At 63.2% G+C, this 42,395-nt stretch carries 32 protein-coding genes and 2 pseudogenes (1 of these 34 only partly in view); 18 read left to right on the forward strand and 16 right to left on the reverse strand.

The features are described 5' to 3' along the window. The 7 genes from tssF to tssA all read right to left on the reverse strand — a co-directional run. A protein-coding gene (gene tssF / locus C7402_RS32465; protein ID WP_116613578.1) for a type VI secretion system baseplate subunit TssF crosses the window boundary here: on the reverse strand, positions 1-1,220 show its 5' portion. The gene continues 658 nt to the left of window position 1, outside the view; 1,220 of the gene's 1,878 nt are visible here — the first part of the coding sequence; the start codon lies at positions 1,218-1,220; its stop codon lies off the left edge, out of view. Beyond that, the gene (gene tssE, locus C7402_RS32470) at positions 1,217-1,738 is read right to left on the reverse strand and encodes a type VI secretion system baseplate subunit TssE (RefSeq protein ID WP_112173995.1); all 522 of its coding nucleotides are present in this window, start codon (positions 1,736-1,738) and stop codon (positions 1,217-1,219) included. Before tssE ends, tssF begins: the two co-directional genes overlap by 4 nt. Beyond that, a complete protein-coding gene (locus tag C7402_RS32475) occupies positions 1,731-2,564 on the reverse strand; it encodes a type VI secretion system accessory protein TagJ (protein ID WP_116613579.1) in 834 nt (277 codons plus the stop codon). The genes tssE and C7402_RS32475 overlap by 8 nt, the downstream gene beginning before the upstream one ends. Positions 2,565-2,682: 118 nt before the next feature. Continuing rightward, entirely contained in the window at positions 2,683-3,171 is a 489-nt protein-coding gene (locus tag C7402_RS32480; RefSeq protein ID WP_112173997.1) for an Hcp family type VI secretion system effector, read from the reverse strand. Between the two features lie 27 nt (positions 3,172-3,198). Next, the gene (gene tssC, locus C7402_RS32485) at positions 3,199-4,701 is read right to left on the reverse strand and encodes a type VI secretion system contractile sheath large subunit (protein ID WP_208949047.1); all 1,503 of its coding nucleotides are present in this window, start codon (positions 4,699-4,701) and stop codon (positions 3,199-3,201) included. A 23-nt stretch (positions 4,702-4,724) separates the two neighbouring features. Further along, positions 4,725-5,225 carry a type VI secretion system contractile sheath small subunit gene (gene tssB, locus C7402_RS32490; protein ID WP_112173998.1) on the reverse strand — a complete coding sequence of 167 codons (501 nt, stop codon included), beginning with the start codon at positions 5,223-5,225 and terminating at the stop codon, positions 4,725-4,727. A gap of 76 nt (positions 5,226-5,301) precedes the next feature. Then, entirely contained in the window at positions 5,302-6,342 is a 1,041-nt protein-coding gene (tssA, locus tag C7402_RS32495; RefSeq protein WP_116613580.1) for a type VI secretion system protein TssA, read from the reverse strand. 1,004 nt (positions 6,343-7,346) lie between these two features. Between tssA and C7402_RS32500 the strand changes: the two genes are divergently transcribed. Together C7402_RS32500 and C7402_RS32505 are read left to right on the forward strand one after the other, a co-directional pair. Next, positions 7,347-8,042 carry a hypothetical protein gene (locus C7402_RS32500; protein ID WP_116613581.1) on the forward strand — a complete coding sequence of 232 codons (696 nt, stop codon included), beginning with the start codon at positions 7,347-7,349 and terminating at the stop codon, positions 8,040-8,042. 35 nt (positions 8,043-8,077) lie between these two features. Continuing rightward, entirely contained in the window at positions 8,078-8,947 is an 870-nt protein-coding gene (locus tag C7402_RS32505; RefSeq protein WP_116613582.1) for a PP2C family protein-serine/threonine phosphatase, read from the forward strand. A 229-nt stretch (positions 8,948-9,176) separates the two neighbouring features. On the opposite strand, the gene C7402_RS32510 is transcribed toward C7402_RS32505, so the two are convergent. Beyond that, on the reverse strand, positions 9,177-16,049 hold the full coding sequence (locus tag C7402_RS32510) for a two-partner secretion domain-containing protein (protein WP_341869262.1): 6,873 nt from the start codon (positions 16,047-16,049) through the stop codon (positions 9,177-9,179). Here C7402_RS32510 and C7402_RS48210 point away from each other — a divergent pair. Continuing rightward, positions 15,988-16,134: a hypothetical protein gene (locus tag C7402_RS48210; RefSeq protein WP_341869263.1), complete on the forward strand. Its 147-nt coding sequence runs from the start codon at positions 15,988-15,990 to the stop codon at positions 16,132-16,134. The two genes, C7402_RS32510 and C7402_RS48210, sit on opposite strands and share 62 nt — an antisense overlap. 183 nt (positions 16,135-16,317) lie before the next feature. Here the strand turns inward: C7402_RS48210 and C7402_RS32515 are convergent, their stop codons facing one another. After that, positions 16,318-18,036 (reverse strand): ShlB/FhaC/HecB family hemolysin secretion/activation protein, encoded by a 1,719-nt coding sequence (locus C7402_RS32515; protein ID WP_116613584.1) that lies wholly within the window; start codon positions 18,034-18,036, stop codon positions 16,318-16,320. Between the two features lies 1 nt (position 18,037). After that, complete coding sequence (locus tag C7402_RS32520) at positions 18,038-20,302, reverse strand: CHAT domain-containing protein (RefSeq protein WP_244314998.1); 2,265 nt, start codon at positions 20,300-20,302, stop codon at positions 18,038-18,040. A 268-nt stretch (positions 20,303-20,570) separates the two neighbouring features. Here C7402_RS32520 and C7402_RS32525 point away from each other — a divergent pair, with 268 nt between their 5' ends. From C7402_RS32525 to C7402_RS32535, 3 genes are all read left to right on the forward strand, one after another. Further along, on the forward strand, positions 20,571-22,730 hold the full coding sequence (locus C7402_RS32525; protein ID WP_116613611.1) for a serine/threonine-protein kinase: 2,160 nt from the start codon (positions 20,571-20,573) through the stop codon (positions 22,728-22,730). 47 nt (positions 22,731-22,777) lie between these two features. Then, entirely contained in the window at positions 22,778-24,649 is a 1,872-nt protein-coding gene (gene mltA / locus C7402_RS32530) for a murein transglycosylase A (RefSeq protein ID WP_116613586.1), read from the forward strand. A 347-nt stretch (positions 24,650-24,996) separates the two neighbouring features. Continuing rightward, complete coding sequence (locus tag C7402_RS32535) at positions 24,997-25,953, forward strand: C39 family peptidase (protein WP_116613587.1); 957 nt, start codon at positions 24,997-24,999, stop codon at positions 25,951-25,953. A gap of 112 nt (positions 25,954-26,065) precedes the next feature. On the opposite strand, the pseudogene C7402_RS32540 reads toward C7402_RS32535, so the two are convergent. Further along, a pseudogene (locus C7402_RS32540) lies at positions 26,066-26,381 on the reverse strand (IS5/IS1182 family transposase); the annotation flags it as partial. 3 nt (positions 26,382-26,384) lie between these two features. Between C7402_RS32540 and C7402_RS32545 the strand changes: the two are divergent. From C7402_RS32545 to C7402_RS32565, 4 genes and pseudogenes are all read left to right on the forward strand, one after another. Continuing rightward, a pseudogene (locus tag C7402_RS32545) lies at positions 26,385-26,983 on the forward strand (transposase); the annotation flags it as partial. Between the two features lie 720 nt (positions 26,984-27,703). Next, a complete protein-coding gene (locus tag C7402_RS32550) occupies positions 27,704-28,645 on the forward strand; it encodes a putative antibiotic biosynthesis monooxygenase (protein ID WP_116613588.1) in 942 nt (313 codons plus the stop codon). A 70-nt stretch (positions 28,646-28,715) separates the two neighbouring features. Then, entirely contained in the window at positions 28,716-29,198 is a 483-nt protein-coding gene (locus C7402_RS32555) for a nucleoside deaminase (protein ID WP_112174011.1), read from the forward strand. A gap of 1,192 nt (positions 29,199-30,390) precedes the next feature. Continuing rightward, complete coding sequence (locus C7402_RS32565; RefSeq protein WP_116613589.1) at positions 30,391-30,723, forward strand: hypothetical protein; 333 nt, start codon at positions 30,391-30,393, stop codon at positions 30,721-30,723. Between the two features lie 95 nt (positions 30,724-30,818). Here the strand turns inward: C7402_RS32565 and C7402_RS32570 are convergent, their stop codons facing one another. The 3 genes from C7402_RS32570 to C7402_RS32580 form a co-directional block, all read right to left on the reverse strand. Beyond that, the gene (locus C7402_RS32570) at positions 30,819-31,223 is read right to left on the reverse strand and encodes a nuclear transport factor 2 family protein (RefSeq protein ID WP_116613590.1); all 405 of its coding nucleotides are present in this window, start codon (positions 31,221-31,223) and stop codon (positions 30,819-30,821) included. A 33-nt stretch (positions 31,224-31,256) separates the two neighbouring features. Beyond that, positions 31,257-32,222 (reverse strand): alpha/beta hydrolase, encoded by a 966-nt coding sequence (locus C7402_RS32575; protein WP_116613591.1) that lies wholly within the window; start codon positions 32,220-32,222, stop codon positions 31,257-31,259. A gap of 157 nt (positions 32,223-32,379) precedes the next feature. Next, complete coding sequence (locus C7402_RS32580; protein ID WP_116613592.1) at positions 32,380-33,297, reverse strand: LysR family transcriptional regulator; 918 nt, start codon at positions 33,295-33,297, stop codon at positions 32,380-32,382. Between the two features lie 150 nt (positions 33,298-33,447). Here C7402_RS32580 and C7402_RS32585 point away from each other — a divergent pair, with 150 nt between their 5' ends. From C7402_RS32585 to C7402_RS32610, 6 genes are all read left to right on the forward strand, one after another. After that, the gene (locus tag C7402_RS32585) at positions 33,448-34,212 is read left to right on the forward strand and encodes an SDR family NAD(P)-dependent oxidoreductase (RefSeq protein WP_116613593.1); all 765 of its coding nucleotides are present in this window, start codon (positions 33,448-33,450) and stop codon (positions 34,210-34,212) included. Positions 34,213-35,245: 1,033 nt separating this feature from the next. Next, entirely contained in the window at positions 35,246-35,449 is a 204-nt protein-coding gene (locus tag C7402_RS32590) for a cold-shock protein (protein ID WP_112174018.1), read from the forward strand. 271 nt (positions 35,450-35,720) lie between these two features. Beyond that, entirely contained in the window at positions 35,721-35,945 is a 225-nt protein-coding gene (locus tag C7402_RS32595; RefSeq protein WP_116613594.1) for a hypothetical protein, read from the forward strand. A gap of 463 nt (positions 35,946-36,408) precedes the next feature. Continuing rightward, positions 36,409-36,675, forward strand: coding sequence for a translation initiation factor IF-1 (infA, locus tag C7402_RS32600; protein WP_112174020.1), 267 nt, complete (start codon positions 36,409-36,411; stop codon positions 36,673-36,675). Positions 36,676-36,782: 107 nt separating this feature from the next. Then, positions 36,783-36,995: a 30S ribosomal protein S21 gene (gene rpsU / locus C7402_RS32605; RefSeq protein WP_112174021.1), complete on the forward strand. Its 213-nt coding sequence runs from the start codon at positions 36,783-36,785 to the stop codon at positions 36,993-36,995. Positions 36,996-37,334: 339 nt separating this feature from the next. Then, on the forward strand, positions 37,335-39,002 hold the full coding sequence (locus C7402_RS32610; RefSeq protein WP_116613595.1) for an ABC-F family ATP-binding cassette domain-containing protein: 1,668 nt from the start codon (positions 37,335-37,337) through the stop codon (positions 39,000-39,002). Between the two features lie 475 nt (positions 39,003-39,477). Here the strand turns inward: C7402_RS32610 and C7402_RS32615 are convergent, their stop codons facing one another. Beyond that, positions 39,478-39,828: a hypothetical protein gene (locus C7402_RS32615; RefSeq protein WP_116613596.1), complete on the reverse strand. Its 351-nt coding sequence runs from the start codon at positions 39,826-39,828 to the stop codon at positions 39,478-39,480. Positions 39,829-40,578: 750 nt separating this feature from the next. Here C7402_RS32615 and C7402_RS32625 point away from each other — a divergent pair. Beyond that, positions 40,579-40,782, forward strand: a complete 204-nt coding sequence (locus C7402_RS32625; RefSeq protein WP_012406518.1) for a cold-shock protein — start codon at positions 40,579-40,581, stop codon at positions 40,780-40,782. Positions 40,783-41,598: 816 nt separating this feature from the next. Beyond that, positions 41,599-41,901, forward strand: a complete 303-nt coding sequence (locus C7402_RS32630; protein WP_112174046.1) for an RNA-binding protein — start codon at positions 41,599-41,601, stop codon at positions 41,899-41,901. Between the two features lie 304 nt (positions 41,902-42,205). Here C7402_RS32630 and C7402_RS47490 read toward each other — a convergent pair. Continuing rightward, on the reverse strand, positions 42,206-42,395 hold a 190-nt coding region (locus C7402_RS47490; protein WP_208949049.1), incomplete at its 5' end, for a hypothetical protein.

The raw sequence follows: 42,395 nt of genomic DNA on the forward strand, positions 1-42,395 counted from the left end.
CGCTCGCGCTGGCGCGACGACTGGAGCCGGCGCTCGCGCCGCAACTGGTAGAAGGCCTCGCCGCCATAGCCGGCGCCCAGGTCCCGCGCGTAGTAGAACGGCTCGAAGCGCTGCTCCTCGTTCGATCCCGCGCTATAGCCGGTCACGTCCTCGATGCCGTAGATCTCGAAGTCGAGCGGCCGGGTACGGTCGGCTATCACCTGATATTCGAACTGCGTTGGATTGAGCGCGATACGATCGGTGCGGCGCGGAAACAGGTTGACGGCAGGCGTGCAGTAGAGCGAGAAGTTCGAGGCGTCGAGCGTCTGTTCGAGCAGTGGATCCGCACGGTTGAGGAGCACGACGATTTCCACCTCATTCGCGGCGCACTGGCGCAATGCGGGCAGCAGACCCTCGATGCCGACGAACAAAAAGCGCTGCGCGAAAGCAAAATACTCCTGTAGCAGCCGGAAGCCCTGGAACGACTGGCGACCCACCGGCAACAGCGCTTCGTCGTCCTCGAAGCCGAGCGGCCGCACCGCGTTGGCGGGCAGCAGGCGATGCCACGTTGCCGGGCGTGACGCGGGCATGACCACGACGCCCACCGTCGAGGCAAGCAGCCTCTCGTAAATGCGCGTAGGCAACGCGTCGGCCCCGCGCAGATAGAGCGAAAGCCGGTCGAGCCGAAGCTGGTTGAACTTCAGCCCCGCCGTCGTGCGCAGGCGCAAACGCACGCCCGCTTTCACCCCGGCGGGAAGCGCGATGTCCGCGCCGCCAAGTGCGCCCGCATAGGTGAAGAACTTCGCTTCGGCAATTTCAACGGGCCACAACGTCAGCGCGTGCGCCGTGCGGTATTCGCAACGCGTGGAGCCGTTCTTGTCGAGCACGGCGTGCAACGCGCTGCCGCGCGGCACCGTCACGCCTGCCGCCAGCGCGGGATGCGCAAGCTCCGGCTGGAGGCGCACGATGGCCATCGAAGGTGTCGGCGCGAGATAGTGCGGGTAGATCAGCTCGGTCAGGTGCTGCGTGAAGCGCGGAAATTCTGCGTCGATCTTCAGTTGCACGCGTGCCGCAAGAAAGCTGAAGCCTTCGAGCAGCCTTTCGACATAAGGGTCGGCGCATTCGAGGCCCTCCATGCCGAGGCGTGCGGCGACCTTCGGGAACTCGCGGGCGAACTCGGCACCCATTTCGCGCAAATGGGTCAGCTCCTGGTTGTAGTAACGGATCAGGTCGGGATTCATGGTTTCTGGCGCGGCGCGCTTTCGTCGATCACGCGGACCTCGCCCGCTTCGAGGTCCAGCTCGGTGCGAAAATAGAGCCGCTCGGGATACGGCTGCGCCCACAGGTCGCCTTCGATCACGAACGCCACCGTGTTGTGACGCCCCGTTGTCTCCTCCTCCAGAATCGCGCTCACCCGCACGGTGTCGCGGCGGATACGCGGCTCGAACGTGATGATCACGTCGCGGATCATGCGCTCGAGCAAAGCGATGTCCATGCCCGAAGCGGTCTTGCCCGCGATGTCGGGCAAACCGAAATTGACCACCGACGCCGCGACAGCAGGGTACGCCGAGAGATCCTGCACCGTGCCGAGCCCACTCGCATTGAGCAGCCATGCAAGATCGCGCTGCACGCCCTGGCGCAGCGCGCGCATGGAGAGCACACGCCGCTCGCGGGTCTCCTGTTTCGCCTCGCGCTCCAGATCGGTCAGTCGATCGAGCAGCGCGGGTTGCAGGCGGTCGCGGCCCGTCAGCTCAGCCATGATCGGGCTCGGCGTCGGCGGCGGGCGTCTCGACCTTGAGCTCGACCGTGCGAACGTCGAAGAGTGCATAGTCGTTCGCGTCGGTCGTGAACATGCGTTGGCCGAGCGGGCGCGCCTCGTCAACGTCGCCACCGGCGGCGCCCGTCCATTCGGTCGAGCGCGCGAGTGCGAGCGCGCTGTCCCCGGCTTCGAGCGTGCCCGGATAGCGCACCGGAATGAGGCCCGCGGCCTGGCCGTCGTTGGACCAGGTGAACACCGCGGGCATCCACACGCGATCGCGCAGGTCGGCGGGCGGCTCGATTTCAATGCGGCGAATCCGCTCGAAGGGAATCCAGTAGTAGCGGCCCGCGAGGATCACTTCGAGTGCCGGACCAACCCGGCTGTCCGCGTCGGCAATCCATTCGAACGCCTCGCCGTTGAGCGCACCGGCCGTGGGCGCGGCCTGCTCCAGCGCGTTCGCGCGGCAAGCAGCGGCGGCCTTGACGTCTCCCGCTCCCTCCAGGCGCAGCGCTTCGATCAGGAGTGCGAGCCATGCAGTCGGCTCGCCGAAGATCAGCGGGGCGCGCCGGCCCTTGAAGACGTCTTCGCGCAGCGCCTCGCATTGGAGCGCGTCGCGATAAATCTGCACCATCGCGAGCGCACCCGCATCGAGGTCTCCCGCAACGTTCAGTTGTGTGAGCGCCCGGTCCCATGCGCCCTGGATGGCGAGTAGCTGGAACAGGAACACGCGATACGACGCGTTGGCCGGATCGTTGCGGACCTGCTGCTGCAACTGCTTCAGGCAAGCGTCGAGATCGCCTTCGCGCAAGCTCTCTTCTGCTGTCATTGTATGTAGGCTCCGTCAAGCCGGACCCGGGCGCCGCACCGGGAAATGCCGGTCAAAGCACCCGCGCGGTGCGCCCCCTGGCGCGCGCCGCGCGGGTGCCGGTACTGCACCACATGCGTCAGTCGGCGGCGTTTGTCGCGATGTTCCACTTCGTCTCGACGACGCCCCCTTCCTTCTGTCCCTTCGCGCTCTGCGGCTGGTACTCGACGTGGTATTTCTCGAAGTTAAGCGTGACGTGCTCGGTAAAGCGGTCCTCGCCGCCCGAACCGCCCTCGCTGATCGACGAAATGATCACGGTGGTGAACGTGATCTTGAAGTATTCGAGCGGGTTGTCCCCGCCGGCCTTGCGCACCGTGAGCACGACCGTGTCGAAATGCTTGCCGTCCGCGCACTTGCCCATCAGGATCGGCGATGCTTTGTCGAGATACTTCGTGATCGACAAATCCTGCACGTTGACCTTGCCGGCACCTCCGCCCGTCCCCATGTGCATCGTGCCGGATTGCGACATGCCCCAGCTCCATGCAAGCACGTCGATTTCGTCCTTGTGCGTCTTGTCCTGCGACTCGCCCTTCACGTCGCCGATCTTGATGAAAATATCAACAGCCATGTTTATTCTCCACTCAGAAAGTACGCGTTAAGCCGCCTTCGCGGACGGCAGCTTGGACACCAGCCGCAACGAGACCGTGAGTCCCTCGAGCTGGTAGTGCGGGCGAAGGAAGAATTTGGACGTGTAGTACCCGGGATTGCCCTCGACTTCCTCAATCACGACTTCTGCGGCGGCGAGTGGCCGGCGCGACTTCGACTCTTCAGTCGAGTGCGCCGGGTCGCCGTCAACGTACTGCAATATCCAGTTCTGCAACCAGCGCTGCATGTCATCCTTCTCCTTGAAACTGCCGACCTTGTCGCGCACGATGCACTTCAAGTAGTGCGCGAAACGGCTGCAAGCAAAGAGGTAAGGCAAACGCGCGGCGAGATTGGCATTCGCGGTGGCGTCGGGGTCGTCGTACTCCGCGGGTTTGTGCAGGGACTGGGCGCCGATGAACGCGGCGAAATCGGAATTCTTCTTGTGGATGAGCGGCATGAAGCCGTTCTTCGCGAGTTCGGCCTCGCGCCGGTCGCTGATCGCGATCTCGGTCGGGCATTTCATGTCCACGCCGCCGTCATCGGTCGGGAACGCATGCACGGGCAGGTTCTCCACCGCGCCGCCCGACTCGATGCCGCGAATGCGCGAGCACCAGCCATACTGCTTGAACGAGCGATTGATGTTGGCCGCCATGGCGTACGCCGCGTTGGCCCACGCGTACTTGCTGCTGTCCGCGCCGGCCGTGTCCTCTTCGAACGCGAATTCATCGACGGGATTCGTCTTCGCGCCATAAGGCGCGCGGGCGAGGAAGCGCGGCATGGCGAGGCCGATATAGCGCGCGTCCTCCGACTCGCGCAGCGAGCGCCAGGCGGCGTGCTCCGGCGTCTGGAAGATCTTCGTGAGGTCGCGCGGATTCGCGAGTTCCTGCCACGAGTCCATGAGCATCACGGCAGGGTCGGCACCGGCGATAAAAGGGGCATGCGCCGCCGCAGCGATCTTCGCGATCTGCGTGAGCAGGTCGACGTCCGGCCCGCTGTTGTCGAAATAGCTGTCCATCACCAGCGCGCCATAGGGCTCGCCGCCGAACTGGCCGTACTCCTCCTCATAGAGCTTCTTGAAGATCGGGCTCTGGTCCCACGGGGTGCCCTTGTACTTCTTGAGTGTCTTGTACAAGTCGGCTTTCGACACGTTCATCACGCGAATCTTGAGCGTCTCGTCGGTCTCGGTGTTGTTCACCAGATAGTGCAAACCGCGCCATGCGCTCTCGAGCTTCTGGAACGGCTCGGCGTGAATGATGAGGTTCACCTGGGCGGTGAGCTTTGCGTCGATCGCCGCGATCATCGACTCGATGGTCGCGAGCACGTCGCCCGAAACGACAGCGGTGCCGCGCAGCGCTTCTTCCGCCAGCGTGCGCACAGCCGTTTCCACGGCTTCCTTCGCTTTGTCGCTGCGAGGCTTGAATTCCTTTTCCAGCAGGCTCGCAAATTCGCCGGCTTCGAGCATCTCGCCCGCCTGCTGCTGCGACTCCTGCCCCTGTGTGCTGGGTTCGGCCATGTCAGACTCCCTCTCGTAGACGGTCATTCCTTCGGCTTGGGTGCGGACGCCAGCGCCTGGAGGAGCGTGGGATCCTTCAGGAGCTTCTGGATCAGTTCCTCGGCGCCAGTCTTGCCGTCCATGTAGGTCAGCAGGTTCTGCAACTGACCGCGCGCCTCGAGCAGCTTCGCGAGCGAGTCGACCTTGCGCGCGACCGCGGCCGGCGAAAAGTCGTCCATGCTCTCGAAGGTCATTTCGACCGGGAGGTTGCCCTCACCCGTCAGCACGTTCGGCACCTGCACGGCAACGCGCGGCTTCATCGACTTCAGGCGCTCGTCGAAATTGTCGACGTCGATTTCCAGAAACTTGCGCTCGGCCACCGGGGCAAGCGGGTCGGCCGGCTGCCCGGACAGGTCGGCCATCACGCCCATCACAAACGGCAAGTGCACCTTCTTTTCCGACCCGTACACCTCGACGTCGTATTCGATCTGCACGCGCGGCGCCCGGTTGCGTGCGATGAACTTCTGGCTGCTCTCTTTCGCCACGGCAATTCCCCTCATCGATGCCGTGCCGACGCAGCGTCACTGCCGCGCGCCCACGGCGTTGCTGAACCTACCGGTCCTACTCGCTTTCCGTACCGCCGATCGTGCGCGCCTGCGCGAGTCCATCGGGCGCGAGATCCTCGAGAATCTCCATGAAGCTCTTGTCGACGAGCCGCCGTGCGCGAAGCAAAAGCAGAGGAAGCGGGCTGGATGGCTCGTTTCGTTCGTAATACTTACAGATCTTGTCGATAGCGCGTACGACATCCTCGCGCGACGATATTTCACCGGGCGGCGCGGCAGGAACGGAAGCGGCCGCCATTGCCGCGGTGCTCACAGCCGCGCCGTCGGCAGCGGCCCCCTCGCCATCGGGCGGCACGCCCGCGTGCGCCACGCGTTCGCCTAGAAACGCAGCGGCCTGGCGCAAGGGACGTACGAGCGCGTCGAGATCGATCGAGCGCGCGGCACCCACCCGCTCGGTGACGAGCGTTTCGATCCGTGTCGTACTCTGCAACGCGGATTCCAGCGCCGCATGGACCTCGCGCGCGTTTTCACCGGCGTCGGCAATGGCCGCTTCGATCGAGGCGAGGGACGGCACCGACACGCCGCTCGGCGGCGTCACCGTGCCGCAGACGTATTCGAGGTCGCGCAGCGTGACAGTGCCGTGTGCGCGCGAGAGCGCCAGCGGCGCGTCGCGCAGGTCGGCGAGCGTGCCGGTCTGGTCGACCAGCGCGGTGAGCGCGTTGATGCGCGCGGTAGGATCGTTGTCGTCGTCGGCATCGAGGCGCGGATAAACATGATCCCAATGCTGATCCAGCATGCCCCCGATCAGTGCGAGTGCCTCGGCAAAGGCGATATAGCCGTCGCGGTTGAGCAGCGCGCGCGCGAGATACCCGGCCACACGCAGGTCGCGGCTCTTGCCGAGCAGGCTGAGCGCAAGCGCGTTGGCCTGCTTCCAGTCGGGCGGCACCGCATCAACTACGGTATCGCCAAACTGCACGTCGGGCTTGCCGCTGACCACGCGTTCGAGTTCCAGAAATTCCGGGTCGTATTCGACGTCTTCCCCGCATGGCAGCTCGGGCGACATTTCCGCGAGCAATGCCCCAGCATCTAGCGTGGCCATGGTCTGGTGGTCTTTGGTTGGTGGGTCGTCGTTCACGTGCCGCGCAACGGATCAGGCGTCGGTGACACGGCTATTCACGGCCGGATGCGCAGTGCTGGCGCAGTGCTGGATATGGCAGGCAAACGAGCGTGGCGCTTTTATTACACGAGTCGTTGCGTAGTCCCGTTCCTTCGCGCATGCGATGACGCTATCCCCAAGATCCGCTACCAGAATAGCACGTCACCGCCAAAAAAAAAGATCACTTCACCTCACTTGATGCCGTTCCTCCGACTTTTATTATTCAAATGTACTCAGGATGTTTTTAAATATTGATCGGCAATTTTTCGACGCATGACGGGCGATGAAAAAGCATGTCTTCATGCGAAATCTTGATGCATCGGAATCCTGCATACCGACACATCATGACAATACTTTCAGTCGAAGAAAACATCTTCTTTACAAGGGTTAACGATCGTATACGAACGCTTAAAAATCGCGCGAAGTTTGAGAACGATACTTCACCATGACGAGACATCCCGCCTGTGCACCATGGCGCCTGTTACGTGCGCAATCCCACATAGAATTTAATGCAGTTCGGATAATGTTTTTGAGCGTTGCAGCACGAATTAGTAGCCGATCTTTTATGTGGATGCGTAATAGAGCCGGATAACGGTTTATAAAATTTCACCGCTCTTCTTTCTTGTCATAAACACGCTCTGCTAATAGACTCGATTTGCAGGTCGAGCGATCCACGCATACGAAGTACACACGTCGCGGACATGCAGTCGATGTCAGGTCATGGCGGCACAATCCACCGCACCGGGTTGGCGCACGCCTGTGCCGTCCCATGTTGCGTACTGTCGCAAACCGCGCAGTCGTCGCGGTGCACGGAGCAAACGGCCGGCCGTCATCGTGCGAGGGAACACGTGGCAAATACCGAAAGCGCAGCGCTCGCAGAAGCGGTAGAGGAAACGCGCGGCTTGCCGGATCTATGGCAACGCCGAACCTGCCTCACGCGAGACGAAATGGCTTCGCTCTATGCGATCGTGCGCCGGGCGCTAACCAGCTATCATCCTTTCGAATTGCAGGCTCTGGGTGAGGACAAGGAAGAACTCGTTTCCCAGTTCCTGTTCTTCAAGGTCTTCCGGCTCGAGGCACCGGCTGCGGAACCCACGTTCCCGGCGCACAGCGCGCCTTCCAGCAGCCACGCCGTTTGCAGCTACTTCAGGCGCTATTTGATCGACTGCCTGCGCAGCGCAAGCCACCGGCGCAACGTGTCGATCGACGAAGACGACGTCAAACTCGAGATCGACCGGCAGACCGCGCTGCAAGCCGACCCGGTCGGCACGGCACTGTTCCAGCACGGCCACGACGAAGCGTCGATACGCGATGCGGCCGCACAGTTCATCGACGACCTCGACGAGTCGGACCGCCTGGTGCTCGCTGGCAGCCTGGGCTGGCTATCGGACGAGAAAGGCGGCCTTTCGCGGGTGGCCGCGCGCTACCAGATCGCCTCATATCACTACCGCGCCCGCAAACTGGGCGTGACGCTGCGCAAAGGTTCGGTGCCCACCGACTTTGCACGCACTGGCATAGGGCGCTGGATCGAGCAGACACTCGGCATCGAAATCAGCGCGGACAACCGGCTTGCCATCCTTGCGGTGTTCGGCATTCTCGCCGAGCAGTCGTACGTGCGATGCGACATCGAAATGAATCAATAGTCCGGATAACGCACGAACGAGGACGGGAGGCACACGTGCAACTGGCCTTCGCAAGCCTGACCGACAGGGGCGGACGGCAACGCAACGAAGACTCGCTCGGCGAATTCTCGAGCGAACGCCTGTTTTATTGCGTAGTTGCAGACGGCGCGGGCGGCCACGGCGGCGGCGACAAGGCTTCGGCGATCGTGGTCGACACCGTGCTGGCCGACCTGCGCTATTTGACGATGGCCGAATTGCCGCCCTCGGGCGAACGGCTCGCCGCCGCGCTCGCGCATGCGAACGACAATATCGTCGAAGAGCAGTCGCACGGGCCGCCTCACCTGCGCGAAATGCGCTCGACGGCGACGCTGCTCGCCATAGATCGCGAGCGGCGGACTGCCGCGTGGGCGCATTGCGGCGACACCCGGCTCTATTGCTTTCGAGCGGGTTGCATCGAAGCGCAGACGCGCGACCACAGCATGGTGCAGGAAATGGTGGACGCAAGACTCCTCAGCGCCGATGCGGCGCGCCATCATCCACGGCGCAACTTGCTGTATTCGGCACTTGGCACACTGGAGGGCCTGAACGTTACGGCGCGCCCCGGGACTTTCGGGTTGCAGGCACGCGACGCGTTTCTCATCTGCACCGATGGCTTTTGGGAATACGTGGACGAGGACACCATGCTCGCGGCGCTCAGCCAGGCCGCGAGCCCTCGTGCCTGGCTTGACGCGCTCGCCGCACACGTGCGCGCGCTCGCAAAGCCGGGCAACGACAACTTCAGCGCGAGCGCGGTGTGGGTGGCCGGCGATACGGCTGGCGAGATGACGCTCGCCACACGGGCCGAGCCAGGCGCGGAAAAACAGAAAGTCAGCGTTACTGACGATGAAGCGACGATCATGCAACCCGTAAGGAAAGCGGACGCTTAAGGCCGCGGCAAGGCTGCGGCGATTACGCCGAACGCGCCGAACGCGAAAACGCCGCTTGATTCTTCATTTGCGGAGCAAAACCGTGTGCCCCGACAACACGCCACCGGGCGGGTGCACGAGACACACCACCGCCCGGATACTGCCTGTTGCCGTCATCATCAGTATCGGTAAGCTCGGACAGGGCAAGATCCCACAGTGCAAACCGAAAGCGAACATCAAACTCAACGCTTCAGAAGTCCCCACACCCATGTTGCCCGTTAAGCAGCATGCAACTGTTCAGATTGGGTTGCGAGCGCACGCGCTTCCACTCCACCGCGAGCAGGTCCTGGTTCTCTCCGGGCGGCGCGGTGGTAAAGAGCGGCTGGTTCGAGCCCACGCAAATGTTCGTACCCTGAAGGTTGTTCTCGTAGACGAAGGTCTTCTCGCTCGGTCCGAAGAAAGACTGCAAGCCGCTCACAGCGAGAGGCAAGTCAGGCGCATACGTGGGCTGCGGCACAACCACGTTCAACGTGCCCGGCTGTTCGATCACGATGTAACCCACGCCTGAAAGAAACGAAGGATCGATCGCGTACTGGCCGGGCAGCGAACCTGAATTCGCGCTCGTCGAGAGCGTGCCCGACAATGCGCCAGCGGCCGTGTCGCCGTTGATGAGCCCGCTCGTCGTATACGTGAAGTTCGGGTTCGGCGCGCCCCACACTCGCGTCACGCCGTTCGCGGTTACGGTCACGGTGGGCCGCGCGACATAGACGAAGTGGTCGCCCGTGAGCGGCACGGTGCCGCCCCATACGCAGCCGGCTCCGAAACTACAGCCGTAGAAGTTAGGCTGCAACGTGTTGGGCTGCACGTTGCCGCGCGTTTCCCCAACCCAGGTGGACGCCCAGATGCGCCAGCCATTATTCGCGCTCACGGAACCGGTACCGTTGTCGGTGAACACCCCGTTCTCCATCACGAGATCGATCGTGCCGCCCGCGCTCAGGTTCGTGTTGGCGCCGCCCGTCGGACCGCCTGCCGATGCCGCGCCGCCGCCAAGGCCGATACCACCCGTTGCAGCCTGAGCGAGCAGGTTGCCGGTGAGGTTCGAGTTGGTCGCGTCGATCGTGGCCGCCGTGTTCGACGCCGCATCGAACGAATGGCTCACGATCGGGCCAATCACAAAGCTCGTCGAGTTCAGGAAGTTCACGTTGCCGACGTTGAGCATGGCGAGCACGCCCACGTTGTTCTCCGGGTCGTTCAGCGTGAAAGTGCCTGGGCCGTCGAGCAGCAACCCCGCCGCCTGAATGCCGCCGGGGTCCGTGACCGCGCCCGCCGAAGCCAGCGTGAGCGTGTTGGCGCCAAGCGAAATACCGTAGAGCAGTTGAATGCCCTGGCTGCCTGCGCCCAAATTCATGAGCGTGAGATTCTCGTTCATGCTGGGCTTGGTCAGCGAGGTGCACGAGCTAGACGAGGCGCATACGCCACTCACCGTGATGAGTCCCGTTTGCGTGCTGGAGCCGAGCACGAATGTCGAGAAGCCGCTGAACAGTGAGAACGCCGTCGCGTCGATGCTCAGGCCTGGCGCACCCGTGCCGAACAGCGTGATCGGTGTGCCGTCCAGCGCAGTGAAGTTGAAAGTCGACGGGTTGACGCTCGCGGGCATCAGTGCGAGCGTGCCGTCGTTCGCCGTGATGGTCGCGCCGTCGTTCACGAAGCTGGACGTGGTGCCGTCGTTGGCGGCGCGCAGGGCGAGTGTGCCGTTGGTGCCGGCATTGACCTTCACGGGGCCGGATGCGTAAGTGAACGTACTCGGCACAGGCGCGGCGCCGAAGGCGAGGCCGGCATCGGCCGTGTTGGTCGAACCCGCGATCGAAATCGTGGTGTTGGGCGCCGTGGCGGAGATCGTGCCGTTGTAGATGAGCGTGCCGTAGTCGTACTGGGTGCCGCCATTGGTCGGGCTCGTTGCCACGCCGCGAATGTCGATGGTGCCGGCGTTGCTGGAGGTGATCGTCGAGCCGCCGGCGACCAGCACGCCTTGGGCGTTGGAGCCGAAGCCGCTGCCGTCGATCTTGAGCGAGCCGCTGCCCGTTGTGATCGTGGTGGGCGTCGTGACCGTGCCGGAATTGCCGCTACCCGAATCGGACGCGAGGCTCGTGAGCACTACGCCGTCAGAGGACAGGCCGCTCGTAGGTGTACCCGTTGTGTTGCCCGTAAGAGCGATCGCGCCACCGGTCGATGTGATGGCGGCGCCGGTCAGATCGACGGCGACGCTTCCTTCAGTTGTGGCAGGCACGTTGCCCGTCAACGAAATCGCGCCGTTGCTGGTCTGGATTGTCGGCTGAACGGTGGTCGTGCCATTCGTTCCGGACACACTGTAACCGCTCCCGATGTTCAAGCCGTAGGCCAAAGTCGTCGCGCCGACAACCGTGCCGTTCAACGTCACAGTGCCGCTGGTGGTCAGAATCGAACTGCCGGACAGCGTGGCACCGTATCCGCCCGATTGCGACTGCCCCGGAGTAATGTTCACGGTGCCGCCGATCAGAACATTGCCTGCCCCCGAGTTGATGAGCGTGTCACCGAGATCGACCCCAGTGGCGCTTTCCGTGACGTTCGCCGTTCCGGTCAACGTGACATCGCCGCCGGCTGTCGTCAGGCTGGAATCGCTGAGGATGACACCGAGCCCGGACCCGCCGGTCTGTGTGCCTGTGATACCGATGGCGCCGCTGCCGCTGGTCAAAGTTGTATCACCGAGGTTGACACCGTAGCCGGACAGGGCAGTCGTCGTCCCCGTGATATTGATGCCGCCATTGCCACCGGCGGTGAGTGCTACAGTCGAATTCGAATTCAGCGGCCCGATCACCACGGCTTGCGCGGCACCACTCGTCGCAGAAGTCGTCGCTGTTCCGTTCACGTTGATCGTGCCGCCATCTGTGCTCAAGCCGCCACCAGACATGACGACGCCCTCGGCAACGTAAGTTGACGATACCGAGCCAGTCAGGCCGATTGCACCCGCACCTGTCTGGATACTGGTGCCGGAAAGGCTCACGCCAATCGCCTCCAAGCCATTCGTCGTGGCGGTCGGCGTCATGCCGGTCACTTGAACATTGCCCGATTGGCCGTTAAGCGTCGCCGAGTTGATCGTCACGCCATACGCGAACCCCGTCGTGTTGGTCGCGGTACCCGTTATGCCGATCGTCCCGGCGCCGGTCGCGCTGAATGCCGCGTTGCCGGTCGGGCTGGGCTGGCTGCTCACGTAGTCGCCCTGTACGTCGACTCCGTAGTTCGTGCTTGTGCCCGCCGCCGTCGATACGCCGGTAAGCGTGATTGATCCGCCTCCGGCGTGCACGCCGCTCTGCGAAAGCGAGACACCCGTACCGGAGCCCGTCGCGGTGCCGGTCAATGTCGTGTTGCCGGCGCCAGTCACAATCAGCGAGTCGCTCAACGCGACACCGTCCGCGGCGCCATTGCCCGTGAGCGTCACGGCCCCGCCGGTGTTGCTGATCGTGGACGCATTGACCAGGATGCCCGTCACAGCGGTCGATCCGGAAGCGGTGCTGGTCAGCCCGATCGCCCCGCCGTTGGCAGAGATGGATGTCTTCGCGAGCTGGATCCCAACGCCCGGCCCGTTTTGCATCGTGCCTGTGAGCGTGACTGCGCCGGTGCCGGTCACATCGATGGCGGGCGCGCCGCCGGGGCCCACGCTTGAGATCGAGATGCCGTCGTAGATGGACGGCGAGGTGGCCGTACTGGCATCGCCGGTTCCGGTCAATGTGACAATTCCATTTCCAGTGCTAATTGAACTCTGATTGAACGTAATGCCGTTGCCGTCATAGAGCGACGTTCCCGTGATTGTCACGTTGCCCCCCGCCGCATTGATCGACGAAGATCCGAGAACGACGCCATCGCCGGATTCGTTCGTCCCGGTGATACTCACCGTGCCACCCTGTGTGTTGAGGGTCGAGTTCTGGATGTTGACCGGAGCGCCGTTGCTATTCGAATCGTTGATCGTGAACGTGCCGCCGTTGGTGTTGAACGTCGTGTTGATAGTTCTCACGCCATAGAGAGTCGTCCTTCCACCCACCCTGGCATCGAGCGTGACGTTCAGCGGGCCGGTGCCGGGCGCCGCACCGATCGTGATGTTACCGCCAGCTTGACCATTCGCGTTGAAGTCGACATTGACATCGCCAGCAGCCTTGAGCGTCAGCGCCGTCGCGCCGCTCGCTGTGCTCTCGATGGGTGTGTCCACGTAGATAGAGCCCGAAGACGTCTGCGCAGTAAAGTTTCCGGCTAACGACATCGTTGCAGCCGAACCGATGTTAGTGAACGTTCCAGACGCCGCGTTGAAGCTGTTTATGTTCGAGGCAGAGAGCGTCAATGCCTGCGAGTCAAAGAAGTCCACGGTGCCCGTTCCGTAGGCGGACAACGTGCCGATCGCGTTCCCGGTGTTGTTCAACGTGAAGGGGCCCACTCCGGCGAGCTTCAGCGCCGCTGCCTCGATCGTGCCGTACTCGCTGACCTGTCCTCCCGAAATCAGCGTCAACGTGTTGCCAGGCATTACTGTGTTACCGATGAGCGAGATGCCCGAACTGCCCGTAGGGTCGGTCTCGAGCGTCACGTTCGTAGGAAACGAGGCTGAATAGACAGAGATGGGACCGGTTTGCGTCGAGCTGCCGATCACCACAGACCCGAAGCGCGAGAACAGGCCCATCGCGATGGGGTTGATGCTGAAACCCTCTGTATCGATGTTGACGTTGATCGATGTCGCGTCCGAATTACTAATGCTGAAGTCGGAGTTGACGACACCCGGCAAGAGAATGAGCGTTCCGCCGCCAGTCGTACTCTGAACCGCCCCGTAAACCTCGAAGCTGTTAGCACTGTTGTTGTTGGCCGCCCTGATAATCAGCGTGCCATTATGCCCCGGAGAAAGATCCGGGTTGCCGGCCTGCTGGTTCCCCACAATGCTCGACACCACGACGCCTGGGCTCACCGAGTTGGTCGACCCGGCAATCGAAATTGTCCCACCGCCCGCCACCTTCAGGGAAACCGAATTACCGATCACCACGCCCTGATCGCCCACGCCAAGAGGGGTGACTGTGCGGCTGCCGAGCATTTGTCCTCGAATGTCGATCGGTCCCGTGTCGGTCAGAATCTGCGTAGCCTGGTCGACGTCCACACCGGAGACCTGATATTTCGCCGTACCAGTCGAATCGGAACCGATACCGTAAAGTCGAACTGCCCCGGATTCCGTCGACAGACTCGACAGGCCGTTCGTAGGGGAGCGCCCTGTCGTCAGCGGTGTCGTCGAAGAAATGTACACCCCGTTCACGGGGCCAGCGGCACCACTGCCCAGGTTGCCCTCGATTTCAATATCGCCGGTCGAGGTGTTGAGCGTTGAGGCGTAGATGCCTACCGCGCTCAGATCGATGCGGCCGCCAAACGCAGCTGCGCTCGTTGCCTGCCCGTGAATCGTGATCGACCCGCTCGGCTGGCCGGCTGTTAGAGCGCGCGCGTCGATATCGGCGTTCAAAATCTGCACGGATGCCCCGTCGAAGGTCGTCGGTTGTCCCGCCGTGGTGCCTATGGTGATGTCGCCACCGTTCGAGGACAGCTCTACCCGTCCGTTCGAGGCGCCATTCAAAGAAATGATCTTGCCGCTCGTCGCATTGCCCACATTCGCGTCGAGCTCAATGCGCAGTGCCCCCGAAGTCGACGAGATGCTCGTCACATAGCCAATCGAAACCCCAGTTGGCTGGTAGCCTAGCGTGATCGAGCCTCCCGCACTCAACGTCAGCGTGGCATCGCCGCCACCTGTCTTTGCAATATTGACGCCCTGGTCGACGTTAATGTTCCCATCCGGCGTCGACACCTTCACCGACGTGCCGCCGGTCAGTTGTAAAGATATCTGTGTATCGGAGATGGGCACGTCCGTCGGACCGAACAACATGACGTTGCCACTCAAGCTGCCGTCGCCTCCCCCGCCGTCACACCCCGAAGCCGAAGCGCAAATTTCGGCGTCAGTGGGATCCAGCAGCCATTGCCCGCCCTTGCCGTTCGCCGCAGAGGCATTAATCGTCGCGCCAGTCACGTCGAGCGTTCCGCCCGACGTCTCGATCAACCCGCCATCGCCCCCCTGCGGACCGCCTTGCGCGCTCAACGTGCCATACAACCGCGCCGCCGTCGTCCCGTAGGCAACAATATGCCCGCCATTCCCGTTCGCAAGCGCATCGGCATGAATCTGCGCCGTGGGATCCATCCACACCGCGTTCGCGTCACGAATGGTCGGATCCTGCCCCGCCGCCCCGCCTCCAAAGCGCACAGCGCCCCCGCCCGCCGCCCCGCTCGCATTCACATTCGCCCCCGCGAGGAGCGCGACGTCATACCCCGTCACATCCACCTGCCCGCCTTTAAGCCCCGCGCCGCCCGAAGCGTCGAGCGTGCCGGAAACGAGCGTCACGCCATTGCTGCCGCCGTCCAGAATGATGTGTCCGTCACGCTCGGCAAGACTCTGTGCTCGCACGATGCCCTGCTGGTTGATGACCGTATCCGCGAGCGCCTGCGCCGTTTGCGCGCTCATCACCACCGTGCCGCCGTCCGCGGCCAGCGTGCCGGTGTTGCCCAGCAGCGCGTTCGCAGTCCCCGCGTTGATCTTGATCGTCGTGAGCCCGTCACCGGCGAAGTCGAGTGTGATGTCGCCACCCGCCCCCATCGCCACGGTGCCGAGCCTGGCCGCCACGGTGCCGCTGTTGGTCACCGTGCCGCCCAGCAGCGCAATGGTGCCGCCGTCGGCCGCCGTGATCGTGCCGGCGTTGGTCACGGCAGCCGGCGCTTTGCCGACGAAGTGGAAATTACCCGCAAGGAAGTCCGCATTCGAAATGCCGAGCGTGGAAGCGACAAGCGAACCCACGTTGACCGATGATCCCGGCGAGAAGATCACGCCAGCCGGATTCACGAGGAGAACCTTGCCATTCGCGCGCAGGCTGCCCGCGATCGTGCTCGGATCGTTGCCCATCACGCGGTTGAGCAGCGCCGCTTGAGCCGATGGCTGCGCGATGTTCACGGATTCGCCCGTGGCAATCGAAAACGTGTTCCAGTTGACGATGGCGTTTGGCGTGCTCTGCGTGATGTTCATCTGCGACGATGAGGGCGTGCTCACCGTCACGCCGCCCGCCACCACCTGCGCACCGGTCGGATTGGCGAACAGCAACGGCGCGTAGGCCGCCTCGAACAGCGCGGCCGCGACGCTCGCGATCGCCTTCACTTGCAGCGGCCGCACGGTGCACGCCGGCTGCGTTCTGCCACGCTTGTTCATACCGCACCCCTCGCGCCGGTTCGCGCCCGGCACCATTGCGAAACGTGGTCCGCGCCTCGCGGCCGGACCGTGCATGACGCCAGCGGCGTCAGAACGTCTTCGTCAACTGCATGTAGAACGTGGGCAGCTTGTCGTTGCCGGTGGTGTCGGGCGACGTCGTGCGCCACGCCACCGTGCCCTGCCAAGAAAATCCGTACGGCAGCGAAACATACGCACCGATGCCCGCGCCGCTCCTCGTGATGTTGTTCGGCCCCTGGTTAGGACGCGGATTCGCGTTGTACCAGCCCGTGCCGAAGTCGAAGAACGTGAAGGCCGTGATCTGCGGCGTGAACGCGTAGCGCAACTCCGCAGTGGCGACGAAGCCTTCGTCGACCAATCCTTCGGAGGGCGAATAAGCACGCACCGCATGCGGGCCGCCCAGCAGGAACCGCGACGAATTGTCGAGCGTCGTCGCCGCCCACTGTCCCGAGAAGCCGAAGAAGAGGCTCATCTTCTCGGTCACTGCGTTCAGGCGGTTCGCAAAGAACGTCGCACGCACCTCGTTGCCCGCCGTATTGCGCCCGTACTGCGACTGGTCGATCAGGTAGTTCGCTTCGTCCTTGAAATGCAGGCTGCCGATGAGCAGCGCGACGTCCGCGCTATTGAAGCCGCCGCCGAACAGCGTGTCGCGGCTCTCATAGGTGAGCCCGAGGCTGCCTTCCACCATCGAGCGCCGGTTGTGGTCATCGACCACGCCGATGTTGTCCGAGAGGTCGCGATACTCGAAGTTGGCGCGGCCCAGCAGGTTCTGGTTGCGCGTGCGCAGGATCGGATGCGTGACGGTGAGATCGGCGACGGTCGCGTCGCCGGTCGCGTCGAGCGATGAGTACTCCTTACCGAGCGTGTAGTTCATGCGCGCCAGGGCCACGCCCACGCGCGTGCCGTAAGCGTTCACGGGCGCCTCGTAGCCAACGCGCCCGTAGGCGGTGTCGAGCCGCTCCGCACCGAGAATGCGCAAGTCGAGGTTGTCGCCAATGCCGAACGGCGAGTTCAGCCGCGCGAGCGCGCCGAGCCGCCAGGTGCCGCTCGTCGAGGCGCCGTAGTTGTCGAGGTCGGCGGCCATGGTCCAGCGCTTCGCCGGCGCGACGTTGATCGTGAGATCGACGGTGCCGGGCTCGTTGCCCGCCTCCACCGACGAGGTCACCGTAATGCCCGGCAAATCGGAAAGCAGCAGCATGGTGCGCTCGAGCACCTGCTCCTGCAACGGCGCGCCCACGGGAATCTGCTCCACGCGCTCGCGCAGGAGCGACTCCTTGATCGGCGTGCCGGCGGCCACGTCGAGCCGCACGTGACCGACGCGCCCTTCGAGCACACTGAGTTGCACGTCGCCCGAGGTCACGTCCTGTTGCGGAATCACCACCTGTGCGAGCACGTAGCCGCGGTCGCGATAGACCTGGGTGATGCGTGCGGCAATGGCCTGCAAATCCGCGAAGCTCGTCGGCTGCCCGATCTTGTCGCGCACAGGGGCGAGCAACTCGTCGGTGGGGATCGTGTCGTTGCCCTTGAGCGTGAGGGACTTGAGCACGAACGTCGGGCCGCCCGGCTGCGCCGTCTCGCCCGGAGCCTGTGGCACCGCGGGCAACGCGTTCTGGCCCCCCAGCGGTTCCGGGCGCGTCTCGCGCGGCTGGGTCTGGTTCAGGATGGTGCCCGAGTTCGGCGGCAAGGCCTGGTTGAGTATGGCGCCCGCGTTCGGCGGCGGCGTCTGGCCCCAAGCCAGCGCGCTACTAGCCGACACGAAGGCGGCAATCGTTCGGAGTCCTGTTCTCATGTTATATTCCGCGAGCGATGCTCAAACGCCAGCCACCCATCAGGTCGAATGGTGCCCAGAAGAACGGATGCGCAAAACGCGGCTCTTTCATCACGGCGAGTTGTGCGGCGCGCATCGCGTCAATGGCTTCTTTGCCTTGCGACAGTTGCGAATAGAAGGTGCGCATGGTGATCGCCGTAGACTCGTCGGCAACCGGCCACATCGAAACGATCAGGCTCGTCGCGCCCGCGTAAAAGAACGCCCGCGTGAAGCCGAGGATTTCATCGCCGCTCGCAATGCGCCCCAGCCCCGTCTCGCACGCGGAGAGCGTGACGAGCGAGACATTGTTGAGCTTGAGGTTGTACACGTCGAGTGCGAGCAGCGAGTCAGGGCCGTCCGCCGGCTGGTTCGCCGGCGCGAGCAGGATGCGCGAATGGAGCGGGTCGATCGTGTCGGCTTCGGCGTGCGTGGCCACGTGCAGCACGCGGCCCGCCGGCGCGCTTTCGCGGAACTGCGCGCGCGTGGCCGCGCTTTGCAGGAACAGCGCTTTCGAGGCGAACAGCGGCGCGATGCCCTCCACCTCGGCCTGCGCACCCGGCAGCGCGAACTGTGGCGCGATTTGCGGGTTGCCGAACGCCACCAGGTTGCTCGCCACCTGCTGGCGCCGCGCCTCCAGTTGCAAGGCGATGCTCGCCGAAGGTTCGAGCGCGATGGCGTGCTGCTCGATCAGAAAGCCGTTCGGGCCGTGCAGCGCCTGGAACGGCAGATAATGCAGCGGGCCGTGCGGCACGATGACGAGTCGCTCGTCGGAACGCAGCGCGAGCGGTGCGATCAACAACTGGTAAAGCTTGTCGCCGTAGGTGATTGCGGCAGGCCGGCGGTGCACGATCGCATTGCGCACGTCGGTCACGGCAGAGTCGATATCGGCGCGCGCAAGCGGCAGCGTATGGCCCGAGAGGCCGTCCTTGCGGATCACCCACACCACGAGCGTCTTCGGCAGGCTGTGATACTCGACGATCGCCTCGTTCGGCTTTAATGCGTCGCGCACCGCCTGCAACGTAGGCACCATGCCATTCAACTGCTGGTTGTCCACGCCCGTTTCGACGCGGTTGCGCACGACGTCGAGCAGCGCGCGCGCACGGCTGCGCTCGGAGAGGTTCCAGGCGGCTTCGTAGTCGCCGGCATCGACGGTGAGCGCGATGGCTTCCTCGAAAACGCCTTGCGTATCGCCGAAAAGCCCTGTCTTGAACTCGTCGCTGCGAAAGCGCGCGCGGATCTTTTCCGAGTCGTCCACGGCCTGCAAAAAGGCTTGCCGCGCGTGCTCTTTGTCGCCGAGCGCGAGATACGCGCGGCCAATGCCCTCGTGCACCCAGAGGTTGTCGTAGTTCGCGTCGCTCGTCGCGCCCCCGGCGAGCTGCGCCTGGTAGACCTTGAGCGCCTCGGCGGGCTTGCCTTCCGCGAGCAGCAACTTGCCTTCGATACGGCCATACGCGGGCGCAAGGTCTGCGCTGGGCGGCGGGCTCGCGGCCTCCAGCGTTTGCCGTGCGGCGGCCGTGTCGCCAATGGCGATCTGCGCGTTCGCGATCGACAGTTGCACGAAAGGCCGGTAGCGCGGCGAGGCGGTCAGCATCGCTTCGTCGTAGGCGGCGAGCGCGCCCGGTGCATCGCCACGGCGCAGGGCCACGTCGCCGAGCACCTTGTTTGCGGGAGCGAAGACCTGTTCGGGCGCCTTGGGATGCGAGGCGAGCGCCTGCTGTGCGTACTTCTGCGCGTCTTCGAGGTCGCCGGCATAGCTGTATGCGATCGCGAGATCGCGCTTGGAGAGCGCGGCGAGGTCGGCGTTATCGGTACGCTCGGCGACAACGAGCGCGCGCGCCGCCGCGTTGATGCTGTCACGGAAATCGCCGCGCTCGGCCGCCGCCACGGACATGCTGCAATATTCGTAAGCCGGCAGTTCGACGCGGTCGCGTGAAAGCAGCAAGCGGCCTTCGTCGGTGAGCGATTGCAGCGTTTCGGCATCGCGCTCGCGTGCGGCGGCTTCGCGAAAGCCCTGCGATTCTGGAGCGAGACCGGGCGCGGCGGCGCCAGCGTCGCTGGCAGTCCCGGCGGCCTGCGCCGTGGACGGCAAGAGCAACAAGCCAGGCGCGCTAGCCAGCGCGCAGCAGGCGCCAAGGCGCAGCACCCCGCGCCGGATGGCTGACACCCCTCGCGCCGCGCGCGCGCAACGGGCGCTCGCGCGCAGCACGACCGTGTACCTACCCGCCACATCGAATTGAATTTTTTTCACTTCGGGCATCCTGCTGGACACTTGCGCGGGCGAGTCCGGTGCGATATCCGCACCGGGCCGTTTCAAAGACATAGACGAGCAAGCCCGCGAAATTTTGAAATCCCGATGGGTGCCCCCGACAAAATGCCTGTCCAGCTGCTACGCTTTCAAAAATCCACCGGTTCGTTCGTCTTGCAGACAAGGGTGCGCGCGCACGCGGGCGAGGCGCACGCCACGCTCTGCACACGGCGCGATGACGCGCAAGGCCATGCCCACGGAGCGAAGCCAGATGAACAGCCCTGACGACAAGACGTTGATCGTGTCCGCACCGGCCGGACAGGACGACGCGCGCGCGGCTGAAGGGGGCCGCGCATCGGCTCAGGCACCGCAGCGCGACAGCCCGGACGAAACCGCCGGAACGCCGATCCCCGAGGACGACGCCACTCGCCTCGTGCCGCGCCTGCAAACGCAGGTCGCCGCTACGCCGGCCACCCAGACCACACAGGCCGGCAGCGCCGAAGCCGGCGCACATGAGGCGCTGCCGGTCGGCACGGTGATCGCGGAGTTCGAGATCGTCGGGCTCATTGGCGAAGGCGGCTTCGGCATCGTCTATCTCGCATGGGACACCTTGCTGCGGCGCCACGTGGCGCTCAAGGAGTACATTCCGGCGTCCCTCGCCACCCGCGCCGCCAATGCGAGCAACGTGACGGTGCGCTCGCAACGCCATGAAGAAACCTTCCGCGCGGGCCTGAAAAGCTTCATCAACGAAGCCCGCTTGCTCGCGCAGTTCGACCATCACTCGCTCGTGAAGGTCTACCGGTTCTGGGAAGCGAACGGCACCGCTTACATGGTGATGCCGTATTACGAAGGCCTGACGCTCAAGGAAGCGCTGCGCCAGATGTCCACGCCGCCCGGTGAGCCGTGGCTGCGAGCGCTGCTCGCACCGCTGCTCGAAGCGCTCGGCGTGCTGCACGCGGCGCAGTGCTACCACCGCGACATCGCCCCCGACAACATCATGCTGCTCAAGGGCAGCCAGCGGCCACTGCTGCTCGACTTCGGCGCGGCGCGCCGCGTGATCGGCGACATGACGCAGGCGCTCACCGTCATCCTCAAGCCGGGCTACGCGCCTGTCGAGCAATACGCGGAAGTCCCCTCGATGAAACAGGGGCCGTGGACCGACATTTACGCGCTCGCGGCGGTCGTGTACTGCGCCATCAAAGGCGCGACTCCACCGGCCTCAGTCGGGAGATTGATGAGCGACAGCTACGTGCCCCTCGCGACTGTCGCGGCGGACCGTTACAGCGAGCGCTTTTTGCGCGCAATCGACCACGCCTTGGCCGTGCGGCCCGAGGATCGTCCGCAGGATGTGCAGGCGCTCGCGGCGGAGTTGGGCATTGCGCTGGGCGATGGAGCGAATGCGCCGCCGTTCGACGATGACGAGACGGGCACGGCGTTGCGGGCGCAATCGAGTGGCACCGCGCAGCGTGCCAGCACCCCCGTTGCGCCGCCTGGCGAGAACCGCGCGCCGGCTTCGCACAGTGCGGCACGCACGCTCCCCCCCGGTCGCGCATCCAACGCGGCGACGGCGGCCGCTGCGGGCGGCAAGGGCAGCAAGCGCGGCGGCACGATCGCCGCCGTGGGGGCGGGCGTCGCGATCATTGCGGCAATCGGCGCGTGGTTCGCACTGCGGCCTTCGGGCGCGCCGCCTGCCGCCTCGACCCAGGCGAGCGCCACAACCGCCACGCCCGCCGCCACCGCGCCCGCAGCGCCGGCAAGCGCCACCGCCGAACTGCCACCCGTGCCGCCGCCAGCGGCCACGGCAAGCACCCCGGCAGGGACAGCCGCACTGGCTCCGGTTGCCCCTCCGGCCGCTAGCGCACCGCCAACCGAAGCCGCTGCCGCGCCGCCCTTGCCCCCCTTCACGCCGTCCGGCGAATTTGAACGCATCGTCGCGATGAGTGATCCGTCGATCCGCGTGACGACGAAGCTGCACAGCACCAGGGCGCGCATCAAGAAGGACTTCCTGCAATTCCAGGTGACGAGCAACCGCGCGGGCCATGTCTATGCGTTCATGGTCGATCCGCAGGGCGAATATCTGATGCTGCTGCCGAACCAGCGCGACAAGGCGAACGGTATCGCGGCGGGCCAAACGCTCACGCTGCCACGTGCGAGCTGGCCGATGCTCGCAGACGCGCCGGCCGGCCCGATTCATTTCCTCGTGCTCGTCTCGCCCGAGCCACGCGACTTCGCCGACGCCGGACTGCGGCAGGGCGATGTCTTTGCAGACATCCCGGCGAGTGCGCAAGCGCAGGCCGCCGCGCGGCGCACGGGCAGCGACTCGCCGTTCGCAGGCAAGGCTCGCTGCGCGCCCGGCGCGTCGACCTGCAACGACGCTTACGGCGCGGCGACGTTCCAGATTGACGTGGTAGGTAACGGCGCCGGGCAATAGCCCGTCTTCGTGTCGTCTTTCATGCGGCTGAGACTCTGGAGGCCGGAATGAACAAACCTCTCTTCGTGTTCGCCGCGGCTGTATGGCTTGCCGGTTGCGCGGGGGACAATCCCGGCAGTTCCGTAGTGATCGGACCGGCGGCGCGGCCAAACGCGCAAAGTACGGGTGTCACGGCGCAAACCGCATCGACGGGAGCAACACAGGTTGCGGCGCCATCGAGCGGCGCACCCGGAGCCGCCGCCGCGGGCATCGTGTCGAACGCCGCCACGTCTGCCCCGCCAGGCCCCGCACTCTTGCCTTCGCCGGTCGCGTCCGCCGCGCCGTCCACAGCGCCGTCCACAGCATTGGCAGCCGCGTTCGGTACGCGCCATGCCTTCTACCAGCCCGCCCGCTTCGCTGACCTGCCGGGCTGGAGCAGCGACGACCTGGGCGGCTCGCTCGACGCCTTCCGCCGCGGCTGCGGTGTGGTCGGCGCACGCAGCGGCTGGGCCACGCCTTGCACGGCCGCGCGGTCGGTCGACGCGAATAACCCCACCGCGATCCGCCGCTTTTTCGAAACGTACTTCGACCTCTATCAGATCACCAGCGCCGAGCGCAGCCCCGACGGCACCATGACCGGCTATTACGAGCCATTGCTGAACGGCAGCAAACAGTACGGCGGCGCTTATGTGTACCCCGTCTACGGCGTTCCCGAAGACATGCTCTACCTCGACGCCCGGCGCCTGAACGGCAAAGCGCGCGGCAGCGTCACCGCGGCGCGTATCGAAGGGCGGGCGGTCATTGCGCTCCAGGACGCTCCGCCGGCTGCGCCTTCCGGTGTAAAGGGCGTCTACGCGCTCGACCTGCGCGACAGCGTGCCCGACATTCGCGACAAGAAAATCCGGCTGCGGCTGGATGGCAACCGCATCGTGCCGTACTACACGCGCGCTGAGATTGAACGCGGCGCGGCTCGCGCGCCGGTGTTGGCGTGGGTTGACGACCCCGTCATGCTGTATTCGATGCAGATGCAGGGCTCGGGCAAGATCCGCATGCGCGACGGGACGATTCGCCGTTTTGCGTATGCAGAGCAGAACGGCCGGCCGTTCCTGCCACCCATCGCGCATGCTGGACAAACCGGCGGCCATCGACTGATAGTCCGTGGACTCGACGTCGATATCGACGTTACCGACGACGACAACCCCATCACGCTCGCCGACGCCAACGGTGCGCATCCGTCCGACAACGGCGGCGGCCCGACACCCTCGGCAAGCTCGAACGACAACGAAGACGACCAGCCCGTCTCGCCGCTGCTGCGCGGTTTCAAGCTCGCCGCCGCAACACCTTCGAGCACCGGCTCGGCGGGGCCCGCCACGGCGAGCGCGCCGCGGCCCGCGAACAAGAGTGCGACAGCAGCAGCAACGGGCGGCGCGTCATCGAGCCCCGGCGCGGACATTGCAACGGCGCTGGGCGCGGGTGCGCCGGTCAAACACAGCTTCGCGACCTCGGACCCGAGCTACGTCTTTTTCCGCCCGATTCCCGACTCGCCTAACGGCCCGACGGGGGCGCTCGGCGTGCCGCTATCGGCGGGCCGGTCGGTGGCGGTCGACCCGCGTACGACCCCGCTCGGTTCGCCGGTGTTCGTTGCAACGCGCGACGATCCGCAAACGCCCGGTGCCGTAAACCGGCTGATGATGGCGCAGGACTCGGGCGGTGCAATTCAGGGCGCGGTGCGCGCTGACTATTTCTATGGCTTCGGTCAGGCGGCGCAGAGCGCGGCGAGTCGCACGAAGGAACATTTGCGCATGTGGCTGCTGCTGCCGAAGGGGTTGCATGTGGCAGCGCAGGAAACGGCGACGAAAACGCGAGGGATGGCGGCGCCTGCGACGGCGGATTGTCTGGTTGCTGATTCGCAGTTTTGCGTGGATGACAGTTCGCCTTGAGGGCAGTGGCACAAAACACGTTGAGGCGGAGTATGTTGCGCGAACTCGGGCACGCGGGCTTAAGCATACAGAAATGCGGGCAACCTCCGAATTCAACCTGCGCACAACAACCGCAATCGACACATTGCGTTTCACGAACTTCAGTCCCGGCCGGTCGCACAAATCCAGTTGGCCTTGGTCAGAAGTTTTTCCATGCGAGGAAGCGTGACCTCGAATGCGCCCGATCGAATATTTGCTCGGGCAACGGTATATACCAAAACGAAATTTTAGGCTTGCAACGGACGCCAAGTCGACCCAATCGTCGTTCGACGTGAATTGGACAGGCTTGCTACTTCAGGAGAGTGCACATGGCTAACTTTCAGAAAGTGCCAAATGATCATGCAACCAGGCTTGACACAGGTGCCGGACGTCTAGTCCTCATGCTGGAGGAGAAAGTCAAAATCGATCTGTACGGCGGCGGGCCAAATGGTGAAGATTTAGTCGTCGACCTGAACGACACATCCATCGGATCGGTCTCTGAAAAGCCCGTTAAACGTAACGCACACCTGCTTACTTACGAGATCCAAGGCTTGAAATCGGGAAACGCGATGCTGGAGGCACGCCTGTTTAGTCAAGCTCCAGAGAGCTACGCAGCACGGAGAAAACTGTGGTTCACCATGCCGGTTTGGGCGTACATCCAGGTCTCCGTTATGGGCGCCGAATATCGCCAGCGAGACGGGCTTTGGGGAAATCTGAAATATGGCTCGATCAACCCCAAATGGAAAGACGTCAAATGGACCAACATGGCCCAGGCCGGTTGCGGGCCCACCAGTCTCTCCATCGTCATGGATTATCTTATTCGGCTGGACTCTCCTTACCGGAATCTTCCGGCGAGTTTCCCTGGCCTAGACCCGAAGGAGGCAATGCAATACACCTCAGAATACGGCAGAGCCGCGGATAAAAAGGGCGAACCTAGCGGCACCTCTGGCACGGTGATGATTGAGAACATCAGAAAATATTGGCCCGATTACGAGGGCGCGAAGGTTGCCTCGGTTGACGCAGCCGCAACCCTTCTTCGACAGGGAAATCCACTCGTGTTCTTATGTAAAAATTGCAGCACGTATCGCTATGACGAAAAAGGCCACAAATTGCCAAAAATGTGGCCGGGACACTTCATGGTTTTGCTCGGCGTAGAACAAGGCGACAAAACTTTTTGGATAACAGATCCGTCATCACAACATCACAAATACATCGACAAAGAAGAACTTAAAAAAACTACCATATGGCATATATACAAAAGACCCGGTGCCCGCGTTAAACCGTGACCCAAACCATTCGAGGCTCAGACACTCGCCCTGAATGCGCCGATGAAGCCTTCATCGCCGCCGCGCTGTCTTGTCGGAATCGCAAAGCGCCAAGGCGGTTTCAGTCTGTCCCGTAGCGCTGGATGCCTTGCTCAATCTGCTCCTGGCATTTCTCAATCTTGTTAGGCGTGAAATTTTGATCGCGGCTGTCGATTTCCTTGAACTTGCTGCTGTCGACAGCCCTGATCACTTGCATAAAGAGCTTCAGGTCGCGACAGATCATCACGAAGCGCCGACATACGTTGCGGATGCCGGCACCATTGCCGCGTCCGAACTCGGCAATCGGCTTGAAGCCCGGCGCAGTGCGCTCCAGTTTGCCACATCAGTTCGAGATTGCGCTGGCACTCCAGAGCGTGTGAGGCACTTCTGTTCAAACCTGGCAACCTGGAGGGATGAACGACCGCAAGCCCTACCCGACGGATGTATCGGATGAGGAGTGGAGCTTCGCAACTCCATACCGGATCTTGACGAGCGAAGACGCTCCGCAGCGCCGATAGGAATTGCGCGAGATGTTTAACGCGCTGCGCTGGATGGCGCGAGCCGTAACATCGTGGCGCATGCTGCCGACCAATTTTCCGCCGTGGGAGATGGTCTATCAGCAAACATAACGCTGGTTACACGCAGGTTGCTTCGAGGCCATGGTCAATGATCTGCGCTCGATCATCCGGGTCGCGCAGGAACGACAGGGTCAGCCCAGTGCGGCTATTCTCGATGGCCGCACGTTGCAGTCCACATGCGAAAGCGGGCAGCGCGCAGGTTATGACGGGCACAAGCGCAAGCGGGGCAGCAAAGTTCACATGGCTGTCAGGTTCAGCACGTAGCCGGCCAGACGGTGACACTCGCCTTTGCAGACCAGGGCTATACGGGCGACACCGCCGCTCATGCTGCACGCGATGAAGGCATGGCATTGCAGGTCATCAAACTGCCCGAGGCGAAGAAGGGCTTTGTGCTGCTGCCCCGCCGCTGGGTGGTCGAGCGCAGCTTCGGCTGGCGCGAGACAAACGCCTGCGCCGTCACCCTGTTGACCGGGGTCGTGCGCCGGGAACCGGCGTTTGCTGCGCATAACCTCGTAGACAGTTAGTTGCCCCCCTTTCCGGACGGGAACGGACGAATCCACCGCTGCGCCACGAAGATTGATACCTTGAGGTGCTAAACGGGTTCTCGCGCCCGACCACGCGAGTGCGGCGATACGCGCCGGGCAAGGACGCGCCGCAGGGGATTCCGTCGCCCGGTGGGCGGCCCTACCGGTTCTTCGACGCAACACGGGAGGTGCGCTTCCTGCACCGCATGCTCATTGAGGCCGTGAGGACCGGGTTGCCACGCAAGCGGCACTGGCCAGCGGATTCGACACCGCGTTTGAGCCGTCGAACGAGGAACTCCACGTGCCCAGCCTCGACCACGGAGCGGCCATTTGAATGGCGGCTTCACGTTGGATCTGCCAATCCCGCTGGCGCTTCTCACTTGGACCTCGTTTCGTGAAATGAAGATCGAAGCCCGCGACCTTCGCCCGCGAGAGGTCGTCGCTTTGGCCCAGTGGTTCATCAAGCGTCATGTTCGCTCGCGGCGAAGCGCCAACGGCCGGGATCCGTGACGCGATACTTGCATTCCGGTTATCCGTGCGTTAAGTTCGTCAGCGCTCGCTGAATCCGGGGTGCGGGTAAAGCGGCGGACACGCGCCGCGCACAGATTCTGACGCCTGGTGGACACAATAATGAACGACTCGAACCGACCGCCGGCCACCGCACTCACAACGAATATCACCTTGCGACCGGACATGGGACCGCCGTTTGCGGCCTGGCAAGCGAAATTTACGCATGCCGCCGCTCAGGCCCAAGGCTTTCTGGCGCTCGATATCGCGCCGGCCTTCGCGGGTTCCGCTGACTGGCGCATCATTCAACGCTTTCGTTCGCCCGAGGCGCTGAGGGCGTGGCAGGACGCGCCCCAGCGGGCGCAGCTGATCGCGGACCTCGCGCCGATGCGCGACCCGCATGTCACGGCGACCGCGCACGACACGCTCCATTCGTTCGATCCGCTCTCCTGTGTCACGGAAGTCATTACCACGGTGGTGGAACCGGGCAAGGAAATCATCTTCCGGACGTGGGCGGAAACCATTCAGTCGAGCCAGTCGTCGTTCCCCGGTTATATGGGGACGCTGGTTCAGGCTCCGGTATCGGAGGCATCGCAGTACTGGACCACGCTGGTGCGTTTTTCCAGTCCCGACGAACTCGATGCATGGCTCGGTTCGAGCGAACGCAAGCAGTTGTTACAACGCGTCGAACCGCATGTCGCCAGCTGGAAGAGTTACCGGATGCCAAGTCCGTTCGCCGGCTGGTTCCCGGCGGCCGGAGACAAGCCGCCGCCCGCCTGGAAGCAGACCGCCCTCGTTCTGCTCGTACTCTTCCCCGTGGTGATGCTGGAAATACGCTTCCTGAGTCCGCTGCTCGCGGGACAACATGTTGCGATCGCGACGTTCATTGGCAACGCCATCAGCGTATCGCTCGTATCGTGGCCGCTGATGAAGATCGCGGTGGCGGCCATGGGCTGGTGGCTGCGGCCGTCGCCCGCCAGACGCAGTCAACTCGAGGCGCTCGGGGCTTGCACCATGCTGGCGCTGTATCTCATCGAACTGGCGGTTTTCATGCTCGCATTCTGAAGCGTGATGGCGCTCAACATCGGCGGCGGGCACCGAGGTTATCGCTGCCGCCTACACGGAGGGTGAAGGAATGACGGACGACGACAAGAAATTCATGGCACGGGCAATCGAGCTATCGGAGAAGACCGCTCTGATCGACAGCGCCGGCGGGGTGTTCGGCACGGTGATCGTGCAGGACGGCAAGATTATCGGTGAGGGCCGTAATCGCGTGGTCGCGGAGAACGATCCGACCTGGCATGGCGAGATCGAGGCGATCCGCAATGCATGCAAGGCCACCGGAAGTTTCAAGCTGCGTAACGCGACCCTCTACACCAGCGCGGAACCTTGTCCGATGTGCATGGCCGCGGCGTACTGGGCCGGGATCGAGCATATTTTCTATGCGTCGACCAACGAGGATGCGCTCGAATACGGTGATTTCGACGACAGCATGATTTACGGCGAGATCCGCAAGCCGATGGCGGAGCGCTCGATTCCGAGTCAGCAGATCATGCGCGCGGAAGCGGTCGAGGTGTGGAAGAAATACAAGAACAAGGCGGACCGGGTGCCTTATTGAGCGCGGCCTGACTCGCACCTGCCAGGCTGGCGCAGGCGCAGCCTGTCGCGAAGGGTGACTCGCGGCTCTGGCTGAGCGCGTCCGAGCCCTGCGTTCAGTGAGCCCGCTTCTGCCCCGCCACCGGAGTCCGGTCATAGCCAGGACTCCCGTGGCGGGCGGAATGCCCGGCTGGAAGTCGCTTTCCGGGAGGGCGACGATCAGGTTGGTGCGCCGCTTCACATTGAAGCGCGCTAGCAGGTCAGCTATTTGCGGACCGCGATGTCCTCCAGACTCATGTGCCCGGCGATCGCCCTGGTCGGCAGAAAACGAGTCATCCACGCGAAGACTCGAACGCTCCCGGCGCGAGCGTCAGATCCGCTGCCGTGCCGATCTTCTGTTCGCCTGCGGCGGGCACCGCGGCCGTTGGCGGTGCCCGCGCGGTCATCGCGCGCCTGATGTGATCGATGCTCGACGCCGGCAGAAGCACGCCGCCGGCTAACATCGCGCTGATCGCCGCGTGCAGCGCTTCGTTTCATGCCGACTTCGGCACGTCAGCCATCGCACACAGTTCCACGCACCGTTTGAGCGTTTCTCCCCGCTCGTGCGCCGACGCCACGATGACGGCAAGAGAGGAACGGGACACGTGCGCGTCGCGGGGCGAAGCGAAGCGCGAGATGCTATCGCGCAGAAACACACCCCACCAGCGCGAATGCGGCGCACTGCGCGTAAATGCTTCGAGGCTGTCGAGGTCGAGCCACTACTGGCGGATGCCCACATGAATCCGGGGCGGTCTTCCGGACTACATTCTCAGTGCGCCCGCCAGCTCGAGCAGGGAGCACGACATCGCCCGTTGATGTCGATCTACCCCGTGCGGAGACTATGGCAGGTAGCAAGCTGGAACGGTCATTCGCATGACGTCTCGGCTGACAAGTTGTCTTCAGGTTTGTCCAACGCCTGCCCGCACGCGCAGTCATGCGCTTGCGAGTCCGTGGACATGGGCAGGCGTCGAACAAACCTCAAGACCGGGTATCGAGCGCCCGCCGATGTCGACAACATCTTTCCACGCGATTCCCATCGTGACAGTCAAAGCTCGCCATCCTCGTGTGGTGAAAATGTCGAAGCGAGTCAGCCGTATTTTTGAAATGTATTTTTTGGCGGGCATCATAGGGCAACGAGCTTTGAATCAGGTCGGCAGCCAAACGGGGGGCATGTCATGGACAGCGCGCTGCTTTGGGCGGCAATCCCTCACAACAGTGACGGGGTCGTGTTCCAGGTTCGCGTGATTCGCGGACTTCAACGTTTTCATATTCCACGCCGGACGCTTGAGGAGACATTCGGCCTGGCTCGTCATGCATCGGATGCAGGGCAACTCGAACTCTTCTATCAGCACAGGCCTCACATCCTGAGGTGGGCCGTACGGAAACGTCCGATTGCGGGTGCTGACACCGCTGCACTTCTGACTGCCGATTTCCCCACTGTTATGGAAGTGGAACGGGACGCGACGGCGCATCTGCCGCAAACGCCCTGGTTTCTTGCCTTGAAGTGAAGGGCTTTTGATGAAAACGGTCGCTCATGTCCGTCGGGAATGCCAGGTCGAGGGACCGCTTCTCGCGTCAAAGCGATCCTTCATCCATGTCATCGTCAAACGGCACGGGTCATCTCGAACGCGTCAGCGGCCCTTACCGTATCCAGTGCCTCGCGCAACAGCGCGATCTTGCCGTCGCGCGCCACGAGCCGACCGGCGTACATCTGCCGATAGACTTTCCCGGTCGACGGCACGAGCGCTTCAACCTCATATTCTGCGAAGACCTGCTCTGGTGTTTCGATCAGAAAGTACACGTTTTTAAACGCGAAATCCGGCACTTTCGCAAGCAGTGAAGCGATAAAACCTTCGATCGCTTCCGGCCCCTGCGCGCGGGCGTCGATGCCGAGCGATTTCAGATACGGCAGTTCCAGCACGCCATCGTCGGCGAATAATGCGGCAGCCGCACGCGGGTCGCGAATCGATTCGAGGTAAGCAGCAAGCAGTTGTCTGGCGTTGTTCATGAGCGGCTCGATATCAGTGTCAATAGGTGCGTGTTATTGCAGACGCGTCTTCAATGCCGTCGCCATCTGCTGCATGGCCGCGCGCGTCGGGGCGTCGGTGGCGAGCACATTGAGCAGGCCGAAGTCGTGGATCGTGCCTTTGTACTGCGTCGTCGTCACATCGTTGCCGGCCTGGTCAAGCCGATGTCCGTAGGCCTCGCCTTCGTCGCGCAGCACGTCGAACTGCGCGATCTGAATGAGCGCGGGCGGCAGGCCCCGCAACTCGTCGAGCGTGGCGCGCAGCGGCGATGCATAGCGCTGGTTGCGCTCGCCTGCGTCGGTCGTGTACGCGTTCCAGAACCACTTCATCATGTCGCGGCTCAGGAAGTAGCCGTTTTCGAAAGTGTCGTAGGAGGCGTTGTCGAATGCGTGGTCCGTCACCGGCCACATGAGGCCCTGGAAGCGGATCGCCGGGCCATCGCGGTCCTTCGCCATCTGGCTGACGACGGCGGCCATATTGCCGCCCACGCTGTTGCCCACCACCGCGAGCCGCGTGCCATCGACGCCGATTTCCTCGCCATGCGCGGCGACCCACTTCGTTGCGGCATAGGCCTCGTTGATCGCGACCGGATAGCGCGCTTCGGGCGAAGGCGTGTATTCGACGAACACGGCCGCGGCGCCCGACTGCACGACGAGGTCACGCACGAGACGCTCATGCGTCGGGTAGTCGCCGAGAATCCAGCCGCCGCCGTGGAAGAACATGAACACGGGCAGCACGCCGCGCGCATGCTGCGGCTTGACGATGACGAGCGGCACGCTCAGACCATCCTGCTCGATCGTGCGGCGCGTGACGTCGATGCCCGAAACGTCGACCTCGACGCTGCGCTGCGCGCCCGCCAGGACTTCGCGCGCTTCGGCAGGCGTGAGCGTTTCGATGGCCGGGCCGGTGCCGCTGTTGAGCGCATCGAGGAAGGCGACGGTTGCGGTATCGGGCGTGTTCGGGTGGGTTTGCGTGTTCATCCTCATTCTTCCTTTCCGTGTGGGTGAGTGGCTGGCAACGTGATGTCATGCAGCCGATGGAAAGGAGAATACGGATCGGGAGATATTAACGAAATAGAAGTGTTTGAAACCTATCATTGCATAAATGCAATGATAGGTCGTCGGTTTGTCCAGCGCGTCACTTCGGCCATCGCCACGTCGGATCGGAAAGATGCTCGGCGAAGTAATCGGACAGCGCCGCCACCTTCGCAGGCCGCGCGCGCGCCGACGGCGTGACGAAGTAAAGACCGCCCTTTGTCAGCGACCAGTCGGTGAGGATCGCTTCGAGGCGGCCATTGGCCAGATATTCGCCCGCGATGAACTCGGGCAGCTCGGCAATCGCGAGGCCATCAAGCAGCGTGGGCAGCAACGCATCGGAATTCGTCACGCGCAGCGGACCGGTGGGCATCACCGGCTCCTCCTCGCCCGCGTCGTTCCTGAAGCGCCAGACATCGCTACGCGCGCGATACGCGTACGAGAGACATGGCCGATCCACCAGTTCGCGCGGATGCGCTGGGCGCCCTTCGCGCGCCAGGTATTCCGGCGACGCCACCACGTATTGCGTCACCGCACACAGCCGCCGCGCCACCAGCGACGAATCGGGCAGCGCGGCAATACGCAGCGCGGCGTCGAAGCCATCGGCGACCAGATCGACCGACGCATCCGATAGATGCAGGTCGATCGACACTTCCGGATACGCGCGGAAGAAACCCGGCAGCAGCGGCGCGACCCAGCGCAGCCCGAACGACATCGGCACGGCCAGGCGCACCAGCCCGCGCGGCTGTACCGACATTTCGCGCGCGGCGCTTTCCGCCTCCTCGGCCTGCCGGTAGATCTCGCCGGCCTTCTCACAGATCGTGCGACCGAACTCGGTCAGCGACAGCTGGCGCGACGTGCGGTTGAAAAGCCGCGCGCCCAGCCGGTCCTCAAGCCGGGCCACGCCGCGCGAGACCGTCGCCACCGACACGCCCATCGCGCGCGCCGCCGCCGCGAACGATCCCTCCTCGGCGACCTTCGCGAACATCGCGAGTCCTTCGAAATCAGGCAGCTTCGCCATTACCCCTCATCTTTTCATTTATGCAACGTTAGGTTTCAATCAATTCTATTTCGAAACGACCGGACCGTCGATATTCTTCTCACATCGCAGCACGCAACACCGAACCAGCCAACCCCCACTTCCACTGAACGAACCGAAAGGAGCCATACCATGGCACGCAAACTCGACAACAAGATCGCACTCGTCACCGGCGCAACCAGCGGCATCGGCCTCGCCACCGCCCAGCGCTTCGCCGCCGAAGGCGCGCATGTCTACCTCACAGGCCGCCGTCAGGCCGAACTCGATGCCGCCGTGAAGAGCATCCGCGAAACGGGCGGCCAGGCGAGCGGCGTGCGCGTCGATTCCACGAAGCTGAACGAGCTCGACGCGCTGTATGCGCAGATCAAGGAAGAACAGGGCCGACTGGACGTGCTGTTCGCCAACGCAGGCGGCGGGTCGATGCTGCCGTTCGGCAACATCACCGAAGAACACTTCGACGACACCTTCAATCGCAACGTGAAGGGCGTGCTGTTCACGGTGCAAAAGGCGCTGCCGCTGCTGGCCAGGGGCGCATCGGTGATTCTCACGGGTTCGACGGCAGGCAGCGCGGGCACGGCGGCGTTCAGCGTGTACTCGGCTTCGAAGGCTGCGGTGCGCTCGTTCGCACGCAACTGGATTCTCGACCTCAAGGACCGCCAGATCCGCGTGAACACGATCAGCCCGGGCGCGACCCGCACGCCCGGTCTGCTCGACCTGGCCGGTGACGACGCCGCCCAGCGCCAGGGTCTCGCCGACTACCTGGCCGCACAGATCCCGATGGGACGTCTGGGCGAACCGGGCGAAATCGCGAGCGCCGCGCTGTTCCTCGCATCGGACGATGCGAGCTTCGTGAACGGCATCGAACTGTTCGTCGATGGCGGCCAGCAGCAGATCTGAACGTGGGCATGGGCGCACGGATGGGGACCTTCACATCCGTGCGCCCGAACGGACTTTCATCATGATCGAACATCGCCCTTTTCATTCGCTCGGGCGCAATCGCGCGCGGCTGGTCGCCGATTCCGTGCAGACGATGAGTGCGGGCGCAACGATCCATCACGCCGGGGGCAATGACGGAAATGAGCCAGCGCCGCTATTCCGGCCAGGGTTGCGCCCGCGCACTCATGGCGGCACACCGCGCTGGGCGACGTGCGTCTGCTCGCGCAAATGTCGCGAAGGCCGCTTCGTCGCGCCTGCGAGCGGCGATGCTCAAGATATGCGCGCAGGCGCGCTGTCCATCCGTGCCGACGAACGCGTGCGCCGTCGCCACACTGCGCGAAGGCACGACAATAAAGCACGTGTTGCCGATGCCCGGCTCAGCGTAGCTTGTTGCGGATCACGGGCGGCTCGACGTGGGACCTATCCAGTTTGCGCCGCGCGACGGCGTAGCCGTCCGGGCAGAAGCACAGCTAAATTTGAGGGCGCAAGGCGATACGGATGTGGTGATCGTCGAACGCTTGGGCCAGGGCAAATGGGCCTTCTCGATGCGTGCGGCTGTCTTCGGTCATGAAGTACCCTTCATTTGGCACGCAGACCCGTCATTCCGGTATCGGCTGCGCCCCTGGAAACAGCCAGTCAATCCGCCGATCTGATACAAATTTTGGGGCACGGTGCGCAGTTGCGTGTATTCGAACCCGTGACGCCCCAAGCCAGGCTTGCGCCTGGCCGCCGCTTTGCGCGGGGCCAGGCAAGGGACATAGCGAGACCCTGTCGCATCCCTTCGTCTGCCGAATGGCGCGCGCGGTGAAACAGTTACAAGATAAGTATTGACGCGGGTCTACCCGGCGGGTAACGTGCAGCTCGAAGTTCAAGAAGTTCGATTGCTGTTCATCAATTGCTCGCTCCTCTGCGGTATTCGTTGTCCTCTCCCTCCTTGAAGCTTCACGCGCTCTTTAACAGAGCAAATCTTCGTTTTTTCTCTCAAGGATTCTTCATGGATACCGGCACCGTTAAGTGGTTCAACGACAGCAAAGGCTTCGGCTTCATCACCCCGGACAAGGGCGGCGACGACCTGTTCGCTCATTTCTCCGAAATCAAGAGCGACGGCTTCAAGACGCTGGCTGAAAATCAGAAGGTGAGCTTCGATACGAAACAAGGCCCGAAGGGTCTGCAAGCAGCTAACATCAAGCCGCTGTAACGTTTCAGGGACCCGGCATCGCACGCCGGGTTGCAGCGACACCCTCGCGGAGCTTTGTCTCCCAAAGTTGGCGTGATTACCCTTAGCTGCACCGGTTTATTCAGCAGCTAACCAAGCGCCATACGCCTCGTTGCGCCCCATTCCCTCCTCAGGCTTTAACGCCATTTCTCGCCTTTCGACTTTCTCGTAAGCCGGAGCAAATGGCTTTGGATCGACGCACCCGTGCACTTTTCGCACGGCACGTGCGCACTCAAATATCATTAAAATTAAAATGCGAAACACAAATATTCAACAATACAACGGCTATGCCGTCCAATCCTCGGCACATCGTTTGCCCGACGGGAGCTATTCATCCAACCTGCTGCTCGAACGCATCGATAGCGCGCGCACCGAAGGCCGCTACTGGTTCTATTCGCTCGATTATTTCAAGAGTGAAGAGCAGGCGTTGCGGCACTCAAGCCAGTGGGCACGCAATTGGGTCGACACGCGCGGTTAAAGACGACGCAACGGCCTGGAACACCCAACGCACCAGAGGCACCCCGGCGGGTGCAACCAAACGCGCCCAGGCACCCAGGCATTACCCAGGCACCTTAGTCGCCAGGCACATGGCGGCCTTCGGTTACAATGCGGAAGTCGCTTGATTCGCATAGTGCCGAGAAGACGTGTCCTGGTTAGGCGCGAATTTTCCTTTGATTGATAGTCCAGCGCGGCCTGCGTTATCCGTGCTCGCCGGACTGCACGCCCCGACTCGCACCAGAGCGGTCTTGCGAGCCGCCGCGTCTGACCATTCTTCCCCGCGCACCTGATTCACCGCCCGGACAAGGCGATGTCAGGACGCAAGGGCCGCCAAGCAATTTTCGTGCTTCCACCACTGCACGAGCGCCTGTCCATCAACGCTCGCAGCTTCTTCCTCCATCCAGCCCTCGAGCCCGTGTCGGCCAATTGATCAGGAACCTTGAATGGCCAAAGAAGAACTGCTGGAACTCGACGTTATCGTCGACGAAGCGCTGCCAGACAGCCGCTACCGCGTGCCGCTCGACAATGGCGTGGTGCCAGGGGCGTATGCGTCCGGTCGAATCCGCAAGAATCACATTCGCATCCTTGCGGGCGACCGGGTAACGCTAGAACTTTCGGTGTACGACCCGACGAAAGGACGAATCAATTTTCGACAAAAGGATGAACGCAGCGACGGCGCAACGCAAAGAACCGCCTTTCGCCGTCGTTGATGCCACGATACGTGACAGTCGGCCGTGATCCTCACCTGGACCACGACGCTGCGTGCACATCCACCTCTCCATTCGGCATTGCTGCCGGATCCCAACCAAGGAAAAAATTGACTACCGTAATTCTGAAACCCGACGAGCCCGTAGATGTTGCATTGCGCCGTTTCCGTCGCGCGATCGAGCGCAACGGCCTGATTCCGGAACTTCGTGCCCGGACCGCCTATGAAAAACCTACTACAGAGCGTAAGCGCAAAAAGGCAGCCGCAGTGGCACGCCTGCGCAAGCAGATCAAACGGTCGTTGCCGCCGAAAAAGCGGTATTGACCCGGAATTAACCGGGCAGCCATGCTGAAAGGCACGTCTGCTGCCCAGCCGGGCGTCTCACGTAAGCTCCGCATGAGGAGCCGGTTCTGATCCAGGCCGAGTGGCCGATTGTGTTCGCATAACGGCCACGCGACTTTCTGCGATCGATAGACCGCTCAAGGTCGACTAGAGCCGCCATTTACCGCTACGTTCGCTGGCCCCGCAGCCGGTACGCCCAGCGCGCCTGGGCCTGCCTTGCTTTGTGGCCGGTGCGCACCGCACAGCGCGAGCGGCCCAGAAAAGAGACAGCCCTGTGCTTCCGGTCGGCTATCATGCCAATCCTCTCCGAAGTAGCTCCTTATGATTTCCGTCCGTAATGTCACGCTGCGCCGCGGCGTTAATGTCGTGCTCGACCGCGCGTCCGTCACCTTCACCCCCGGCGAAAAGATCGGTCTTGTCGGCCGCAATGGCGCCGGCAAGTCGTCCTTCTTCGGCCTTCTCAACGGCAAGCTGCACGAAGATAGCGGCGAATTCTCGATTCCCCCTGCCTGGAAGATGGGCCAGGTCGCGCAGGAGATGCCGGAGACGGAACAGGGCGCGACCGACTTCGTAGTCGAAGGTGACACCGTGCTGCTCGCCGCGCAGGCGGAAGTCGCCGCCGCCGAGGCCAGCGACGACGGCATGCGCATGGCGCACGCCTACATGGCCCTGCACGACGCCGGCGCACACGATGCCCCCGCACGTGCCCAGGCGCTGATTCAGGGACTTGGCTTTACGGCCGCGCAGCTTGACCAGCCGGTCAACAGTTTCTCCGGCGGCTGGCGCATGCGACTGCAACTGGCGCGCGCGCTGATGTGCCCGTCCGACCTGCTGCTGCTCGACGAACCGACCAATCACCTCGACCTCGACGCGCTGGTCTGGCTGGAAGCCTGGCTCAAGCGCTATCAAGGAACCCTGGTCGTGATCAGCCACGACCGCGAATTCCTCGACGCGGTGACGCAGGTGACGGTGCATGTCGACAACGCCAAGCTCGTCCGTTATGGCGGCAACTACAGCAAGTTCGAAGACATGCGCGCTGAGCAGCTCGTGTTGCAGCAGGCCGCAATGGCCAGGCAGGCGGACAAGATCGCCCACCTCCAGAAGTTCATCGACCGGTTCAAGGCCAAGGCCTCGAAGGCAAAACAGGCGCAGAGCCGGGTCAAGGCGCTCGAGCGCATGGAGAAGATCGCACCGGTGCTTGCCGATGCAGAGTTCAACTTCGAGTTCAGGGAGCCCCTCAACGTCCCGAACCCGCTGTTGTCGATGCTGGACGCGAGCTTCGGCTACCCCGCGCCGACCGGCGCAGTGCCGGGCACGCCGCCCACGGTCATCGTGCGGGGAATCAACCGCTCCGTGCTGGCCGGGCAGCGCATCGGCATTCTCGGTGCCAACGGCCAGGGCAAGTCCACGCTGGTGAAGACGGTGGCGCACGCCCTGGCGCCGATTGCTGGGGAAATCAGTGAAGGCAAGGGCCTGAACATCGGCTACTTCGCGCAGCAGGAACTCGACGTGCTGCGTCCGCTCGACACGCCGATGGAACACATGATCCGCCTTGCCAGGGACACGCCGCCGCACATGCGCGCGCCCGGCCAGAGTGGCACCGAACAATCGCTTCGCACGTTCCTTGGCACTTTCAACTTCAGCGGCGACATGGTCCATCAGCCGGTTAGCACGATGAGCGGCGGCGAAAAGGCGCGGCTCGTGTTGTGCATGATCGTGTGGCAACGCCCCAACCTGCTGCTGCTCGACGAGCCTACCAACCACCTTGACCTGGCCACACGCGAGGCGCTGGCTATGGCGCTCAACGAATTCGAAGGCACGGTGATGCTGGTCAGTCACGACCGGGCCCTGCTGCGCGCCGTATGTGACGAGTTCTGGCTGGTCACCAAGGGCGGCGTCGAGCCCTTCGACGGCGATCTGGACGATTACCAGCAATTCCTGCGCGACGAGGCTCGTCGCATGCGCGAGCAGGCCGCCGCAGAGCAGTAGCGCATCGCCTGAGAGACTCCCTGGCGGGCGGCCGGTGTTGCCTGGGAGGCGCAGCGCGCGCTTTCGCCAGGGACTCCGGTAATCGTGCGGACAAGCGCGCTCCGACGCAAGACATCGACCAGGACGTGCCGCTCGTCCTGGCGGCTGGTGCGACACTCGACAGCAAGCGCCGCCCTGCTGACCGGACCGCCGCGTGCCAATCGCGCCCGTCGCGTTCGTGAACGTAGCGCTCGCCTGCGAAAACGCGCCGACCACCCGCAGCTCTCCACAGCGACGGGCAAAACCGTTCAGAACATAGAAGCGGTGGCACGTCCCGGGGCAAGGCGCCAGCCGGCGCGGGAGGCGTTTAAACAAAAGCCGACGCGCGAGCGAAGCACCACGGTGGTCGTTATTGCAGATCGTGGCCTTTTGACAGGCTCCGCTTGCGCGGAACCGCTACCCGTCTTTTATCTGGTCGTCTGCGATCCGGCCCGCATCACTTGTGACGCTCAGCGTCGGGACCCGGTACGGGGATCGTCCACTCATCCACCGCTTTCCCCGCCTCGGGTTCGCGCTCTTGCCGAAGCGCCAGGATGCGACCCTGAGCGACAACCACTTTGAGGTCGAGTCTCACGCCTTTCCGGAAGTGGAACAAATAAGCCGTGAAGGAGGCTGTGTTGCTGGCAAGGTAATCGTCACTCAGAAACTGTCGGCGCGCGACAAGTCCATCGCTTGCCACCCAGTAATCGGCCATGGCGCAATCGAGCGACTTTGTCTGCCACTGCTTTCTCGGCAGGTCTTCGGGGAACGGCTCGAAATCCTGAGAAAACTCGAATGTGTCGTTCATCCTCGAGCGCCGCTTCGCTGGTGTTCGCGTCGACCAAGGGTAGCACGCTCTCATCAGTCTCCAGGTTGGAACCGCAAAACTGGTTGGGGGCGCTTGCGCGCCGCAGTTTGCCCGTCGCTGGAATATGCGGGACAGGACCGCACCAGAATCCGCAAGTTGCAGTGGAAGTCGAGAGAAGGTGCGCTAAAGAATGGTGCATTCCTCACCAACGGATTGCTCACCATGAAAATGGAAAGCTGGGTTGGAACCATCGAACGGGAATGGCAGCCGTTGCGCTGGCCGATAGTGCACGGCTCGGGCGGGGCATGCCGGTTGACGTGGGGCACAAGGCGTCGGCGCACGATCCTGGGCTCTTCAGGGAAAGCATGTGGGGTACAAACGACAGCAGCGCTGTTCCGGACCGGATAGCGCCGTCTGGAAACGCTGCGTTGAAGCCGGTTTCGGGCAGCCACCAGCCCACGCCAGAATGGTGACCGAGACCGGGCTTTCGCGCGTGGCCAGGGACGAATCCGCAACGCGGCCCATGGTTCTGCGACTCTTCTCGAGCGCCTTCCCGGCTCCATTTCAGAATCCGCCTGAATGTCTGCACCGTGGCAAGGTCTCCGGAAGCCGAAACTTGTGCTGTCCGTGGACCTGCTTATTGGCAGGTATTATCCCGGCGTGGTAAAAAAGTCGTCCTTGCGGGTGATCGCTTCCATGCGATGCGGTATTCTCGCAATTTCAGGTTTCAACATCGACAGGATTCAAAAAATGGCAACTGGCACAGTGAAATGGTTCAACGATGCGAAAGGCTTTGGCTTCATCACCCCGGATGACGGCGGTGAAGACCTGTTCGCCCACTTTTCCGAAATCAAGACTGAAGGCTTCAAGTCACTACAGGAAAACCAGAAGGTAAGCTTCGACGTGAAGATGGGGCCGAAGGGCAAGCAGGCTGCAAATATCAAGCCAGTCTGACCGGCGCGCGTCGCATCCAGCTGTGTGGCCCGTTCTGCGGGCCAGTTTTTCTTGTGCCCTGCGCGTCAATCTTCGATGAAACGATGGGCATCCGTCGCATGCGCGGGCAATGCTGTTTGCGCGTCAACAGCAGGTTTGTGCAAAACACGATGTCCTGAGGCGCCCTCCTCGCGACATCGATCGATTCTCCGGATAATCGCTGATAGCGCGACAGGCGTTTCGCCTGCCCGCCAGGTTACGCAATGAGCGACTGTTCTGTCTGTGGGAACGCCGGTGTCTGGTGATAGTTTCCGTTCCCGTCGAGGCGCTGCCGCGCCGACAACCAGCAGGCCCCGGCAATGATCGGCGAATCGCGCATTGCGGTAGCGTTGATGCCGCGCTTTCAGCTACGCCGCCCGGACGCATCATCGCCCGGCACAACAGCGGATATCCTGTGAAGGAAAGCAGTTGAACTCCGCGCCGGCAACAACGCTGCCCTCGAAGAATCGACATCTCCGACCAGAAGCACTACGATCAAAAACATGCCACGACGCCATGGCAAGTGCTTGTCGCAAAGTAATTCTCTGAGGATTGGCACTAACCGTGCCAGACTGCTCCATCGATGTCGTGGTCCATAGCACCTCGCGACGCATGCATGGTGAGCCGGTGCCGTCTCGCGCAAGAAAGCCGTGGCCGGGACGCCGTCCGCCGCGTTGCCTGTTTGAATCGGGTGAGGAGGCAAGCGCCGGAAATGCGTGGCGCTATCCTCAGTGGATGCCCGTCGATGCCACCACCCATTGGATCGACGCCGGGAGCCGTGCTTTCAGGGGAATCGCAATGACGACGACTGAGTCACTTCTGACGTTGGCCGAATATCTCGAACTGTCCCTGAACGCCGGCGGTAGCGTGATCATGATGCAGAAGTGCAATGACGTCTGTGCCGTGTACGTTGGCGACGCCAGGCGAGATCAGGATCGCCTGAGATATCACGGGAACATTGCCGCAACCCTGGCCGAAGAGATCCTTGAGCAAACCCACGCTGGGCGAAACCGGCTGGAGATCGGCGGACAGCTATATCGTTTTATCCGGAGCTTCAAGCATTTTGAGGATCGCGGTGCGGTCGTTTTCGCGCCGTCGTGACACCGGGGGCACGACGATTTCGGGAACCGTAAATCTGACGTTTCTGGGTCTGTTGCGTATTCCCAAATACTGAAAATCCTGATCAAGGACTTGTCAGGCGAAGTACGTTGCGCTCGAATAAGATCGGGTGGTTGACCTGACGGTCGACGGCGGCCAGGGTTATCAGCGGGTCCTGCAAGACCTCGCCCCATGTGTCGGTACGCCGTTTCAGTTTCTCGTCGATGCAGTGGGCGCGGAAAAGGATGATCGTACAAAGAATCCGCCACGCTGCTGGGCGAGCATTCGCCCTCTGGGAACGATTCACTTACGCGTTCGCGCCTGCAAAAACAGGAGCACTCGAACGGCGCTTACGGGTCGACGGGCGCACATCGCGCTGGTATGCGTCAACTGGTGGGTTACGGCCGAGGCCGTGTAAAAACGCGCAGAACGGCCCACCGGTGATGCCCGGTTGGGAGCGCAGTTGAGTTAGGCCGAGACGCAGGCAGGTGGCGTGA

This window comes from Paraburkholderia unamae, from assembly GCF_003096875.1.
Lineage (GTDB): Bacteria > Pseudomonadota > Gammaproteobacteria > Burkholderiales > Burkholderiaceae > Paraburkholderia > Paraburkholderia unamae.

Excerpts from the sequence above, each read along its gene's own strand:
- tssE (WP_112173995.1), bottom strand. The coding sequence starts at position 1,738 with ATGGCTGAGCTGACGGGCCGCGACCGCCTGCAACCCGCGCTGCTCGAT.
- C7402_RS32475 (WP_116613579.1), bottom strand. The coding sequence starts at position 2,564 with ATGACAGCAGAAGAGAGCTTGCGCGAAGGCGATCTCGACGCTTGCCTG.
- C7402_RS32480 (WP_112173997.1), bottom strand. The coding sequence starts at position 3,171 with ATGGCTGTTGATATTTTCATCAAGATCGGCGACGTGAAGGGCGAGTCG.
- tssC (WP_208949047.1), bottom strand. The coding sequence starts at position 4,701 with ATGGCCGAACCCAGCACACAGGGGCAGGAGTCGCAGCAGCAGGCGGGC.
- tssA (WP_116613580.1), bottom strand. The coding sequence starts at position 6,342 with ATGGCCACGCTAGATGCTGGGGCATTGCTCGCGGAAATGTCGCCCGAG.
- C7402_RS32500 (WP_116613581.1), top strand. The coding sequence starts at position 7,347 with ATGGCTTCGCTCTATGCGATCGTGCGCCGGGCGCTAACCAGCTATCAT.
- C7402_RS32510 (WP_341869262.1), bottom strand. The coding sequence starts at position 16,049 with ATGAACATCACGCAGAGCACGCCAAACGCCATCGTCAACTGGAACACG.
- C7402_RS32515 (WP_116613584.1), bottom strand. The coding sequence starts at position 18,036 with ATGAGAACAGGACTCCGAACGATTGCCGCCTTCGTGTCGGCTAGTAGC.
- C7402_RS32525 (WP_116613611.1), top strand. The coding sequence starts at position 20,571 with ATGAACAGCCCTGACGACAAGACGTTGATCGTGTCCGCACCGGCCGGA.
- mltA (WP_116613586.1), top strand. The coding sequence starts at position 22,778 with ATGAACAAACCTCTCTTCGTGTTCGCCGCGGCTGTATGGCTTGCCGGT.
- C7402_RS32535 (WP_116613587.1), top strand. The coding sequence starts at position 24,997 with ATGGCTAACTTTCAGAAAGTGCCAAATGATCATGCAACCAGGCTTGAC.
- C7402_RS32550 (WP_116613588.1), top strand. The coding sequence starts at position 27,704 with ATGAACGACTCGAACCGACCGCCGGCCACCGCACTCACAACGAATATC.
- C7402_RS32555 (WP_112174011.1), top strand. The coding sequence starts at position 28,716 with ATGACGGACGACGACAAGAAATTCATGGCACGGGCAATCGAGCTATCG.
- C7402_RS32565 (WP_116613589.1), top strand. The coding sequence starts at position 30,391 with ATGGACAGCGCGCTGCTTTGGGCGGCAATCCCTCACAACAGTGACGGG.
- C7402_RS32570 (WP_116613590.1), bottom strand. The coding sequence starts at position 31,223 with ATGAACAACGCCAGACAACTGCTTGCTGCTTACCTCGAATCGATTCGC.
- C7402_RS32575 (WP_116613591.1), bottom strand. The coding sequence starts at position 32,222 with ATGAACACGCAAACCCACCCGAACACGCCCGATACCGCAACCGTCGCC.
- C7402_RS32580 (WP_116613592.1), bottom strand. The coding sequence starts at position 33,297 with ATGGCGAAGCTGCCTGATTTCGAAGGACTCGCGATGTTCGCGAAGGTC.
- C7402_RS32585 (WP_116613593.1), top strand. The coding sequence starts at position 33,448 with ATGGCACGCAAACTCGACAACAAGATCGCACTCGTCACCGGCGCAACC.
- C7402_RS32590 (WP_112174018.1), top strand. The coding sequence starts at position 35,246 with ATGGATACCGGCACCGTTAAGTGGTTCAACGACAGCAAAGGCTTCGGC.
- C7402_RS32595 (WP_116613594.1), top strand. The coding sequence starts at position 35,721 with ATGCGAAACACAAATATTCAACAATACAACGGCTATGCCGTCCAATCC.
- infA (WP_112174020.1), top strand. The coding sequence starts at position 36,409 with ATGGCCAAAGAAGAACTGCTGGAACTCGACGTTATCGTCGACGAAGCG.
- C7402_RS32610 (WP_116613595.1), top strand. The coding sequence starts at position 37,335 with ATGATTTCCGTCCGTAATGTCACGCTGCGCCGCGGCGTTAATGTCGTG.
- C7402_RS32615 (WP_116613596.1), bottom strand. The coding sequence starts at position 39,828 with ATGAACGACACATTCGAGTTTTCTCAGGATTTCGAGCCGTTCCCCGAA.
- C7402_RS32625 (WP_012406518.1), top strand. The coding sequence starts at position 40,579 with ATGGCAACTGGCACAGTGAAATGGTTCAACGATGCGAAAGGCTTTGGC.
- C7402_RS32630 (WP_112174046.1), top strand. The coding sequence starts at position 41,599 with ATGACGACGACTGAGTCACTTCTGACGTTGGCCGAATATCTCGAACTG.